Origin of the sequence: Clostridium folliculivorans (assembly GCF_024341905.1) — a bacterium.
In the GTDB taxonomy this organism is placed as follows: Bacteria; Bacillota; Clostridia; order Clostridiales; family Clostridiaceae; genus Clostridium_AR; species Clostridium_AR folliculivorans.
Genome location: NZ_BQXY01000005.1, coordinates 288358 through 346028 on the forward strand (window position 1 = coordinate 288358; position 57671 = coordinate 346028).

Consider the following 57671-nt stretch of genomic DNA (forward strand, 5'->3'; position numbering starts at 1 on the left):
ACAGATGCTGCTGGACAACAAACAGTTGCAGTATTAGACGGAGATAACTACATCCTTAACGGATCTAAGATATTCATAACAAATGGTGGAGTTGCTGAAACTTTCATAATATTTGCTATGACAGACAAGAGCAAGGGAACAAAAGGAATATCAGCTTTCATAGTTGAAAAGTCATTCCCAGGATTCTCAATAGGTAAAGTTGAAAACAAGATGGGTATCAGAGCTTCATCAACAACTGAACTTGTAATGCAAAACTGTATAGTTCCAAAGGAAAACTTACTAGGTCAAGAAGGTAAGGGATTTGGTATAGCTATGAAGACTCTTGATGGAGGAAGAATAGGTATAGCTGCTCAAGCACTAGGACTTGCTGGTGGAGCATTAGAAGAAGCTAAGAACTACATGATGGAAAGAAAGCAATTCGGAAGACCACTTGCTGCATTCCAAGGTTTACAATGGTATATAGCTGAAATGGATGTTAAAGTTGAAGCTGCTAGATACTTAGTATATAGAGCTGCATGGCTTAAGCAAAATAAACTTCCTTATACAGTAGATGCTGCTAGAGCTAAACTATTTGCTGCAGAAGTTGCTATGGAAGTAACAACTAAGGCTGTTCAAATATTCGGTGGATACGGATATACTAAGGAATACCCAGTTGAAAGATTAATGAGAGATGCTAAGATAACTGAACTTTACGAAGGAACTTCAGAAGTTCAAAAGATGGTTATATCAGCAAACATTTTAAAATAGTTTTAGGGAGGACAGAAAAAGATGAAAATAGTAGTTTGTTTAAAGCAAGTACCAGATACTACAGCTGTTAAAATAGATCCAAAGACTGGAACTCTTATAAGAGAAGGTGTTCCTTCAATAATAAACCCAGAAGATAAGCATGCTTTAGAAGCAGCTTTAAGAATAAAAGAAGAAAAAGGTGCTCATATAACTATAGTTAGTATGGGACCTCCTCAAGCACAAACAGCTTTAAGAGAAGCATTATGTATGGGTGCTGATGAAGCTATACTAATAACTGACAGAGCATTTGCTGGAGCTGATACTCTTGCAACTTCAAACGCTTTAGCTGGAGCTATAAGAAAGTTAGAATATGATGTAATATTTGCTGGAAGACAGGCTATTGATGGAGATACTGCACAAGTTGGACCAGAAATAGCAGAGCATTTAAATATACCTCAAGTAACTTATGTTCAAGGTGTAACTGTTGAAGAAGACGGTCTTTTAGTTAACAGAGCATTAGAAGATGGTTATGAATTAATAAAGGTTCAAACACCAGTACTTTTAACAGCAATTAAGGAATTAAACGAACCAAGATATATGAACGTAGGTTTAATCTTCGAAACTGCTGGTAAGGAAATTCAAATATGGTCAGCAGACGATATAGATGTAGATAAGAGCGTATTAGGACTAAAAGGTTCTCCAACAAAGGTTAAAAAATCAATGACAAAGGAAACTAAGGGAGCTGGAGAATTAGTTCAATTACCAGCAAACGAAGCAGCAGAGTACGTATTAAGAAAATTGATCGAAAAACACTACATCTAAGATTTGGGAGGTAAAATATTATGAATATAGCAGATTATAAAGGCGTATGGGTATTCGCTGAACAAAGAAACGGCGAACTTCAAAAAGTTTCATTAGAACTTTTAGGAGAAGGAAGAACAATTGCTGATAAGCTAGGAGTTAAGCTAACAGCTTTATTAATAGGAAATAACGTTAAAGGATTAGCTGAAAAGCTAGGAGTTCACGGAGCTGATGAAGTTTTAGTTGTAGAAAATGAATTGTTAGAAAACTACACAACTGATGGATATACAAAAGTTATCTGTGACCTTGCTACAGAAAGAAAGCCAGAAATACTATTCATAGGAGCAACATTCATAGGAAGAGATTTAGGTCCTAGAGTTGCAGCTAGACTTACAACTGGTTTAACAGCTGACTGTACATCACTTGATATAGATGCAGAAGGAAAATTCCTTCTTGCTACAAGACCAGCATTCGGTGGTAACTTAATGGCTACTATCGCTTGTACTGATCACAGACCACAAATGGCTACTGTAAGACCAGGTGTATTTTCAAAGATAGACACTGAAAACAAAGCGGTAGTTGAAGAAGTTAAGATTAGCTTAACTGATGCTGATGTTAGAACTAAGGTTGTTAAAGTAGTTAAAGAAGCTAAAGATATAGTTGATATAAGTGAAGCAAACATCATCGTTTCAGGTGGTAGAGGAGTTGGAAACAAAGAAAACTTCGCGCTTCTAAAAGAATTAGCAGATGCTTTAGGTGGAACAGTTGCTGGTTCAAGAGCAGCTACTGAAGCTGGATGGCTTGAAGCTGCTTACCAAGTAGGTCAAACTGGTAAGACTGTTAAGCCAACAATATATATAGCTTGTGGTATTTCAGGAGCTATCCAACATACTGCTGGTATGCAAGATTCTGATATGATCATAGCAATCAATAAGGATGCTACTGCACCTATCATGAAAATGGCTGACTATGCTATAGTTGGAGACTTAAACAAAGTTATTCCAGAACTTATTGCTAAAGCTAAGGCTAGAAAAGAAGAAGCATAAAATTATCGAATTAGTTAAATCATAATTCTTGAATATAATTATAAGTCCTACCTAAAAAGGTAGGACTAAATATATAAATCTTAGGAGGTATACCCATGGAAAAGATATTTGTTCTTGGTGCTGGTACAATGGGAGCTGGTATAGTTCAAGCTTTCGCTCAAAAAGGATATGAAGTTATAGTTAGAGATATAAAGGAAGAGTTTGTTGATAAAGGAATAACTGGAATCAGCAACGGTCTAAGCAAATTAGTTGCTAAAGGAAAGATGACTGAAGAAGTTAGAGAAGAAATCCTTTCAAGAATATCAGGAACTACTGATATGAACTTAGCTGCTGACTGTGATTTAGTAATAGAAGCTGCAGTAGAAAACATGGCTATAAAGAAGCAAATATTTGCTGAATTAGATAAGATCTGTAAGCCAGAAACTATATTAGCTTCAAACACTTCATCTTTATCAATAACTGAAGTTGCTGCTGCAACTGGAAGACCTGATAAAGTTATAGGAATGCATTTCTTCAACCCAGCTCCAGTAATGAAGCTAGTTGAAATAATCAGAGGAATGGCTACATCACAAGAAGCTTTTGATGCAGTTAAAGAAGTTTCAATAGCTATAGGTAAGGAACCAGTAGAAGTTGCTGAAGCACCTGGTTTCGTAGTTAACAGAATACTTATACCAATGATCAACGAAGCTGTAGGAATACTTGCAGAAGATATAGCTTCAGCAGTTGATATAGATAAGTCAATGATGTTAGGTGCAAACCACCCAATGGGACCTCTAGCTTTAGGAGATCTTATAGGATTAGACGTATGTCTAGCTATCATGGACGTTCTTTACAATGAAACTGGAGATACTAAGTACAGAGCTCATAGCTTACTAAGAAAGTATGTTAGAGCTGGTTGGTTAGGAAGAAAGTCAGGTAGAGGATTCCACAACTACGCAAAATAATAATTCATAAAGTGAATTTTAAACACAGTTCTTAATTGGACTGTGTTTTTTGCTATGTTTCAAATATAGCCTTGAACATAAACTTTTAAATGAGAGCACATTGAGGCTATAAATGATTTTAGTGATAATTTTTTAATATTAGCTAAATGATTTTATGAATTATTATAAATAAAAGTTGCTGTAATTACTAATAATATCCTAAGGACATTATAAAAATTATAAGGATGTATCACTTGAGGAAAATATATCTCAAGATTTATTTTCTTAATACATAAGGGGCATAAGATTTGAATTGTAATTTAATTGGTGCATCATTAATAGTCTTAGACAATGATAATAGATAGAATTAGGAGGCATTTTTATGGGCAGATTTACTTTACCTAGAGATATATATTATGGAAAAGGAACTATGGAACAGTTAAAGGGATTAAAAGGAAAAAGAGCAGTGATAGTTACAGGGGGAGGGTCTATGAGGAAGTTTGGCTTTCTGGATAAGGCTATAGGCTATCTAAAAGAGGCTAACTTTGAGGTTGACTTAATAGAAGGTGTTGAACCAGATCCATCGGTTGAGACGGTTATTGATGGATCTAAGAAGATGCTTGAATATAAACCGGATTGGATAGTAGCTATTGGAGGAGGCTCAGCTATTGATGCAGCAAAGGCAATGTGGATTTTTTATGAATATCCAGATGAAAACTTTGAAAATATAAAGAAGCCTTTTTCTATACCTAAGCTTAGAAACAAAGCTAAATTTGTAGCGATTCCTTCTACCTCTGGAACGGCAACTGAAGTAACAGCGTTTACAGTCATAACAGATTATAAAACTAAAATAAAATATCCTCTCGCTGATTATGATATAACACCAGATATGGCTATAGTAGACTCAGAGCTTGCTGAAACAATGCCGGCTAAACTCACAGCGCATACGGGAATGGATGCATTAACTCATGGTATAGAAGCTTATGTTGCATCAGGGCATACTTGTTTTACTGATCCGCTAGCATTGCAGTCCATTGAAATGGTTAGAGATAATTTATTAAGCTCATATCAAGGTGATAAAGAAGCTAGAGAGAAGATGCATTATGCTCAGTGCTTAGCTGGAATGGCCTTTAGCAATGCGTTGCTTGGCATAACTCATAGTATGGCACATAAAACTGGGGCGATATTTAATATTCCACATGGTTGCGCTAATGCGATATATTTACCTTATGTTATTGATTTTAACAAAAAGACTTGCTTAGAAAGATATGCAGATATAAGTAGAAGATTAAAGCTTCAAGGGGAAACTGATGACGAATTAGTAGAAGCGCTCAGAGAGCTTATAAGATCTCTTAATGAAAAACTCGGAATACCTAATAGTTTAAAAGAATATGGAGTTAAAGAAGAAATATTTAATAGTAACCTACAATTTATAGCAGAGAATGCAGTAGAAGATGCATGCACTGGCTCTAATCCAAGAGAAATTACAAAAGAGGAGATGAAAAAACTTTTTGTTTGCAGTTTCCATGGAACGAAAGTTTTTATATAGAAAAATAGAATAGATTAATTCTTTTGCAGATTTAGAGAATCTCTCAGGTAATTTTAATTATTAAGTGAAAATTTATATTTGGTGGTAAAGATTTTACTTAAGTAATTGTAAAAAAGTAAATATAAAAGTATAATTATATTTAAGTAAAATATGTAAGTTGTGAAAATGCTTGTTCAAAGAAAATAGCAACTTATAGATGAGTAGGAAAAGGTGATAAAAATGGATTATAGAGATGTGGAATACTATGATGATAAAGTAATTCTTAAAGAAGTAGAAAACTTCAATATAAAACAGGTTTTCGAATGTGGACAGTGCTTTAGATGGATAAGACAAGAAGGTGGCACCTACATAGGAGTAGCTCATGAGAGAGTGATAGAGGTTGAAGAAAACGGAAAAGATATAATAATACATAATACTAATAGAGATGACTTTAATAACATATGGATGGACTATTTTGATTTAGAAAGAGATTATACAGCTATAAAGGAGAAGTTCTCAGGAGATCCTTTACTAGAAAAAGCAGTGGATTTTGGATATGGTATAAGGATCCTAAAGCAAGATCCTTTTGAAATACTTATAAGTTTTATAATTTCTGCAAGAAATTCTATACCTGTGATTAGCAAAACAATAAATAAAATAAGTGAGAAGTGGGGATCTGCTATTGAATACAAAGGAAAGACTTATTATGCTTTCCCTACAGTAGAGCAGTTTTCTAAGGCATCCTTAGAAGAAATAAACACTACAGGAGCATCATTTAGAAGCAAATACATTTATGATACTGTAGAGAAAGTAAAAAGCTGCAATGAGCTCTTAAACAGTAATAAGGCTATAGAAGCAATGACAGATGAAGAAAAAGAATTACTTAAATATGATTTAAAAATGATTTCTGAGCTAAATGATGATCAGTGCCATGAAGCTCTTCAAAATTTTAAAGGTGTGGGTGCGAAAGTAGCTGATTGTGTAATGTTGTTTTCAATGAAAAAATACTCAGCTTTTCCAGTGGATGTATGGGTTAAAAGAGCTATGTCTCATTTCTATTTAGCACCAGATGTATCACTTAATAAGATAAGGATTTTTGGAAGAGAAAAGTTTGGTGAGCTTTCAGGTTTTGCTCAGCAGTATTTCTTCTACTATGCTAGAGAAAACAATATAAAAGTTTGATGCGGATAGGATAAAGGTAATAGAGGCATACTAGGTTTGTATAAACTAAAGTCAATATAAACCATCATAATTAGGCAGTAGGATAATATTTGAGTTTTAAACAACTTTTATTATCTTACCGCCTATTTTTTTCTCACATTTTTAGATTTTTTTACTGAAATATGAGAATCGCCAGGATGTTTTGTTATGAATTTAAGATACTTTGTTATCTTATCATCATTCTTAAGTTTTGATATGGTATAAAGTCTTACTGACAACTCCTTGTTAGAATAAAGGGCATGAATTTGTTTATGACAAGGAATGCATAACATTGCAGTAGCTAAATCCTTGCCTCCTTCTTCTCTTGGAATTAAATGATGAACTGTTACTTTTGAAACTTCTCTTCCGCATAAATCACAAATATATTTTTCGTTGTACATAATATCACCTGCAAATTGAACATTTTTATCATATTTAGCAAATTAATCTAAGTTATGAATATACCACTTCGTGATAAAACTTATATTTTTGAATTCTCTTACCAGAACCCGTGAGAGTTTTAAAAATAGATTTAGGATATAAGTGGTACACCTTTAATCACAATATAATTATATTATCTGAATTCTTAATATAGATAATTCTTAGAGATTAATAAATCTATATTATTAATCAAAGCTAATAATTTAAATGCGAAAGAATTAAAATTATGACAATTATTGTATGAAGATAGTGAGATAGATGTTATAATGATGTGGAATGTAGAAAAATCACATATATTGTAAGATTAAATAAATGACTTGTCTACAGAAATTTAACTTGTATCTGTTGAAAAATCATAATTTATGGTTTTAAATGTGGATAAGTTAATAGATGGACTATGAACCCTATGTAAAGTATTAATAAAAAATTAAGGGAATACTAAGAAAATAGCTAGTGTATTGATATATTTCGTATATTATACTATAGATACAGGTTCTAAATGATAAAGTATTAGAGTTTAATGGGTCTGATAGGTGGAAAGATGTAGGATTTTAGAAAGTAACACTAGTATATTAGGTACAAATTTGAACCTGAAAATATAAAATGAGTTATAAAGTGTTACACCGATGTATAATATACCTAATTTTATGAGGATATGTGAATATGAAAGAAAAATTAAGAAAGTACAAATATTATATTATAACAGTTTTTTCTGTGCTATTATTCATAGTAGTTTTTTATAGATATCTTGGTGATTATGTTTATATCTTTACTGATATAAAAAAGATGAAAGAAAGAATACTAGGATATGGACCTTATTCATGGTTAGCATTTTTAGTGATGCAGATACTTCAAATAGTAATATTTGTAATACCAGGTGAAATAGTTCAAGTAGCAGCAGGGTATATCTTTGGTCCTTGGATAGGATTTGTTTTATCTATCTTAGGAGCAATAATAGGAAGTGCTATAACCTTTATATTATCTAGGAGACTGGGAAAACCTTTTGTACAAAAGTTAGTAAGTGAAAAAGATTTATGGTTATTAAAGAAAATTGAGCATTTTAAAGAAGAGCATAAAGGAAAGAGAGAGTCTGCTAAAAGTATAGAAGACAAGCATAAATCTCTTAGAAGGATAGTTTTGCTTTTATATCTAATACCAGGGATACCTAAGGACGTTTTAGGATATATATGTGGAATATCAAGTCTTTCTTTAAAGGAATTCCTTGTTATATCAAATTTAGCGAGGGTACCAATGCTTTTTGTATCAATATTTTTTGGACATAATCTTTCGTTAGATAAGATATCAATATTAGCAATTATTTTGATAGTTATAGCTTTGATTCTTCTTATAGGAATATTAAAGGGGAAAAAGCTTATCAATAGGGAAGAAAACTAGACTTAAGATTTTAGGGGGATTAAATGAGGGGGAAAATACAATTTAAAGAAGAAAGCTTTGCGAATTTAATTGCGGTGTTACTTATTGGAGTAACTCCGCTTATAATTGTTCCAGGAGCGGCGGATGTTTACTATACACCGAAATTATACTTTATTTATTTTATATCAACGATATCATTAATTTATTTGTATGTAAAAAAAGATACCTTAACTTTTAACTGGATTGATAAATTATTACTATTATTTATAGGGATTCTTTTTATTTCAAGCCTAATGGGAGTAGATGTACAAAACTCATTTATAGGTAAGGTGACAGATAGAGAACCATTTTTATTATATCTATGCTATTTTATTAATTTTTTATTGTTATCAAAAAGGTTTAAGCTATCGAAAAGTTTTATAAATATTTTATTGATTTTTGCGTCAGCTGTTTCTCTATATAGCTTTATTCAATTCTTCGGTATCAATCCTATACCTCTTGATAAGGTAAGGAGAACTATGGAGTACCAACCTTTTAGCACTTTAGGTTATAGAAATGCAATAGGTGCTTACATAAGTATATTTTTGCCAATGACCATAGCTTTATTTATGTATAAAGGTGAGAAAAAATATATTTTTGCTACTGCAATTTTGTTTTTGGGACTAATAAGTAGTACTACTAGAAGTAGTTGGGTAACTCTAATTATTTGTATAGTAATACTATTTGCTCTGTCTTTTAAGAATAAAAGGAGGTTACTAAATTTAGGTATAGTTTTGATTACTATGGTTGTGATATTCTTTGGGATAAATTATTTAAAAAGTGGAGCTATTAATGCTAGATTACTATCAATAAGTGATGATGCCATATCACTGAAACAGTCAGGAAATGAGATGGCTGGTTCTGGAAGAATATATATATGGAAGAATGGTATAAAATTGTTGTTGGATAAGCCTATACTAGGATATGGGGTAGATAATTTTGGTACTGCTTTCTTAGGTGCGCATAAATCTGAAACAGAATTCATGGTGAAAAGCTTAGGTGGGATTGTTACAAAAGCCCATAATGAGTATCTACAGATCCTTATATGTAATGGAATATTTGCATTACTCTTATACTTAGGTATTTTGGCTGCAATAGTACTTAAAGCAGGAGCTAAGGCATTAAAGGAAGGAAATATACATCTAATTGCTATCACACTTGGTATAATATCTTATTGTACACAAGCATTCTTTAATATAAGCATAGTGAGTGTAGCACCGGTTTTTTGGGCAATGCTTGGTATAGGTTGCGGCATGGCTATGCAAGAAGAATATGATTTTCAGTTAGATAAAGTATCTATAATAAAAAGGTTTAAGAGAGTTGAACCTATTAAAATATTTACTTTTTTAATCATGGGGCTTATTCCTTTCATAATAATTCCATCTTCATATGATAGGTTTTATGAACCTAAAATACTACTTGTTTACGTTGTGGTTATGGTAACAATGATGTTTGTATACGATAGGAAGAGATGGTCACAGAACACAATAATAGATTATTTTATAGCAGGTTTTATATTATGGCTTTTACTATCAACTGTCTTTTCTGTATATGTACCTATATCTATAGCTGGTAGGGAAACAAGAAGAGAAGGCTTTGTAGCTATAGTATTCTATTGTTTGATATTTTTAATAATGTATAAACATTTTAAGTATTCTAATAAGATATTTAAATTAATTAATATCTTTATCTGCATGATAGCTGCCTATGGAGTAGTGCAATATTTAGGATTAGACTTTATACCACATGATGCCATTAGAAAGAACTGGGGGAATCATGCTTATTCTACAATTGGTAACAAAAACTTTTTTGCTACTTTAATGACTTTATATTTACCGATAAACATAAGTTATTATTTAAAAACAAGAGAAAAAAAGTATTTATTGAGTTCTTCGATAATATTTTCAGGACTAGTAGCCTCAATTACTAGAAGCAACTTTATATCATTTGGATTTTATTCCATCATTATTTTATGGTTTTGTTTTAAAAATAAAGATTATATGAAACGATATCTTATATCTTTAGGAATTTTTGCAGTAATATTTATTATGCTAAATTCCTTGACTAATAGCACTGTTTTATCTAGACTTAGCTCTATTGGTATCGATGTAACAAGGCTAAGTTCAGCAGATAATGATACTGTTGGAAGTTCAAGAATGTATATATGGAAAAGAGGTATTACATTTATTCCAGAACATCCTATACTAGGCAGTGGTCCAGATACCTTCGGGGTTATATTTTTACAAAAATATTTTGATGAGCTTGAGTATATGCAGAAGTTAACTGGAGGTATAGTGGATAAGGCTCATAATGAGTACTTACAATTAACAGTAACTAGCGGAATACCTGCGCTTATAATTTATCTCTCTTTAATTATTTTGGTAGTTTTAAGACTTACTAAGAGGTTTAGGGAAAGTACTGACAATTATCAATTATTATATTTAGGTCTTCTTATGTCTATAGTAGGATATTTAGTACAAGCATTCTTTAATATAAGTGTAGTAAGTGTTGCACCTGTATTTTGGGCTATGCTTGGAATATCTGCTAATGTAGGTGAAAATAATCAAATCAAAATAAATGAAGCAAAATAATAGGTGAAAACTTGTAACTAAAAAAGAGCTGATTATCAGCTCTTTTTTAGTTACTTTTTAGATTTAAAACAAGACACTGTTAAAGCACTGTGTTGAAATTAAGTGGTTATACATCCGATGATTTAATGAGCCTTCGCAAAGAATTAATACGATTTTGTCATATTCCACCGATGCACCACTTCATGACTGATTTTATATTTTCAAATCCTCTGCTCAGAACCCAGCAGAGTTTTGAAAATAGTTTAATGATTGAAGTGTTGCATCTTTGGCTAAAACTGTAAACTCACTACGTTCGAACAGTACAGTTTTTACTCTTTAATAATCCATGCATTTTATAAATCTTTGATATCTTAAATTTAAAGAATAAAAATGTTATCTGATTAAAGAGTAAAAATAAGAATATATCGCCTGCCAGAATTTCTTCACATACGTTCAGAAAAGGCAGATGCGTAAAAAAATCACTAATAAAGAACGATTAATGATTTTTTAGAGCCATTCCATCTGAAAAAATCATTTAATTCTAATAGCTTGTTCATATAGCATCTCCTTTATAACTACTTAATTACAACTATACTCTTAAATATATACTAAAACAAAAACACTATATAAAGTTACAATAGAAATCACTAGCGGAAAATGCTAGATTTTGATGTCTTTAATATTTTCTTATGTCTGTGATATATAATCTTAAGTAGTATCACTTGAATAAGCGTTAAAGCTATTATTGTTATTCCACATATCATAAAAAAGTTTTCTGGTAAGGCATTTATAACTGGATCAGTATTTGGGTCAAATAACCATAAGTCATTCCTGAAAAATAGCTTGTGAAAGTTTTCGAAGGTTTTATCAAAATTATTTAATACTAAAATAAGTATAGATATTGAAAAAACAGATAGAATATAAAAAGTATGATTAAATATATTAAAAATTTCCTTTGAAAGATATTTTTTCTTGAATATAAATAATAATACAAAAATTATCACAGTGGACCAAGTTATGATATGAAGATATATAAATATATTTTTCACATCAACGAAATGTGTTTCACCACCAGCACTCATTATAAAATCCGGAAATTTTAATTTGTGTATAAAAGGTGATTGAAGATACTTAATAAGTACCTTGTAGTTTGTCATAAGTTGTCCTTCTGAAAGGGATGTAGCGCTTGTAATGTCAAAAGTTTTTATGCTTATCTTGTATAGTGGTGTAAAATTTAAAGTTGCTATTGACCACAAGCCAATTGAAGCAACAGTTAAAATAAGAGAGAGAATAAAGTTTGAGATCTTAGTTAAATAACTATAATTTTTAGAAATCATCATAACGTCCTTTCGCGTAGCATAGAATATAAAGTTTCATATTTAATTATTATCATTTTTTATAAAAAATAAATAGCTTTATAAAAAAATAATATAATAAATTTATGAATTATTTATGTTTTTATATGAAAATTAACTGATATATTTAAAAAACTTGTTAAATATATCAGTTAATTTTCATAAAGAGTATAAAAGCTAAGAAAATAAAAGAAAAAATTAGAAAAAGAGAGATAATTTCATAAAATTAAATAATTCGGTCTGAAAAAATGGATAAAAATATCAATTAGTTGTTGAATTATTAAATAGTATTGTCTATTATAATAATTGTATTAGCACTCAATATTAATGAGTGCTAACAAATAAGTTAAATATTAAATTATATATACTCTAAAAATCATAAGGAGGGTTTAGAAAATGAGAATTAAACCACTTGGTGACAGAGTTGTTATCAAAAGATTAGAAGCAGAAGAAAAAACAAAAAGCGGTATAGTTTTAACAGGAGCAGCAAAGGAAAAACCACAAGAGGCTGAAGTTGTAGCTGTTGGACCTGGATCTATCGTTGATGGTACTAGAATTGAATTAGAAGTTAAAGTTGGGGATAAAGTACTATTCTCAAAATATGCTGGTACAGAAGTTAAAATTGATGGTGAAGAATACACCATACTAAAACAAGAAGATATACTAGCAATAGTAGAATAATAGACAGGAGGTAGAATTTAATGGCTAAGCAAATAAAGTTTGGTGAAGAAGCAAGAAGATCTATGCAAGCTGGTGTAGATAAGCTTGCTGATACTGTAAAAGTAACATTAGGACCTAAAGGAAGAAATGTTGTTTTAGACAAGAAGTTTGGAGCACCACTTATAACAAATGATGGTGTGTCAATTGCAAGAGAAATAGAATTAGAAGATCCATTTGAAAACATGGGTGCTCAATTAGTAAAAGAAGTTGCAACAAAGACAAATGATGTGGCTGGAGATGGTACAACAACTGCTACATTACTTGCTCAAGCAATAATTAGAGAAGGTTTAAAGAATGTAACAGCTGGTGCTAACCCTATACTTCTTAGAACTGGTATAAGAACTGCAGTTGAAACAGCTGTAGATGAAATCAAGAAGATATCAAAACCAGTTGAAGGTAAAGAAGACATAGCTAGAGTTGCTGCTATATCAGCAGGAGATGAAGAAATAGGTAAGCTTATAGCTGATGCTATGGAAAGAGTAGGCAACGAAGGCGTTATAACTGTTGAAGAATCAAGATCAATGGGTACAGAACTTGATGTTGTTGAAGGTATGCAATTTGACAGAGGATATGTATCACATTACATGGTTACAGATACAGAAAAGATGGAAGCTGTTTTAGACAATGCTTTAATACTTATAACAGATAAGAAGATAAGCAATATCCAAGAAATACTTCCTGTACTTGAACAAATAGTTCAAACAGGTAAGAAACTTCTTATAATTGCTGAAGATATTGAAACAGAAGCAATGGCTACTCTTATAGTTAATAAGGTAAGAGGAACCTTTAACTGTGTTGCTGTTAAGGCACCAGGTTTTGGTGATAGAAGAAAAGAAATGCTTGAAGACATAGCAATACTTACTGGTGGTATAGTTATATCTGAGGAGCTTGGAAGAGACCTAAAGGAAGCTACTCTTGATATGTTAGGTCAAGCTGAAGTTATAAAGGTAACTAAGGAAAACACTACTATAGTTGGTGGTAGAGGAGATAAAGAAGCTATCACTAGTAGAGTAGCACAACTAAGAACTCAACTAGAAGAAACTACTTCTGAATTTGATAGAGAAAAACTTCAAGAAAGATTAGCTAAGCTTGCTGGTGGAGTTGCTGTTATAAAAGTTGGAGCAGCTACAGAAACAGAATTAAAAGAAAAGAAATTAAGACTTGAAGATGCTTTAGCAGCTACAAAAGCAGCTGTAGAAGAAGGAATAGTACCTGGTGGTGGAACAGCTTACGTAAATGTTATAAGACAAGTAGCTGAATTAACATCAGAAGTTGCTGATACTCAAGTTGGTATAGATATAATAGTTAGAGCTTTAGAAGAACCAATGAGACAAATAGCTACTAACGCTGGAGTTGAAGCTTCAGTTATAATAGAAAAAGTTAAACACAGTGAGGTAGGAGTAGGTTACGATGCATTACTTGGTGACTACAAGAACATGATAAAAGCAGGAATTGTTGATCCAACTAAGGTTACAAGATCAGCTCTTCAAAATGCTGCATCAGTTGCATCAACATTCTTAACAACTGAATCAGCTGTAGCTGACATTCCAGAAAAGACTCCAGCTATGCCAAATCCAGGCATGGGAATGGAAGGAATGTACTAAAATTAAAAACTTATAGCTAGAATGCTTCTGCATTCTAGCTTTTTTGTGCTCAGAAATATATAATCTTTAAGTTATTAGTTAATCTGTTTTATAAATTTCTTATATCAACAATAGCTTTAATCATAGTTAGAAAATAAAGATTACTCAACTTTTAGATTTTTCTCAGGTACATTTGAAAAGGTAGATGTATAAAAACTTAAAATGAGGTTACAAAAACTATTTATTTTTGTTAACTTAGTGAATGTAACCGGTAAAAAAGGATATAATTAAAATAAGTTAAAAGATAATAAGTAAATAATGCAACTTAAGGTTGTTCTTTTAGGATTAATATGATTTGAAGTTAACATTTAAATGCGAAAGTTATTACATAAGTTACGATTTGAAAAAGTATATAAAAATGTAGAATTGTATGGATGTATATATAAATAGGGGATATAAGAGAATGTTATGACTAAATTAGTAAATTTAATGCAAAATTTACTTGCAATATATGGATTGAAAAGATGATAATTGATATGAATTCAATATATCAATTTAACAACTGATTTTGAATTTAATTCTAGAAAGTTTAGGAGTAATACATGGAGATTGGAATTTTAATTTTTATTTTAGGATTAGTCATTGGAAGTTTTTTAAATGTATGTATTTATAGAATACCAAGAGGAGAGTCTATATCTTTTCCTCCTTCACATTGCACTGATTGTAAGACTCAAATCAAACCTTATGATTTAATACCAGTGATAAGTTATTTATTTTTAGGAGGAAAGTGCAGGAACTGTGGTAGCAAGATATCTATTAAGTATCCCTTGCTTGAGTTATTCACTGCAATAATATTTTTACTAATATATAGCCAATATGGCCTATCAATTGAACTTATAAAGTTTTTAATATTAGCGGTATTTTTAATAGTTATAGCATTTATTGATTTTAATACACAGGATGTATATGCAGTTACAACATATCCATGTCTTTTTATTGGAGTGGCATTTATATTGATAGACAAATTCTATCTACATAGTGATATAATGACGTACTTAATTGGATTAGTGGTAGGAGTTGGAGTGATTGGACTTATAGTTATACTTACAGGGGCTATGGGCACAGGAGATATAGAGATAGCAGCTATATGCGGTATATATTTAGGATGGAGCAATACGCTGATTACAATATTTTTTGCATTCATTATTGGAGCGATTATTGGTGTGTTACTTATAGCCTTGAAGAAGAAAGGAAGAAAAGATCCTATTGCATTTGGTCCGTTTTTGGCTATTGGAACAATGATAGCAATGCTATATGGTGATAAAATAATAAAAATTTATCTTAATATATAGATATATGGATAGATAATTAATATATTTTATATTTAATTGTAGAATTTAAATTTAATATATTTATATTTTTGTCGAAAAATATTGGGTGTTATGTAAAATTCGCTAAATATAAACCTTATTAGTCGGTTTTTAAGACAGATTTAGAAGATTTCAGATTGTGTTTAATAGTAAGTTTAATTCATATAAAAAGTAACCATGAAATTATGTCTTTAGTTACCAAATCATGGCAGAATTTTTGGGTTGCTTTATTAAACTTCACTTTGTATACTTATTATTATATGAAGTAAGATTATAATTTATTCAACCTATTTGGTTGGAAGGAGATACTAATGGAGGGAGTAATTAAGAGAAGACTGGGTGACATGCTCGTGGAGTCTGGTAAGATATCTATGCCTCAACTTCAGGAAGCTCTTAAGAAACAAAGGATAACTGGTAAGAAGTTGGGTGAAATGCTTATAGAGCTGAAAATGGTAACTTCAGAAGATATCATGGAAGTTTTAGAAAAGCAAACAGGAATAAAAAGAATAAACCTTAATATTACAACCTTTGATAAAAGAGCTCTAAAAGTAGTACCAGAAAGCGTTTGTGATAAGCATGAACTAATACCTTTTGGTTTTAATGAAAATAGAATAATGGTAGCAATGTGGGATCCACTTAATATATTTGCTATCGATGACGTTTCGATTTCATCTGGATTTGAAGTTGAAACATATATATGTACAAGAGAAGAAATTAAAAAACATATAGAAATGCAATATTCAAGTCAGAAGGTGACTAAAGCTGCTGAGGAACTTTCTAAGGGTAAGTTAGAAGCAAAAACAATTCAAGTTCAGGAAGAAGAACAGTTTGATGATATAAAGAATGCACCAGTGGTAAAGATGGTTGAATATTTATTTAAGAATGCTATAGAGATGAGAGCATCTGATATACACATTGAACCTTTTGAAGATGAGATAAGAATAAGATATAGAATAGATGGACAACTGCAGACTACAAACTCTTTAGAACCTGAAAGCCAAGCTGCACTTGTTACTAGAATAAAGATACTGGCAGGACTTAATATAGCAGAAAAAAGAATACCTCAGGACGGAAGAATTATAACTAAAGTGGGACATAAGGATGTGGATCTGAGAGTTTCAATATTACCTGTGGTAGCCGGTGAAAAGGTTGTAATAAGAATACTAGATAGAGAAAGCTATCAAATAGGAAAAGAAAGACTTGGGATGAAGAATGATGACTTAGAGGTTTTAGAAAGAATAATAAAATCTCCACATGGAATTGTTCTAGTTACAGGACCTACAGGTAGCGGAAAATCAACTACTCTTTATACAGTGCTTAATGAGCTAAATACTGGTGATGTTAACATAGTAACTGTCGAAGATCCAGTGGAATATACCTTGAAAGGTGTAAATCAAGTTAATGTAAACACCAAAGCAGGACTCACCTTTGCAAACGGTCTTAGATCTATATTAAGACAAGACCCTGACATTGTAATGATAGGTGAGATAAGAGATAGTGAAACTGCAGAAATAGCTATAAGAGCTGCCATTACGGGTCATTTAGTATTAAGTACACTACATACTAATGATGCTCCTTCTTCTGTATTAAGATTAGTAGATATGGGGATTCAACCTTATTTGGTTTCTACATCTTTAGCAGGTATAGTTGCCCAAAGACTAGTAAAAAAGATATGTCCTAATTGTAGACAAGCTCATGAAGCTTCAGCTTATGAAAAGGCAATCTTAGGAGAAAAGCATAATGAACCAATTACTATTTATAGGGGTTCAGGCTGTGGGTATTGTAATAACACGGGTTACTCAGGTAGAGTGGGTGTTTATGAAATAATGGAAGTAACTAGAGAACATAGAGATATGATTTTAAATACTAGAGACTCAAATCAATTAATGGATTTATCAATAAAAAATGGGATGAAAACTCTTGGTATGGCATGTAAGGAGCTTGTTTTAGAAGGTGTAACCACTGTGGAAGAGATGGCTTCTATTGCTTTCTTAAAAGAGTAGTAATTTCTTTAAGAAAAGAGGTGTTTAAAGCACATGCCTAATTTTAAATATAAAGCAATGAATGAAAATGGTGATAGACTGCAAGGTACCTATGCTGCAGATACTAGAGATGAAGTAATGGATATGATAAGTGCGAATAATTATTATCCGCTTCTAGTGGAAGAAATACAGCAAGGTACAACTATAGATTTTTCAATGTTCAATAGAGTTACTACAAAAGATATTTCTATCTTTTGTAGACAGTTTTATACCATGCTAGATGCTGGTGTATCTATAAATAGTTCACTCAACATACTTGCAAGGCAGCTTCCAAATAAAAAGCTTAGAGAAGTACTTTCAAAGGTTGAGGATAATGTTAAAAAGGGTGAAACTCTATCTGAGTCGATGAAACTACAAGGTAAGGTTTTTCCAGACTTACTTATAAGTATGGTGGAGACTGGCGAGATGAGTGGTAATTTAGATAGTGTAATGCTTAGAATGTCTACTCATTTTGAGAAGGAAAATAAGATTAACAATAAGATAAAAGGTGCAATGGTTTATCCTACTGTGCTAAGTTTACTGGCAGTAAGTGTTGTAACAATACTTTTAACCTTTGTAATGCCAACTTTTATAGATATGTTTACACAAAGTGGGGTAGTACTTCCACTACCTACAAGAATTTTACTTTTTATTAGTGGAGCTTTAAGTAAGCATGGCTTAATAATACTTTTAATAATAGTATTGGTAGTCTTGGGCTTGAGATATTATTTTAAAAGTGATAGTGGGCAGCTATTTATAAGTAAGTTTAAACTTACATTTCCCGTACTAAAAGGACTAAATCAAAAAATAATTGTGTCTAGATTTACTAGAACTTTATCTACTATGTTATCTAGTGGTGTAAGTTTGGTGCAAGCCTTAGAGACTGTATCAGACGTAGTTGGAAATAAAATAGCTCAAGATAAATTACTAGAAATAAGAGAAGAACTCATAAAAGGTGAAGGTTTATCCAAGCCTATTGAAGAAAGTAAGATCTTTCCACCGATGCTTGCTTCTATGATAAAGATTGGGGAAGAGTCTGGGTCTTTAGACGAAATATTGAACAAAACTGCTGACTTCTATGATGAAGAAGTAGAAACTACCATACAAACTACTACAGCGCTAATTGAACCTTTACTTTTAATAGTGATGGGCGGAGTAGTTGGATTCATTGTAATATCAATAATGATGCCAATGTTTACTATGTATAACAATATGTAGTAGCTTAGTATATAATTTAAAAATTCAAGGAGGATTAATTGATGACAAATGCATTAACATCAACACTTAAGAAGAAAAAGAAAGGATTTACTTTAATCGAGCTTATAATAGTTATAGCTATTATAGCAATTATAGCAGCAATAGCTGTGCCAAATTACACAAAAGTAAGAAATGATTCAAGAGTAAAAGCTGATAAAGAAAGCGCTGAAACTGTAAAGAAAATAACTCAAACACTTTTAATTGATGGAACTCTAAGCAATTCTGATGGATCAGTTACATTAACTTTTACTAATAAAGCTCTTACTAGTGCAGTATCAGGTTCAAAAACTCTTACTGATTACTATAAGGATGTCAAGGCACCTCAAGAAGATGGAGCGACTACTTATGCTATAACAATAAGTAGTACTGATGGAACAGTAAGTGTTAACAATGGAAAATCTGTAAACACTGCAACTCCATAATATACTGAATTAATGAAATGTGATATAAAGTGTAAAGTTATCCATATAACTTTACACTTTAAACTATATTCTCCCATAACTTAGCTTACATATGCCTAAAACTCATTATCCATACAGTTTTAAGTATATATAAACTAAAGTTAAATTGAACTCAATGAGAAACATATTTAATTAAAATATATATGCGATTAGTAAAACTAAAACAGAAAATCGGAGGTTCAAGTAAATGGATTTCAGTAAAGTAAAAGACTTAATGAATGTAGATATAAGTGACCTTAAAAATAAAATAAGAAATAAACCTATTGAAAAGAAGCCAGTTAAAAAGAAAGAGTTAAATAGAAAAGTGGTTTCTTTTGATTTTGGAAGTGACACTACTAAGGTGGTAGTTGGGAAGTACTATAAGGATCAATTAGAGATAGAAAGATTGATTACTGCCAAAACTCCTGTAGATGCAGTAGGAGATGGAAACATATTAAATCAAGATGTGATGACTGTTTTTTTAGAGCAGCTTCTTAATAACAATAAAATCAATATAAAAGATGCCATATGTACAAATAACTCTACTAGTGTAATTAATAGAGAAGTTGTTATACCTGCAGTACAAGAGGATGAACTTAGTACAGTGGTTAAATATGAAATACAGCAATATCTTCCTATAAACATGGATGATTATGTGATACAGCAAAGTATACTTGATAGATTTCAAGTGGAATCAAAACTTAAGTTTAAGACCTTAGTAATTACATATCCAGAAAAGTTAGCTATGAAGTATTATAAACTTTTAACTAACTCAAATTTAAAGCCTTTAGCATTAGATATATCTTATAATTCCTTAAACAAACTTGTAAACTACAGTAATAAAGTAAATGATGAAGCTTATAGCACAGAAGAAACTTTAGCTTTTATAGATATGGGAGCAAGTACTCTTAGTGTAAGTATATATAAGGATGGTAAGTTTGAATTTACAAGGCTTATAAAGTCTGGTGGAGCAAATATAGATGGAGCTTTAAGTAGAGCGATGGGAATATCTTTAGAAGTTGCTGAAGATATAAAGAAAAACAAAGGTGATTTATCTGTTTCAAGTGATAATGAGGATTCTTCTAATAGGATAATAAGAGATGTAGTAGATGAATGGATTATGGAGCTTGAAAGAATAATACAATTTTACAGAAATAAAAAGGTTGGAAATAGTATCGATAAGATATTCTTATACGGAGGAAGTTCTAACTTAAAAGGAATAGAAAGATATATATTTAATAAATTTTCAATACCTACTTCAAAGGTTAGAACTATGGGCAATGTAAATCTAAACTTAAAAATAGCCACTGAGACTATAGAACAGTACTTAAATGTAATAGGTTCTATAATAAGACTGTAAGGGGGATATGAGGATGAATGATTTTAATTTTTTCGCCCCTTATCAAGGGAAGCAAAAACAGGTAGTAAATAAAAAGATATATATTTATACAGTATCAGCTGTAGTTGCAGTTTTTATTGTTGGGACTTTTGCATGGAACAGTATAAATGTTTATATGCTTAATAGAGATATAGACAAGTTTCAAAACTCGATAAATTCTCCTAAGGTACAAGCAAAAGTTAAAGAGGCACAGGTATTAAATAATAAGTTAGATGTTTTGAATAAATATGAAGGTGGACTTTCAAAGATAAATGAGGGAATGAATTCAAGATCAGTTATTTCTTCAGAATTGCTTAGAAAGATAAACTCTACTCTTCCAGAGAATGTTTACTTTAGAAGTATATCCGTTGATGGAAGCAGTCTTAGTTTTCAAGGTGTATCAAAAACTAGGTCTGCTATTGGAGAACTTCAACATAATATAAAAGGTCTTGACATAATAGCAGAAGGACAAATAGGAAATATTAGTGAAGATGATTCAAGTAACGGAAGTTATAGCTTTGACTTAAAATGTACATTAAAGGATGTTGATGGAAAATGAAGATAAGTGAGAGAGAAAAGTATTTGTTAGGTATACTCTTAGCTGTTTTGGTAGTTGTGGGTTACTATGAATTTGTGTATACAAAGCAAATAAAAAAGATAGATGGACTAAAAACTCAGAAAATCGGCGTAGAGTCAAAATACAATGAGATAATGAGTACAATAAATACAATGGATAGTAAGAAAGAAAATTTGAAAATATTAAATGCTAAAATTGAAGATAAATCAAAAAATATTTATCCAGAATTGATTCAAGAGAAATTGATATTAGAAATAGATGAGCTTTTAAAAAGTTCTAATTTAAAAGGTAACATAAATTTTTCAAAGCTACAAGTTCAAGGAATAGAGTCAAATAAGAGCAGCTATCAACCTTTGCCTAATTCTTCTCTTCAATCCTTGGCTGATCAGTATAATAACGAGAACTCGAAAAACAATTCAGCTAGCAGTTCGAATCAAGCATCAAGTTCGGGACAGATATCTCAACAAACTGGAAATGATGGACAAACTAAGGATGTAAGTGCTGGAAATACGGCGCAGCAGATAAAGGTAACTTTGAGTTTTAAAGGAACCTATAGTAATTTGTCATCATTTATAAAAAATGTTGAAGTAAGGGATAAGAGAATAGTTCTTTCGAACTTATCCATGGCACAATCTAATCAAAAAGAAATCTCAGGAAGCTTAACTATGGAATTTTACGCTGTTCCTAAAATAGGGGATGAAGATAGTAATTATTCTAATTGGTTGCTAAATAATAAGTATGGTAAGGGGTCGCCTTTTGGAGATGGTCAGATGTCTACTTTAGCTACTACTATTGAGAACTCAGCTAAAGAAAAAGAAGAGAAAAGTGATTTTTCAATGATTGTTAAACCTATAAATTCAGATTTACCTACTTTGACTATAGGTAAAGATAAGGATCAGAGTAGAACTAGCTATCTATATGCTGATAATCCTGGGATAGAAAAGTTAGAAGTTACATTTACAAAAGATAAGGATGGAAATTATTATTACAAATATAAAACTAGTAAAAATAGTTACCCGCTTCAATATACTACTAAAGGAATAGGCTTCACACCTAGTTCTAATGATATAATGTTTAACATATTCTCAACTTTAAGACAAGGAAATGACGATAAGGCTAGTGTAGAGTTAAAGGTGATAAACAATACTGATAAGGTAGTGTCTTTAATAGTAAATGGTGATGATGCAACTAACCCAAGAGTTAGTATAACAGGAGAAGGGACAGCTGTGAATATTACCAAAAGGTAGGAGTAGCGAATGATGTTAAAGAAAAAGAAAAAGGGCATATCTATTATTGAAATAATAACAAGTCTAGCCATTATAGCTATAATTATTATTCCTATGAGCAACGTTATTATTCACGCAGTAAAGATAAATAAAGGTGGAGAAGATAAGCAGCAAGCAGCATATATTGGGCAACAGATTCTTGAAGGGCTTAATGTTAATAATATAGAAGATGCTACAAGTAGTTTTTTATCACAAACCATATCTGTAAATGGTGTATCAAAGGTTTTTAATATCTCAGCTACAGGTAATGGTACTGCTAATATTGATGATTATAATGTAACATTAAATGTATCTAAAGATAATAGTATTAATTTATCAGATAGTACTAATACTTATGATTCTACTATAACAGTTGATTGGCAGGATAGTGCTAAGACAGTTACCGTGAATAAAAGTCCAGACGGAGATTTTACTCCAGATGTAACGAATCTTTATATAGTTTTAAATAGTGATTCTTTAGAGGTTAAAACTAAAAATGCAGATGGCTCTATTACTAATAGATACAATACTTTGATTACATCAACTTTTAATACTATAGGAGTAAAATTTAAAAATTACACTTCTGCTACTCCTTATAACATATATGTAACCAATAATCGAAGTAACCAGGTAAATGTATACTTAGAGAAAACAAAGGATAAACCTAATTGGGCAGTGATAAATCCAAATGGTGGAGTAATAGGAACTTATGATGTTATTACTACTAATAACACAGTGAAAAACTATAATGTAGAGATAAAAGTTTCTAAAAGTGGACAAGAACTGTATGATCTGAAATCAAATATAAGAAAATAGGGGGTGAAAATATTGAAAAAGAAAAAAGGAAGTAGTTTGATAACTGTAATATGTATTTTTGCAATATTAATTACAGTGGGAACTTCAGTTTTATCCATGACAGCCTCTGATTATAAGTCTAGAGTAATTGAAAGTAAAAGAATAGAAAATCTTTATGGTGCTGACTCGGGAGTAGACACTGCTTACAATATAACTGGAAGTGTGCTAAAGACCATAATTGATAAAAGCAATAGTTTTGCTGAAACTACAAATATGGATAATATAAACACTGGATTAGCAAATGAACCAAGCAAGTACCTTAATGCTGATGGTACAGTTAATAGAGAGGCGGTAAGAGCTCAATTTTTAGACGCTTCATTTAAACAAAAATATAGAGAGTTAATAAAGCAAGATCTTTTGTATTGTATACAAAATAGAAAAACTATAGCAAATGTTGATGCTATTGGAGATTCAAGATATTCTCAACCTGTTAATGTATATACCAAAAATGATCCGCAATTTAATGATAGCACCCTAGTAGGACTGGATATTCATAATGTGACAACTACAACAAATGAGGTCAGATTCAAATTAACTATAAATTCAAAATACCAAGATCCAAGTAGTACTAGTGGAATAAGATCTGTAAGCTCTGTTTACTATATTGATGTCCCTAATTATTCAGGAAATTATGGTGTAAAGACGACATCAGTTAATATACCTATAGCAGGTGTAACACAAAAAGCTATTGTGGCAGACGGAGATCTTATAATAGATTCTGTAGGTGAAGCGAATATAAGTGGACCGATACTCATTAAGGGAAATGAAAATACTGGCAGTGGCTCAATTACCTATTCAAAATATAGTGGTGGAATATCAATTAATAATGTTAATGGAAATGTAGGATTTAATGGAGATGTAGTGACTTCCAGAACTTTTAGATTGGTAAACAATGCTCCTAATGTTAATATTACTGGAGGAACATTATACGCTAATAATATATATGTTGGTAAAAATGAAAATGGCACTTCAAGTAATGCGAAATTGCAAGCTTCTGTAGCCATAATTGACAATGATTTAACTATGAATTCTAGCGATAGTAACGTAACTATAAACAATGGATTTTATGCAGTTAGTGATATAAATAGAGAATCTTATGCTAAAAAAGATGCAAAAGAAAAATCATCGAGTAGTATAATAATGAATTCTGTAGACAACAGCTCAAAAATATTAGTTAATGGACAAGCTTATATAATGGGAACTGCATATATAAACACTAGTGAACCATATCAGACTGGTGAGTCTGTTGCGCTAAAAGGAAATTATAAGGCATATGCAACTATTATTCCACAAGATGGCAGCGGATATTTTTATAAGTATTATAATCCTCTTACCTTGATGGATAAACAAGATATAACAGTTGTTGATAAAGCAGCACATTTTTATAATTTTGCTACTAATAATCAATACAAAGATTCTCTAAATATAACTAACCAAATACAGTTGCCAACAAATAATAATTCAACCATAAGCACAGGAGCTTATATAAGTAATGGTGTTGTATACCCATCTAACTATTCTGCGGCAGATGCAAATTTCCAGAAGGATTTAAACAATAAGAGAAGATTATTTGCTCAACAGGTATATGAAATGGGAGATGTTGCTTTAAGCGACACAGCTACACTGGATACTGATTATAATAATGGAATTGTAAATAAGACAGTTGCAAGTGAAACAAAATTAACTCAGAATAAGGATAATGATTATACAGATATAAGCAATGATGGTTCGAATAATTGTATAATCATCAATACAAATCCAAATAAGAGAATATTCATAAAAGGGCATCAGCCAAGTTTTAGTGAGACCATAAATGCTACCGGAGATAATGCTGACATAGTGATTGATAAGGATAGTAGTCAAACTTTAAATGCTGTAATAATTTCAGCAGGAGATGTTTTAATTAGTGGAAATATTACTTATAATGGAACTCTAATAACAAAAGGAAATGTAAAAATAGAAGGAATTAATAATTCGGGGAATGTTAAAATTAATCAAAGTAGTACAGTTCAATCTAATCTGTTTTCCAAATATCTTGATAAGGTAAAAAAAGTTATTGATATTGATTCGGTTAATGTACAAGTTACAGGTGTGAATATAGTACCTTCAACATCGGTTAAGAGTAATATAAATCTTGATGATATAATACACAAAGGACAATGGCAAATTACAGATAATAAGTAGAGGTGTTAAATTTGATTAAGAAAAAGGGATTCACGTTAATAGAAGCTGTTATAGTTTTAGCTTTGATATCAGTGGTAATTATGGTTATATATCCATTTTTCTTTTCAAGCAGTAGAAGTTTAAACGAAACAAACGTAAGAGCTGATCTACAAACTGATGGACAACTAATACAAAATTCGCTTTTAAACTATGGAAATCAGGGGAGCTCAATAGATAGAATAAATGGAATAGTACCTCCAAGTAACTCAAATGAAATAACAACAATAAGTAATTTTAGAATTATATTGTATGCAGATGTAAGTAAGACTATTGAGTATGTTTATGATAACACCAATAAGAAATTAAATGAAATTACTAATTTAAATGCAACTGGTACTGTTACTAAGACATTATCAGGAAATGTAGATAGCATAAAGATTTCTCCTGTTGGGGGAACTTATCTTACTTGCGAAGGGCTTATTATAAATATTACTCTGAAAAAGAATAATATAACTTATGATATTTCTTCAAAAATAGTATTTAGAAATAAAGGAATTGCAACATCTTAATTTATATATTTAGGGTGCATTTCAGGTATTCTATCACTCGGTTTTATCCTTATCTTGATGATATAGATTATTTTTGTAATGGAGGTGAAAAATTGAAAGTAGTAAAAAGAAACAAAAAATTAATGATATATATAGTAATTGGTATGTTTTTACTGACAATTATACCTGTTATAAATTATACGCAGGCATTAGGTGATATAGTCCAACAAAAGAAACCAGTTCTAACTATCACTGGTCCTGATATAACTAAAACTGTTGGTGCAGTAAATGAAGATATTACTGTTACATATCATGTACAACCACAGCCATTGGCGCTTACGGACATTAATACTATTACTAATAAAGAAATTGTATTGGTGCTAGATACGTCTGGTAGTATGAGTACTGCTTTGGGAAGCACAACCAGAATGGAAGCATTAAAAAATGCTGCTAAAAATTTCGTTAGCAAATTTTCGACTACTAGTAATGTTAAAATTGCGATTGCTACTTACTCTACAAATGCCAATTATGACAATAATAGTACAGGTTTGTTATCTCCATCAGTAACAGCTGACAAGAACAGCCTGAATACTAGTATTACTAACCTTAAGGCTTCTGGTGGAACTAATATAGGTGATGGTATAAGGTCAGCTTTAAAAATTTTAAGTAACACTTCTGCTACTGGAACTAAGAAATATGTTATCATCATGTCCGATGGAGAGCCAACCTTTTATAACTTTAATAGTAAAAATACTGCTAATGTTCAGACTTGGAAGGCTTACAATTACTTAAATAGAACTTCTCAAACTGCCTATGGATATTATACCTCTTTAACTGATTCATCCTATAAAGTTATAGGTGGAGATGGTTCGGATGACAATGGATACTATACTTCCGAGAAAGGAAGAGCTTTAGAATATGCCAATGCTATGGCTCAACAAGTAAAGGATTCAAGTTACACAAGCTATGCAATTGCATATAGTGATGGAAGTTCAGCAGACAAAATGCTTCAAATAGCGAATTCGGGTGGTGGGAAGTTTTATAGTGCTACAAGCTCAACTGCTATTGATAATGTTTATGCTGATATAGCTGATAATATCCGCGCAGACTATAGTGTAGAAAATGTCAATTTCAATTTTACTCTTCCTACTAATATTGTCTATACAGGATCTATGATAGGTGTTTCAATAAATGGAAGTACTTATACAAAGCAATTAAGCAATATATCTTACACTTTGAATACTAGCACTAATAGATATGAAGCTCCATCGTTTGATGTAATATTCAACTTTAGGGCCGGTAAGAGTGGGGGGTATACTTTAGGTCAAAATTGGAGCATAACTTATAAGGCTACAGATGGTACTATAGTAACTCAAGCATTGCCAACTGTACAATATACTGCTAGCAATATGAGTATAGGATTTAACTTGCAGAGGACATTACCAGGTTATTCGGACCATCTTAATGTGAGTCAACTGCAAGAAATTGATTATAAAATAGACCCGCAGGCGATTACGATGACATACATTAGGAAACCTAAGGAAATAGTTTTAGTTGTAGATGCTGCATATAGTAATAAGGATTATGTAAGTTCGTTTATAGATCAGTTTGTAAACAATACAGATGTAAAGATAGCATTAGTTACTTATGGACAAGGGGCTTCTATAACAAACTTTGGAACATCTGCTACACCGATTTATTTCCAAAATGCTACTAGCCCGACTGCTTTAAAAAATGCGGTTCAAGGAATAGTGAGTCAAAGTGGAGCAAACCTTGGAGATGGCTTAAGAAAGGCTACGTATATACTTAATGATACAAATGACGTTAGTAGAAGTATAATTGTCTTTGGAGAAAATAATCCTATCAATTATACCTATACTAGTGGTACTGATGGAGTACAAAAATTCTACGATGCTTTAGATAATAACAATCCAAATTCAAGTGACTCAGGAACTGATCCATTATTCTATGGTGCTGACGCTGGTAATGCGTCGCAATATGCAACAGAAATGGCTACAATCATTAAGAATAATAAAAATTTAAATATAACAACATTATGTGTAGGAGATGATTCCAATGATGATGTTGTCAAGTCAATCTCAACAATAAGTGGAACAGACTTTAATAAATTTACACAAAATCAAGATATAACTTACCTGTATAATGTTGTGAACTCTGATTTGATTTTAAATGGTAGCATTAATGAAACACTTCCTACAGGAGTAAAATTTGAAGATGGAAGTAATATAATTAATAAACCAATTAAATTATTTTATTCGTATGATAGCGTAGCGAAAAAATATATTGGAATTTCTAAGACTTTTACTATAAATATACAGCCTACTCAAGTGGGAAATTTTAATTTAAATAATTCTAATCTCACTTATAGTGATTTGGAAGGAATATCAATGAGTTCATCATTTCCAACTATAGGAATAAATGTTGTTACTAATTATACAATAGAACAGGGATTATTTATATTAAATAATTCTCAACTATCCCAGGGGCAGTCTATTGGAGAAAGCTATCTTAGTAATGGTGTAACTAACAACATAGTAAATGATTCTTTTATAAATGTAGGTGCATTAATAAAGATAAAAGATCCATCTCAGAGTACTATGAATATAACTTTAAATAGCTCAGGGCAAAGTAATTTGGAAAACTCCAATATAAATGTGAAAGTATATAAGGTTAGTAATACTGATAATACTCTACAAGAGGTAAGTACTTCTGGTATAGTAATTTTAAATGGTCAAATTACAGTTCCTATAAGTACTACCTCTAATGATGAAGTCTATATAGTGAATTATTCATATAAAACTTCATATGGCAGTGATATTACTGATGGAATCTCTATAAATAACAGTAGTAGTGTTGGAAGTACAAGTTCAACTTTTAATTATTATATAGTAGGATTGCCTGATTTATTTTAATATTAGGTGTTTTAATAGTTTAAAAATGAGCTTTTTAAGATAAGTTACGATTAAATTTTATATTCAATCGTAACTTATTTTGTTATGTGATAAGTAAATATTCAGCTGTAAGATTTGAAACTAAATTCAGTTAAACATTTACATAAAAATGCAATAAAATACTTCATATATATGTATAGATGCAATAAAAAAATCAGTTAGTTTTTCCAAAAACAATTCTATCGATAATAATTGACAAGCTTCGTTGCATATTCTATAATTAAATAAATTTAATAAAACGAACTAAATTACTCGTATATCCCTTGGATAAGGCAAGGAGTCTCTACCGGAAACCGTAAATTCCCGACTATGAGTGAAATTGGTATTCTATAGTTTTTTATAGCGTATTAACTTCACTTTGAGTTAATATGCTTTTTTTGTTTTTATTTATAAAAGAACCCCAAATTAATACATAATATGCAAGTTAACTTGCAACAAAAATACATAAATGAAATTTATTATTTAAATTAGGAGGATCAGTAATGGCTATAATATGGAAAACTGGATATACCTTTGATGACGTACTTCTTGTACCACACAAATCAGAAATACTACCAAATCAAGTTGAAACAAAATCACAACTTACAAGAAAGATAAAACTTAATATACCGCTAATAAGTGCAGGTATGGATACTGTAACTGAAGCAAAGATGGCTATTGCAATGGCAAGAGAAGGTGGCATAGGTATTATTCATAAGAATATGTCCATAGAGGAACAAGCAAAAGAGGTTGATAGAGTTAAGAGACAGGAAAATGGAGTAATAACAAATCCAATATTCCTTTCAAAGAATCATACCATAAGAGAAGCTAATGAACTTATGGCTCAATATAGAATCTCTGGAGTGCCTATAACTGAAGACGGAAGACTAATTGGGATAATAACTAATAGAGATATATTATTCGAGACGAACTTTGAAAGACCAATAGATGAAGTTATGACTAAGGAAAACCTTATAACTTCATCAGAATTTACTACAATAGATGAGGCTAAGGAAATACTTAAGAAACATAAGATAGAAAAGCTTCCTTTAGTTGATAATGAAGGTTTCTTAAAGGGTCTTATTACTATAAAAGATATTGAAAAAGCAAGAGTATTCCCAAATGCAGCTAAAGATGAAAAAGGTAGACTTCTATGTGGCGCTGCTGTAGGGGTTACAGGAGACATGGTAGAAAGAGTTGATGCTTTAGTAAAGGCTCAAGTTGATGTTATAACAATAGATACAGCGCATGGACATTCAAAAGGTGTTATAGATGCAGTAAGTAAGATAAAAAGTCTTTACCCTGAATTACAAATCATAGCTGGTAATGTAGCTACTGCAGAAGCTACAAGAGATCTTATAGAAGCTGGTGCTGATTGCGTTAAGATAGGTATAGGACCTGGATCAATCTGTACTACAAGAGTTGTTGCAGGTGTTGGTGTACCACAACTTACAGCTGTTATGGATTGTGCAGAAGAGGGAAGGAAGCACGGAGTTCCAGTTATAGCTGATGGAGGAATAAAGTACTCAGGAGATGTAGTTAAGGCTTTAGCTGCTGGAGCAGGCAGTGTTATGATGGGTTCACTTCTTGCTGGTTGTGAAGAAGCTCCAGGAGAAATGGAAATATATCAAGGAAGAAACTATAAGGTTTATAGAGGAATGGGTTCACTTTCAGCTATGGCTGCAGGAAGCAAGGATAGATACTTCCAAGAAGGAAGCAAGAAGCTTGTACCTGAAGGAGTAGAAGGAAGAGTTGCTTATAAGGGATATTTATCAGAAACTGTATTCCAAATAGTTGGTGGAATAAGATCTGGTATGGGATATCTTGGTGCTAAGACTTTAGAAGATTTATTTGAAAATGCAAGATTTGTAGTTCAAACTTCAGCTGGTCTTAGAGAAAGTCATCCTCATGATATAAACATAACTAAAGAAGCTCCAAACTATAGTGTAAATCAATAAGATTTTAATAAATAGGGCATAAATGCAGAGTGTGCTAAAATATAACGGTTGTAAGTTATATAGACATTATGTAATATTAATATCATGATTGATGCATAGAAAAAGGCGAAAGTAGTTTTATAGATATCAGATTTTAGATGTAAGATTTCTAATAATGCAGAGCAGTGTTATTAAGTTTAAGTTATCTAAAGTTTGGTATCTATAGCTGTTTTAAATAAATGGTACGTAAAGTTAAATTTTAAAAACTATCTTTTATAAAAGTATTTTAAATTTCATACCTAAAATGGAGGATACAAATGAATAAAGAAATTGTTTTGGTAGTGGATTTTGGTGGACAATATAATCAGCTTATTGCAAGAAGAGTAAGAGAATGCGGAGTATATTGTGAAATCATACCTTTCACTTACGGAGTGGAAAAAATAAAAGCAAAAAATCCAAGTGCAGTAATATTCACTGGTGGTCCTAATAGTGTTTATGGAGAAGATTCTCCATCAATAGATAGCGAAATATTCAATCTAGGTGTACCTGTTCTAGGAATATGCTACGGAGATCAATTAATGGCTCATATTCTTGGCGGTAAAGTTGATACAGCTCCAGTTAGAGAATACGGAAAGACTAATGTGAATTTAGATAGTACTTCAAAACTATTTAAAGGAATAGAAAGTGCTGAAACATGCTGGATGAGTCATACTGACTACATAGCTGAAGCACCAAATGGTTTCAAAATAACTGGTCACACTGACGTTTGTCCAATAGCTGCTATGGAAAATGAAGAAAAGAAACTTTATGGAGTTCAATTCCACCCAGAAGTAGAACATACTCCATTTGGTAAAAAGATGCTTGAAAACTTCCTTTATGACATATGCGGACTTTCAAAGACATGGTCAATGGCTTCCTTTGCAGAAGAAAAAATAAAAGAAATAAAAGAAATAGTTGGAGATAAGAAGCTTATCTGTGCACTTTCTGGTGGAGTTGATTCATCAGTTGCAGCGGTGATGGTACATAAAGCAGTAGGTAAGCAATTAACTTGTATCTTCGTTGACCACGGTCTACTTAGAAAAGATGAAGGAGATCAAGTAGAAAAGATCTTCAGTGAACAATTTGATATGAACCTTATAAGAGTTAACGCTCAAGAAAGATTCTTATCAAAGCTTGCAGGTCAAGCAGATCCTGAAACTAAGAGAAAGATAATCGGAGAAGAATTCATAAGAGTATTCGAAGAAGAAGCAAACAAAATCGGAGATGCTAAGTTCTTAGTTCAAGGAACAATATATCCAGACGTAGTTGAAAGTGGTACTGGAACTTCAGCTGTTATAAAGAGTCACCATAATGTTGGAGGACTTCCAGAAGATATTGATTTTCAGCTTATCGAACCACTGAGAGAATTATTTAAAGATGAAGTTAGAGCTGTTGGTGAAGAACTTGGAATACCTCACAACTTAGTATGGAGACAGCCGTTCCCAGGACCAGGACTTGCAATAAGAGTCTTAGGTGAAGTAACAGAAGAAAAGCTTCATATAGTAAGAGAAGCTGATGCTATTTACAGAGAAGAAATCGCTCTTAGCGGTCTTGAAGGCAAGATATGGCAATACTTTGCAGTTCTACCTGATATAAGAAGTGTAGGGGTTATGGGAGACGAGAGAACTTACTGCCATACTATAGCACTTAGAGCAGTAACATCTTCAGATGGAATGACTTCAAACTGGGCTCATATACCATACGAAGTTTTAGATAAGGTATCAAGAAGAATTGTTAACGAAGTTCAAGGAGTAAACAGAATCGTTTATGACGTGACTTCAAAACCACCAGCAACTATTGAGTGGGAATAAGAATTAAATAGGAGTTTATCCTATAAATATTAATAAAAATAATTTGAAAAGTGTTTATGATTTAAGCTGAGTTTAGGCTTAAATATAAGCACTTTTTTTACTGTATAGGAAAAAATAAAATTTCTATGTCGATTAAACCTAGATATTTCAATAGTATTAATAATAATGTAGTTATTTGGGAATTATTGAATAATTTATTTATAACATATATAATAAACACTATATATTGGTTACATAAGAGTATTGTGCATGATAATAAGCAGATATTTAATCTGAAGGGAGAGACTTATGAAGAGATATAATGAAAAGGTATTCATTGGTATTATAAGTTTTGTAATCTTAACAATAACAATTACTTTTTTTATATTATATGGTCCTTTTAATAAAAAGACAGAAAAGGTGGCCAAAAACAACTATGGTGGAGAGAGCTGGAAAGCAGATACAAGCCCTATAACATTTGATTGGTACATTGATTTTTCATGGTTTACAACTAAATGGGGAACTAATCCTGTATCAAAATATGTTACACAGAAGACTGGGGTTAACTTGAATTTTATAATCCCTAGTGGAGATGAAACGCAAAAATTGAATGCTATGATAGAAACAGACAAATTGCCAGATTTCATTACATTAAGTGCTGGGGATGATGGTTACAAGAGAATTATACAGAGTGGATTGGCCTTGCCCCTTGATGAATTAGCACAAAAATATGATGTGTATTTTACTAAGGTTGCAGATAAGCAAAAACTGGAGTGGTATAAACAAGATGATGGACATGTATATTGTTATCCGAATTTTTCTAATACTGTAACTGATGCAAATTATAAAGAGGACAAACCTTCAAATCAGGCCTTTTTAGTTAGAAAAGATATTTATGAGGCTATAGGAAAACCGGATATGAGGACACCTGAAGGTTTTTTAAGTGCGCTTGAAAAAGCTAAAAAGCTATTTCCTATGGTAAATGGACAAGAATTAATACCTATAGGGTTTCATGAATTTACTGACTCTGGAAATCTTTCGCTAGGAACCATTTTGCTTAATTTTTTAGCAATACCTTGGGAAAAGGACGGAAAAATATATGACAGGGAGACTGATAAAGAATATATTAGGTGGCTAAAAACTTTAAGAACAGCTAATGAAAGAGGTTTGCTATCAAATGATATCTTTATAGATAAAAGAGCACAGATGGAAGAAAATATTACAGAAGGAAGATATTTTGCACTACTTTATCAAAGTTCTGACATGGCGGCTCAGCAATTAAAACTATATTCTAAAGATAAAAATCAAATTTATATGGCAGTTGATGGACCAGCTAATTCTAAGCTTGAACAGCCTAAATTATCGGGAGATAGTATTTCAGGATGGACGGTTACATTAATTTCAAATAGATGTAAGGATCCAGAGAGAGCTATACGGTTTTTAAGCTATTTAATTAGTGAAGAAGGAAATCGAGATTTATATTTGGGGATCAAAGGATTTACATGGGATGAAATTGGAGGAAAAGAGCAGTTTAAACCCGAGGTTTTAGATTTGTTAAATAAGGATAGAATTGCATTTGATAATAAATATGGCGCAGCAAATACTTATTGGATGCTAGCAGATGATAGTTTACAACAAAAATGGACTCCTCAGAGTGGTGAGCCAATTAAGGCGATAAGTGAGTGGGCCACAGGTAAAACCTATAATTATTCCTTATTTGATGGCATTAGCCCCTATGGAGATAGTGAGGAAGGTAGTGCTTTATCTAGAATAAATTCTAAATGGCAAAGTACCTTAAAGAATCTGCTTATTGCTAAAAGTGATAGTGAGTTTGATAGTATTTTAAATGAATATATCAATTACAGAAATGAACAAGGATGGGACAAGATACAAGAATATAAGCAGCAAAGATATGAAGAAAACAAGAGAAAGTTAAAATGAGTAGGGGTAAAATAAATGATAAAATTTTTGATTAAAAAGATTATAAGCATATTTATAAATAAAAGTTTAATGCAAAAGTTAATTATAACGTACATACTTATAATCGGAATCCCTATATTAATTTTCTCTTTCTATACATTTGATGAACTTTCTGAAAATGCTAAACAGGATACAATAAATAGGGCTAACTATGATCTAAGCAATGAATACGACAGTGTTGAAAAAAATGTGTATATAATGAGGAATATAATAAATTCTATGGAAGCAAATAATGATGTGCTTGCATATTTGCAGTGGGATATGAAAGACTCGAAGAAATTAATTGATTTCAAAGATACCACTTATAAGCAGTTAATAAGTTTACAAAATAGTAATCCAACAATAAAACAAATAAATATTTTCATCAAAAATGCAAATGTTAAAGAGTTATGGCCTACGTTTTATAAAGTAGATAGAGTTACTCAGAATGATTGGTACAAAAAAACTATTGAAAAAAGTGGGGCTGAATACTGGAATATAAATCATTATGATAATGATATAAAAATTAATTCAGCTTATAATGACGAATCTAAGGATTTAGTAGTTTCTCTCAACAAAAATATTGAATATCCATATAATAAGCTTTTAGGAATTAGCAGAGTAACTATGCGTTCTAAAGACTTTTTCCCAAAGATGTTTCAAGAAAATATTATGAAAAGCGGACAGATATTTTTTGTAAATAAAGAGGGGATGAATATAAAAACAGATGAGAATAGTTTTTTGCTAAAGAACTCTAAATTTGATATAAAAAAGTTTGGAGAAGATATAAAAGATATATTAGTAAATGAAAAAGGTGAAATAACCTATAATCAAGGCAAAGAGCATTATATTATATTGTACAAAGAATCTCCCATACCTAATAATTACTTATTAAGTGTAATATCTTTAAATAATGTTTCACAAGGAATAAAAAAATCTAGGCTTTTACTAATATGGAACTCTTCACTTTTACTGATAGTATTATCTATTGTTGTTTATTATGCAACTAAAACAATTCTTAAGAGATTATATAAAATAATAAATGCAGTTAAACAAGTAAGAAGTGGAGACTTGATGCCTAGTATAGAGGTATATGGTAATGATGAAGTAGGTGTACTTGCACATAACTTTAGGCAAATGATGAAGACTATCGATGTACTAATTAAGGAAAGTGTCCATAAAGAAATAATGACTAAGGAAGCGGAATTAAAATCATTGAAAACTCAAATAGATTCCCATTTTCTATATAATACTCTTGAAAATATAAGGATGATGGCATTAGTTGAAGACAATTTTCTTGTATCTGATTGTTTAGCTTCTTTAGGAGATATGATGAGATATAACATGAAATGGAATAATGAGTTTGTGCATTTAAGTGAAGAAATAAAACATATTAATAATTATATAGCTTTAATGACTTTAAGATATGACTTTGAAATAATTTTAAAGATTGATATTGATGAAGAATTTCTTAATAGACCAATACTAAAATTCACTATTCAACCATTAGTGGAGAATGCAGTTAAGCACGGTCTTTCGGAAAAGCTAAGAGATGAAAATGGAAACATAACTATATCTGTTCAAACAGATGAGACATATCTATATTTAAATGTCATAGATGAAGGAAAAGGAATGAATTCAAAACAAGTACAAGCTCTGCAGAGTCATATAGACGGAAATACAGACAAAAGTTTTGGAGTTGGACTCAAAAATGTAAATGACAGAATAAGACTTTTTTATGGAAAGCAATATGGTATTGTTATAGAAGCAGAGGAGCATAGCTATACTAAGATGATACTTAGACTTCCTAATAAACAAAAACAATCTAGTTCTTAATGTGAGTCATTGAAAGATGAAGATGAAATTTAAACGTCTAATTTTAGGGGGGATAAAGGTGTATTCAGTTATGATTGTAGATGATGAACCAATTATTCGAATGGGATTAAAAAAGATAGTCAATTGGGAAGAGTTTGGATTTAAGATTATTTGTGAAGCACGAGATGGAGAAGAGGCACTAAAATTACTAGCAGAGCATAGTATAGATTTTATTATTTCAGATATTAAGATGCATAAGGTAAATGGAATCGAACTATTAAGAGAAATAAGGGATATGGAATTAGATACCTTAGTAGTACTATTAAGTGGATATGATGAATTTTTGTATGCACAAGAAGGTATAAGACTTGGTGCTTTTGATTATATACTAAAACCAATAGATTCACAAAAACTTAAGAACATACTGATTAATGCATACAAAAAGCTTAAGGCGAAAGAAGAAAAGGAGTATGAATACAGCATAAATAAAATTATATCTGGTGAAAAGATACTGTACGATTTATTACGAGGAAAAAACTTAATTATGATTGATGAGTATATTTCAAAATATAATTTACCTTTAGTTAAGGGAAAAGTCCAGGTAGCAATAGTTGAAATCAATGATATTGTTATTAGTAAAGAGGATATAAGTGAAAGCATTGAATGGAGTTACTTGGAAAAGAACTTTCAAGATATAATTGATCAAGAATTGAAAAAAAGTGGTATAGAGTATTTTAATATTTTAGATGAAGAATTAGGGAAAAAGATTATTATAGTACAGACAGAAAAAGAAATTGAATTACAAGCTTTCAATGAAAATTTTATATTGGCTCTAAAAGGAATACTTAAAAGATGCAATGAGGAATTAGAGATTAAGCTAAATATAGGAATTGGCAATTCCTACAATCAGATATATAGCATTCACAAAAGTTACTTAAATGCAAAAGAAACATTAAAATATAAATATGTATTAGGTACAAATAGGATAATACACCTAAGAGAATTGGTAGATACAAGACAAGAGAATTTTGTTTACCCAATTGAGAAAGAGAAGGCACTCATAAACTCAATAATCTTGGGAAAAGAGGATTCCTTAAGTATGCTTAGGCAGTTAATTAAAGAAATAGCTCAAATATTGAATTTTGACATTTTTAAGATTAATATTGCCTTTACACAGATTGTATATAATATCTATAATAATGTTCTAAAAAAATATAGCTTTTTAGAAGATGTATATGATTTAAGTCAGTTAGTGAAAATAGGATTCTTAGGTGTTGAGACTTTGGAGGATATTGAAAAGCAGTTGACAGATAATATTGAAAAACTTATAGGTGTTATAAGTGAATATAATTTGAATAAGAATGATAATGTAGTTCAAAAGGCCTGCGAATATGTGTTAAATAATTTAGATAAGGATATTACTTTAACATCTATTTCTAATTACTTAAATATCAGCAAGAATTATCTATGTTCTATATTCAAACAGCAAACAGGAGAAAATTTCTTAGAATACGTAACGAAAGCTAAGATGGAAAGAGCAAAAGTATTATTAAAGAAGCATGACTATAAGGTCTATGAAGTTAGTGAAGTTCTAGGCTACAAGGAAACAGCGTACTTTAGTAAATTATTTAAAAAGCATACCGGATATAACCCCGCTGAATATAAAAAGTGCAGCTTGTAAGTAAAGAGAGATTCTATATTAATGTGTAGAATCTCTTTTTTACTGTTAAGGAAAACATAAAAATTTTTGTTAGCTAAGCCTAGCAATATCAAGGGGTTAGAACAGCTATTTAGGGTAAACAGTAAAAAATAAAATTATGTCGCCTGCCAGAATTTCTTCACATACGTTCAGAAAAGGCAGATGCGCAAAACTCGCTGAAAAAAATCGCTTCAGTGAGTTTTTTATGTAAATGTTTAAATTGAGTAATTTTTTAATACTCTATCGTAATTTTCTACCATTTTAGTAAAATACGGATTAATATATCATAAATACTGTAGAAAGAAATCAGGGGGGATTGGAATGAAGAAGAAATTAATTTCAGCAGTATTAGTAAGTATGATGGCTGTAAGCTTATTTGGATGTGGCTCGAAAGCTGGCGATACTTCGAAAACTGCAGATTCATCAACAAAAGGAAATGTAAACTTAAATGTTTGGATAATGCCTAACAGCGGAACTCCAGATAAAGATTTTATGGAAGTTATCAAACCATTTCTAGACAAGAATCCTAATATAAAGGTTACACCTACTGTATTAGATTGGGGATCAGCTTGGACTAAGATTACTGCAGCAGCAACTAGTGGTCAAGCACCGGATATTACTCAGTTAGGTAATACATGGGTTTCAGCTGTAAGTGCAATGGGAGCATTAGAAGATCTAACTCCAAGTTACAAAGACTTTGGAGGAGATGAAGCATTTGTAAAGGCTACATTAAGTACAACTGGTATAGAAGGTAAGAGTGAAAGATATGCAGTACCATGGTTTGTAGATACCAGAGCTATTTACTACAGGAAGGACGCTTGTGAGAAAGCAGGAGTAGATCCAACTAAGGATTTTAATACATGGGATAGCTTTAAGGCTGCATTAAAGAAGTTAAATGGAGTAGAAGTTAATGGTAAAAAGATGGCTGCTCTTGGAATGCCTGGTAAGAATGACTGGAACGTTGTTCATAACTTCTCATGGTGGATATGGGGAGCAGGCGGAGAATATATTAAGGATGGTAAGGCAGCAATAAATTCTCCTGAGTCAGTACAAGGTATTAACTACTATGCAAGCTTAGCTGCAGAAGGTTTAATGCCAAAGGCTGCTCTAGAAAAAAATTCATCTGAAGTTGAAGCTTTATTCAATAGTGGTGAATATGCAACTATTTTCTCTGGTGCTTACCTTGCACAAACAATAAAAACTGAGTTTGCAAAGGACAGTGCTAAGTCTTTAGACCCTAAAAAGGTTGGAGTTGCTATAATTCCAGAAGGACCAAAAGGCAGATATGCATTCTTTGGTGGAAGTGACTTAGCAATATTTAAATCTTCAAAGAACAAACCTGAAGCTACTAAGTTACTAGCTTACCTTTCATCAGCTGATGCACAGGTAGCATATGCTAAGAAACATGGTAATCTACCAACTAATGCTAAATCATTTGATGACAAGTTTGTAACTGATGATCCATTGTTATCAGTATTCAAGCAACAATTACAATATGGTAAATCATACCCTTCAATCCCAGGATGGGCACCATCAGAATCATTATTACAAAAAGGCTTGTCAAATGTATGGGATAATGTAATGGGTGTTAATGGAGCATATGACCCTGCTAAAAATCAAAAAGAGTTAGACGCAGCAGCTAATGATGTTAATGCAGTTCTAAGCCAACAACAATAATAGAAATAAGAATAGTTAATTAAATTATACAGGGGTGCCCCCTGTATAATTTATATTAGATATATAGGTCGTTATAGGAGGTGCCACATGGAAATAGAGAAGAATCCAGTCATACGGACAAGGCGCGAGAATAGCATTATAAAAAATATACGAAAAAATAAATTTGCATATGCACTTATAGCACCAGCAGTAATTGCTATGGTAATAGTACAACTTATACCTATGATACAAGGATTATATTTTTCAATACTTAAACTTAATCAGTTTACGTTGAAACAATTTTTAAACGCACCATTTGCGGGATTTGATAATTTTAACAAGGTTTTATTTGATACCTCAAGTAATATGCGTTCTGGATTTTTAGAGGCACTTAGAAATACAGGAATATACGGATTTATTTGTAGTGTTTTAGTTATAGTTTTAGGGCTGGCATCAGCTATGGTAGTTAATAGAGAATTTAAGTTTAGAGGAATTGCAAGAACTTTGTTATTAACTCCTTGGGTTGTGCCTTCTTATGTAGTTGGTATGTTGTGGGGATTTATGTGGCAGCAGGACACAGGTATTATTAATAGAATATTGGTAGATTGGCTACATATTCTTCCAAGCAAGCCTTTTTGGCTTACTGGACCTAATGTGCTTCCTGCGATAATAATACCTACTATATGGAGAAATGTACCACTTGTAATGATAATGCTATTAGCAGGACTTCAAAGTATATCTGATGATTTTTATGAAGCAGCAGAGATAGATGGAGCAAATGCAGTTCAAAAGTTTAGAAATATAACATTACCATTGCTTAAACCGGTAATTGGTATTCAAATGCTCTTTGGAATGATTAATTATATATATTCTTATAATATTGTTTCAATGATGTTTGGACATGGTGCTGGATATCCAGGTAAATGGGGAGATTTATTAATGACAAATATTCAGAGGAATTCTTTCCAAACTTGGAACTTTGGTACTGGAGCAGCAGCTACTATTGTAGTAATGATATGTGTTCTTACCCTTGTGTGGATATGGTATAGAGTATTTAGAGATAGTTTGGTGGTGGATGAATAATGGCTACGAGTTACGTACAAAGTGTTAGAAGAAAAAAGAAGGCAAAGCATATAGCGGCAAATATTATTTTAGTTATACTAATAATAAGTAGCATATTTCCAATAATTTGGATGGTCTTAAGTTCATTAATGACTCAAGGAGAATTAGCAACAGGTACTCTAGGAAAGCCAGTTAATTGGCATAATTATATTGAAATGTGGCAAAACATAAATTTCTTTGCGTATCTTAAGAACAGTTTAATTATTTGTGGGGTAACTACATTAGTTACATTAGGCCTCGCAATTTTTGCTGGTTATGCAGTTGCAAAATACAAGTTTCCTGGTTCAGGTATTTTTGGAGGCACAGTGCTTGCTACGCAAATGATACCAGGTATGATGTTTTTATTGCCTCTATATATAATGTTTATTAAGATTCAAGAAAACTTTGGAATAAGAATAGTGAATACATATCCTGGAGTAATAATTACTTATTCAGCATTCTTTATTCCATTTAGCATATGGATATTAAGAGGATTTTTTGCGACTATACCAAAGGAATTAGAAGAAGCAGCTCGCATAGATGGTTGTTCAAAATTCGGAGCCTTAGTAAGAATAATATTACCTATCTCAACTACAGGAATTATTGCCACTGGTATATATATTTTTCTAATGGCTTGGGATGAACTATTATTTGCGTGGGTATTGACTACAGACATTTCTACTCAGACAATTCCCGTTGGAATAAGACTTTATGTTGGTAATTACCAAAATAGATATGATTTAATGATGGCAGCAAGTGTTGTAACAACAATTCCAGTTCTAATAATGTTTTTTACGCTTCAAAAGAAGTTTATTAGTGGTATGACAGCAGGAGCGGTTAAAGGCTAAATATTATTTGAAGGAAAGATAGGGATTTTAAATTAAATCCCTATTTTTTACGATTACAGATAAGGTAAGTTTTAGATATTATAAATTGGTAAATTTGGAGGTACATGATGAGAGAGGTAGTAGCAAGAAAAGTAAAACAGTCAGCTGATCATAAATTAAGAGAAATATTTTCAGAGAAAATTGAAAAAGGAGCTGTTATAGATGGGATATTCTATGATAGTACTTATAAAAAGGCTGTAGGTATAACTAACTTACAAATCAAAATTCCTGTTACTCTAGAAATATTTAAGTATAGGGAAATAGCAGAGCTTTTGGATAAAGTTTTAGAAGAAAATGAATTTGTAATGATTAAGCTTACTAAAGAGATAGAGGGCACAGCTTTATTAACAAGTAAGAATGGTAAAATTACTGAAATATTGTTAGATTTTGAGCTTAGTAAAAAGATAAATGGAATAGTACAAAATATAACTTACGGTGTGGGAAGTATTAATAAAAATGGTGAACATGAAATAGATCTAAGAGCCCCTGCTCCTGGACCCCATTTCAATACAAATCTATTGTTGGGTAATAGACTCGGATTTTCCCATGCCCTTCAGACTACTCCAAAGAGTGTAGTAGACAAGGTTGGAAGAGGAAGTTTTAGAGCGCATGCAGCTACTCAAGTACTGGCTACAAGATGGGATATGCTTCAAGATGAAAATGGATTTCCTGCAAATCGTCAGTTCTACTTAGTGGAAGATGGAAAACAGATCTTTTATTCGGCAAATGTGAAAGATGAAAACATAGAAAGCGGTAAATGTGTACATGCTCAAAATTACACTAAAATTTATTATAAGACTAAATGTGGCTTAGAAATAGAAAGGCTAATCTTCTTATTACCTCAGGAAGATAATATGCCTATAGCTGTAGAAGCACAACAAATTAAAATAATAAATAATACCAGTAGAGCAAGGCAAATCAAAATAGTTTATACAGGTATGTTTGGAAGTGCTGCGCCTGGCGCATTGATGGAAGATGTTTTATATAGCAATATAATTATGCAGGCAAAGGTATACACTGATGAAGAGGGACATGTAGAGGCAATTTCTTCAGACTATTACCCTATGTATACAAAAGGAGATTATAGATTTCATACTATGATCACTCATAATGAAAATAGATCGCTACTACCTAAGGAATTTTGTACAAGTTATAGTGAGTTTGTGGGAAACGCTTCCTTGGAAAGACCTGAGGGATTATATAAACTCAGTAATAATTTGAATAGAAAAGGTCCGGGATTCTTTGCACTTAGTAGCAATTTTACTATACAAGCGTTAGATAAGGTTACTGTTGATAATTTTACAGGACTAGTTTCAAATAAAGCAAATGATGAGTTTGATGAAGATACCTTTAAAAACGAAGTGGAGAATTTAATAAATAAATATAGAGATGAAAAAGAGCTGCAAAAAGCTTTTGAGAGCAGTCAAAGTTTTATTAATAAATATAGTGGTTATCTACAAGTTATATCAGAAGACAATAATTTTGATACTTATGTTAATAAAAACCTTCCATTTCAGGTACTATATCAAACATTTGTATCTCGTTCCTTTGATCAAACTCAAAAGGGTTATAGAGAGATTGGGTTTAGAGAAATACAGGATATTTATGCATCTATGTATTATTTTATAGGTATGGGAGAAAAAGCTCTTGTAAAAAGCTTAATTAAGGAATGGGCCGAAAAAGTATTTGAATTTGGTTATGCATATCATAATTTTTTCTGGGTTGGCAAAGAGCCAGGGAAATGGTCAGATGATGGATTGTGGCTTATTCAAGCTGTATTTAGATATATAAATATAACAGGTGATATAGCATTTCTTGATGAACAATGTGAAATTGGGGGAAGTGATCCAATAAAGACAAGAAGTTTATATGATACTATGAAAGCAATTTTAAGATATTCAGGAGAAATATCAGTTGGTAAGCATGGGATACCACTACTTGACTTTGCAGATTGGAACGATTGCTTGAAACTTGATCCTGACTATATAAATGGTATAGAAAAAGAAAGAAGATATAAAGAGCAGATAACAAGAACACAAAAAGATGGAGAATCATTTGAAAGTGATTATTCTGAAAGTATTATGAATGGATTCTTATTAAAGCTAGCCTTTGAAGAAATGATTGAAATTGGAGGACACAAAGGAGATAACGAATATTGCAATAAGCTTGAAGTTGTATCTGAGAAACTTTATAACAATCTACAGCAGCATGCATGGAAGAACGATTTCTTTGCTAGAGTACTGTTTAATAGATACAAGGATGACGAGTTCACATACCTTGGAGCAAAGGGAGATAAACTTTCTGCAGACCCTAATAAAGATGGAACGTATTTTTTAAACTCCTTTAGTTGGTCTATTTTAGCTAATTGTGCCACTGAAGAGCAGATAGATATAATGCTGGATTCTATAGATGAGCATTTGAAGACTCCTTATGGAATAAAGCTTATCAGCCCTACAGACTTGGAAAAGATCGCAACAGGAACAGCAACCGGTGAATATTTCCCAGGAGATAGAGAGAATGGAGGAATATTCAAACATGCCACTATGATGGCAACCAGTGCTATGCTTAAAGCCGCTAAAAAAGTTGAAAGTAATGAATTGGCAAAGCGACTTACAGCTACAGCTTATTGGATGATCAATTTAGTTTTACCTTATAAGACCATGGAACATCCATATGTAACTTGTGGAAATCCAAGATTTTGTACCCAATATAATAATAGCGATACAGGTGAAAACATTGGACCTACGTTGAGTGGAACATCTACTTGGCTTACATTATCTTTATTTGATGCTTTCGGTATCCAATACACAGCGAGAGGTATTGAAATAGATCCAATACTTATGGAAGAGCAAAAGTTTATAAGCATTATTCTTAATACTGGTAAAGCCACATATAATATTAAAATCACAAAACCAGAGGGATTTTTCAGAATAAAGGACTCATCATGCTCTATTAAGGTTGATGATGTAGAAATTGAAGGCAATATTATTAAGATTTTTGAAGATCATAAAGAGCACAAGGTAAATATATGTTTACAATACAAGGAGTGTTAGTGTGTGAAAAATAGAAAGATATATTTAGGAATAGGTATACTATTAAGCATTACAGTAGTGATATTTATTGGAATAAATGTTATTATAAGTGAGAGAAGGGAGAAAAAGATGAACATAGATGGGAAAAATAAGGAGAATATGAAGCTAGTATTTGAAGACGATTTCAATGAGAACGGAGCACCGAATAAAGAAAAGTGGCGATATGATATTGGTGGATCAGGTTGGGGAAACGATGAAAAGCAGTGCTATACTGATGAACTTTCAAATGCTAAGGTTCAAGATGGAAAATTAATAATTACTGCAAATAAAGAGAAATATGCCTTTAATGAATATACTTCTGCGAGGCTTTTAACTAAAGATTCTTGGTGCTATGGAAGATTTGAGATTAGGGCGAAGTTACCTAAAGGGGTAGGGACTTGGCCTGCAATATGGATGATGCCTGAAAATAGTGATTATGGAGCATGGCCACAAAGTGGAGAGCTAGATATAATGGAGCATGTAGGCTTTGATCAAGGTACAATACATGCTACAGCACATTCACTAAAATATTATTGGAAGGCAAATACACAAAAAACTGCACAAATAAAGGTTGATAATGTTGACACTGAATTCCATGTATATGCTATGGAGTGGAGACCTAATAAGATAGATTTTTTTGTGGATAACCAAAAATATTTTACTACAGAATATGATCCTATTACTGACAAAGAAGAAAAGTGGAAGTCTTGGCCATATGATAAACCATTTCATTTAATATTGAACATTGCAGTTGGTGGAAGTTGGGGTGGCCAAAAGGGCATTGATGACAGTATTTTTCCACAAGCTATGGAAGTAGATTACGTGAGAGTTTATGATCTAGGGATAAAAAAATAATTACAAATTTTATTGGAGGATATTATGGTAGAAAAAATAAAAAATTCATCATGGGACTTTATTGGTAAAAATGGTGAGTTTACATTAGAAAATCCGCATAAAACTAGTGGATTGTATTTTCCTTTGGCAAATGAAAATGGAATGATGAGTTCAATAACCCCATTACTTGCAGGTGATATTAAGATTAATCAAAATGCTTTTTTAATGGAACCAGTATCAGTAAGAAACTTAAATTTTTCAGCAAATTCAAGAAACTTTTGGTTATATATAGATAAAGACGTTTCATGGTCAGCGGCAGGAAATTCCTCTGATCAAATGAGTCTTAGCTTTAAAGAACAAAGCGAAGAAAGTGTACAGCTACATGCAGGTTTTCTTTGGCAAAAAGTCATAAGAGAAAATACAAAGCTTGGAGTAAGATCAGAGATAACAAACTTTGTACCAGTTGGTAAGCATAATGTTGAGTTAATGAAAATAACAATAAAAAATATTAAGTCAGAGAACTTAAGATTTACACCTACTGCTGCTATACCAGTTTATGGGCGTTCAGCAGATAATATAAGAGATCATAGGCATGTAACATCCTTGCTTCACAGGATATATACCGATGAGTATGGAGTTCGTGTTATGCCAACTCTTACTTTTGATGAAAGAGGGCATAGGATTAATACAATTTCATATACAGTCCAAGCTGTTGAAGGAGATGGAATATTACCAGAAGGATTTTTTCCAGTAGAAGAAGATTTTATTGGAGAAGGAGGAAGTCTTCAGTATCCTGAGGCTGTTATAAAGAATCTAACAAACTATTGCAAAGAAGGAGAAGAGATAGACGGTTATGATGCAATAGGAGCAATAAGATTTAAGGAATGTGAACTAAAGCCTGGAGAAAGCAATTCATATATAGTGATTATGGGGATTAGTGAAAATAGTTCTGATTCAGAAGAATTTATAAAGGCATATGGTAGTGTGCCTAAGTTTGAAAGTGAATTAGATAATAACAAAGAATATTGGGAAAGAAAGTTATCTAATTTAAACTTTTCATCTTCTAATGAGGCTTTTGACTCATGGATGAAATGGGTAGAGCTACAACCTATTTTGAGAAGAATATATGGATGCTCATTTTTACCTCACCATGATTATGGAAGAGGGGGAAGGGGCTGGAGAGACTTATGGCAGGATTGCTTAGCACTATTGCTTCTTGAACCTGCACCTGTAAGAGAACTATTATATAATAACTTTATTGGAGTCAGATTTGATGGAAGCAATGCAACCATTATCGGAACAAAACCAGGAGAGTTTATTGCAGATAGAAACAACATCTCTAGAACTTGGATGGATCATGGTGCATGGCCATTTATAACTACAAAATTGTATTTAGACTTGAGTGGTGAATTGGAATTTTTACTTGAAGAACAAGAGTACTTTAAAGACAAGCAGTGCTTCCGTTCTAAGGCTGTAGATCATGAATGGAACGATAGTTATGGAAATAAGCAGAAAGACCATTCAGGAAAACTATATAAAGGTAGTATTCTTGAACACATTTTAATTCAGCATTTAACAGCTTTTTATAATGTAGGAATGCATAATAATATGAGACTTGAAGGTGCTGACTGGAATGATGCCTTTGATATGGCAGACGAAAAAGGAGAAAGTGTTGCATTCACTGCTTTATATGGAAGTAATCTTTTGGAGTTAAGTGAGTTGCTTCTAAATTTAAAAGATAAGTTGGAAATAGAATCTGTAGAAATTGCTAAGGAAATGTCAATTTTAATAGATACTATTTATGATTCAATAGATTATAATTCCGTTGATGAAAAAAATAAGTTATTAAGGAAGTATTTTGAGCTTTGTACTCATGATGTTTCTGGGGAAAAGATAAAAATTGATATAGACAAACTTTCCTCTGATATTAAGAAAAAAGCTGAATGGATAATGGAACATATTAAAGCTAAGGAATTAATAAAGAATTCTGAAGGCTTTGAATGGTTTAATGGCTACTATGATAATCATGGAAAAGCATTAGAAGGAGACTTTGAAACAGGTACTAGAATGACCTTGACAGGACAAGTTTTTCCGATAATGGGCGGTGTAGCTGACAAAGAGCTGATTGACAAGGTTATTAAGTCTGTAAATAGATATTTAAAGGATCCAAAGGTTGGCGGTATAAGATTAAACACTGATTTTAAGGAAGTTAAATTGAATATGGGCAGAGGTTTTGGTTTTGCCTATGGACATAAAGAAAATGGTGCTATGTTTAGTCATATGACAATTATGTATATAAACGCTCTTTACAAGAGAGGCTTTGCAAAGGAAGGGTTTGAGATTCTAGATATGATATACAACCATTGCAATGACTTTGAAAAGAGTAGGATTTTACCAGGTATACCTGAATACATTAGTCAGCGTGGCAGAGGAATGTACAACTATCTTACAGGCTCGGCAAGTTGGCTGCTACTTACAATGCTTAATGAGGTATATGGAGTAAAAGGATTTTTAGGGGATCTTATGCTTGAGCCTAAATTAGTTAAAGCACAATTTGATGGTAATAATACTGCATCAGCCTTTACTATATTTGAAGGCAAAAAGATACATGTAGAATATAAAAATGAAAGTCAATTAGAGTATGGTGAATATAGAATTGGCGCAGTTACCTTAAATGGAGAAAATTTAGAGTTAAAGCTAAAGGATGATTCATTTATTTTGGATAAAAATATCATAGATAAGCTTTTAATAAATGAAGAACACAAATTAGTTGTATGCCTGGTAGGTATTAATTCTTAAAGTATAATATCTATCTATTTGAACAGACATACTACTTCAGTCATTAGGATATTGGAAAGTCACATGAGTAAAAACACTCACTAAAGAAGGTTACTTTAGTGAGTGTTTTGTTTTTTTAGAAATCACTGAAGAAAGTCGCTCTAGAAATTTTCTTCAGCGATTAACTATTAATGGCGTATAGATGAAGCGTAGAATTTAACTACAGTTCCTGGAGTAGTTGATGGAGTTCAAAGTGTTACAGTTTGACCGTAGTTTTCTGCCTTAAAGTAGAAATTTTCCTCATAGAAGAAATATAAATTTATATCAAACATGAATCCTGTACTGATATTGTCTCTTTAACAAATTTTCGGTACTGCTAGGCGTAAACCAGTTTCCTGTAGCAACTATCATAGCCATGAGTTTAAGGGTATTTTCATAGAAGGTACATTTTTCGATAGGTTTTTCCATTAGAGTATTCCATATGTCTAATGTCCACTTATTGTTGCCTTCTTGGGTAAGTGAGCTAACTAGAAATGGAGCTATAAAGGCTAGATTATTAGTCTCTCCGAAGCTTGCACCAGGAGTTCCATTTGCGATATAGTATCCTGATTTTATATTCTTTGGGTTTTGAGTTGTTGTCTGTTTTATCCACTTATTTAATGTACTAATTTGATTGGTAACTTGGCTATTATTAAATAGTATTGGCATAGAATAGCGCCAAGGAGTCCTACAGCTGTTAGTAAAGTAATCGCCGTCATGAGGACTTTCTAGTATTTTAGTTTTTGGCGCAATGAAAGTACCACCAGATTTTACAAAGAAATCTGGCATAAGACCTGTGTTTTTGCTTTCTCTTGTCATTTGATCATCGATAATAGAAACAATTCTACCGATTACTCTTTTCCACCTGTCTGCATTTTGTGTATTGACTTTACTGAATTCTATTAGGTGATGCAGCATAAAATCTGAGCTTCTTGTAACTCCTTTAAATGTAGGACTTGGTATGCCTTGAACCCAATCTCCTAGAGTGAGAGTGTAATCAGTCTTATCAACGCAACTATCCATTAAAGTATTGATCCTATTGATAGCTTCTTGTCTATAATTGATTTTATCAACAGAACCCCAAAGTTTTTGAGCAAGAAGAAGTCCATAACTAATATCCATATCTCCATCTGTAGCAGAATCTGTTAGCTTCTCTGCATTTACAATTTTTCCATCTGCAGTTTTAATCTGTTGCCAGGCCATTAAGTTTTTATTATACACACTAGGATAGTTTTTTATGAAATTATAGATATTTGTGAAAGTATCTTTAGCTTGGGTATCAAATCTACTCATTAGTGGGAATATGACCATTGCATAGCCCATAGCTTCTGAAACAGTAACAGCATTGTTTGTGGTAGGTTGGTCCAAGGCGTAAAATAGATAATCCATTTTAGTAGGTGAGTTTTCTACAGTTCTTAAGTAGCGTTTCTTCCATAAGCTATAAAAATAAATTAAGGTATCATTTAGCTTTTCTTGAGTGTATAGATTGACTAAAGCTTTGTTGTAAATCATTGATAACCCCTCTATAAAAAATAAATACAATGTTATTATATGAAGATATGTAAAAGAAGCACTTAAATTAGAATATCTATAGAAGTATTGAAGAATTAGTTTTTTGAAATATAAGCACCATATTATAAAATAAATTACTTTTTGTGACAGAAGATTTGTATAGCATACGTATATAAGGTGTAGGGGGGAGATAGTAATGGAAAATACTAAAAAAACTTATGATAGTGTAAATATAATGAGGATGGTGTGTGCCATTTTAGTAATCGTTATACACACATCAGCATTTTATTCCTTAGGCAAGATACCAGGTGCAATTTTAAGCAATGTAATCGCAAGAATTGCAGTACCATTCTTTTTCATAACAACTGGATATTTCTTTTATGATAAATATAATAGAGAAGGGTATGTAAAGAAATATGTTAAAAGAATACTAATTTATTATTTGGGCTTTTCTGTGGCCTATACGGTTTTTGTATTTAACTATATAAAACAAAGAAATAGCACTATAGAAATAACGATTAAAAATATATTATTCAATGGGGTTTCAGGAGCTTTATGGTACTTGCCTGCTCTAATAATATCTATTTTAGTTGTGGCACTTTTATTAAAGAGGAACTGGATTAAGGCTCTAGTGATTTTGAGTATATTAGCATATACATTAGGTCTACTAGGAGATAGTTATAATGGGTTAATAACTGGAACGCCATTAGAGAGTATTGTTGAGGCGTATAACAGTATTTTTGTATATACAAGAAACGGAATATGCTTTGGAGTTCCTTTTATAACTTTGGGAGTATTAATCAATAAATATAGTTTAAATAATAAAGTAAAGAAAACTAGAATTTGGATAGGTTTATTCTCAATGTTTTTTGTCTTTGAAGCCTATTATTTAATAGCAAATAATATTCCTAGAGATAACAATATGTATATTTCACTAGTTTTGTTAGTTCCGTTTATATTTATGGGGCTTTTGAATTCAAAGAAGGTTATAAGCCAGAGGAAATCTAAGTTGTATAGAGATATGAGCCTTTGGATATATTGCATACATGAACTTTTTATGATGTTTATAATAATCAATATACCTAAAGTTGCCACAAATACTGTTATTATGTTTATCATAGTCACTGGATTAAGTATAGTGACAGCTTATATAGCGGTAAGAAAGAAAGCTCCAGAATATGAAACTTATAAGAAAAAAGAGATAACGAAAATATCAGCAGTACTAATATGTTCCATAATATTTATAGTCACTGCAAATGGAAAGCTGGTGGCAACTGAGGCTAGTGGACAAATAAATGCAGCTTTTGATCTTAAGATAGATGAGAAGGCTCCATCATCAAATATTGTTGGACCAATGTGGAAGGTATCTAAAGGAGATAGTAATTTATATATTTATGGATCCCTTGGAATAGGTACTAAAGATATGTATCCACTTAGCTCCAAGGTAGAAGATGCAGTTAAACAGTCTGAAGAGATAGTGTTAGAATTTGAATACGATAAGATAGATGGCTCTGAGAGGAACGGAATACTTATGCTAAAGTCTGGAGATTCCTTTGAGAAACATCTTTCAAAAGAAGCTTTAGTAATATATCAAGGAAAGATTAAAGAATTCAAGGCTGATTATAGTAAGATTAACAAACAAGTAAAAGCTGGATATTTGCCTCAGGATTTAATCGTAGCATATAATGCAACCTACGGAAAAGATGGACTTAGATATACTCCAGACCTATATTTTTTTGACGAGGCTAGGAAGAGTAAAAAGAATATAATCGTAATTGGTGATATGTATAAAAATCTTGAAGATCAAATTGATCTTCCTGATGAAGTTGTGGATGCACAAATGAAACTACTTAAATACTTTAATAAGGAAAGTGTAGCTAAAACTGAAATCGCATTAGAAGAATGGAAAAATGGAAATATTGATGAGGCAGATAATAAGTTAAATGACAGATACGTTGTGCCGGCTGGAGAAAGAGAAAATTTTGACAAACTAAATACAATAGTAAATAAATATAATGAGAGTATAGAAACAAAGTATATTAAGCAATATACTGAAAAAATTGATGGGTATCTTAATGACAAGAAGAAGTATTTTGTTGTTATACCAACGAACTACTTAGATGGTGGTGATGGTATAATAAAATCCTTGAAGGAAAAGGGATGTACTATTGAGCAGATAAGATAATATTATACAGTACACTTAAACTAGAATCATAGAGATTTAAGGACTGTTGTAAAACTGGTGTTTATAAAGTCTTATGAGTAAAAGCCATTTATAAAGATGTACTACTTCAATCTGAAATCTATTATTAAAACTCTCACTGAGTTAGGTGAGAGAATTTAAAAATAATAAATTTTATTACGAAGTAATGCATTCATATATAAACGGCTTTTATTTTTACAATAAGTTTTTTATGAATTTGCAACAGTCTTTCTTGGCTTCTATAAATAATATTGCCTAAGTATAAAATGAAATGAAATTTAAATTAATATAAAAATATGCCAAAGGTGCAAAGCTTAGTTATCTAGTTTATAGATAAGCGAAAGGAATTGGTATATGGCAGGTTAATTTTTTGTAAACATGTAAGACATGATACTGCATAAATGTAATAAAAATACAAAAATATTTAGGTTTATTTAACGTTAAAATAATAAATTCAATAAAAATAGAAATGCAGTATATGTAATTTGACATTTCAAAAAATCGGTAGATATTTTAAAATGTCAAATTTGAAAGAAGTTTCTCAAATACAAATTGATTCAGTGTTATCCATATGATTTTATAAGAAAAATTTAGTAAGTTATCAATAAAATATATATATTTACAAAATATTTATTAAGTAATATAATATTTAATAACAATCTGTGATAAGAAAAAAGTGTTAAATTATTTTTAATGAGAAAAAAATTTTTTTCTGTATTTCCTTATCAATGAAAGTTCAAAAAACTTTTCTGTCACTTATATAGCTAGCAATTAAGAAATTCACCAATTCCGTTTTATTAACTTAGCCTAGATATAGAAAGATAAAAGGCTATATTCATGTTAAGGGGGGCACTATAATTGAAGCTTTTCATAAAAACAAATTCTTCAAGTTCTCATATGTATTCGAACCCTTACATACTTAGAAATCTTAAAAATAAACTTCTTTAAAAAACCCAGTTAAATTTAATATTATCTCTTTTGTATAGATTAAGATAAATCTATGAAAGCGCTGACATGTAAGCTATTTGATATTAGCTCAAGGGTGAACTAATGTTTTAAATAGCTAATATTATGCAATTTATACAAAAGTAGGGTGGTATTTTGAATGTTCTTACAATTTAATTGGAATTTTAACAAAATATCCTTGGGACATGCTATATTTAACTAATAATTCTTAATTGTTGGTAAGATAAGGTGCTTAAAAGTGCTAATCTTAAAAATTTAATCTGATTATTCTATATATTTAAAAGTAGCCTCATAATTGAGTTAATTTGAGCATAGCTTTTCATTATATAGATGTAGGAAAAATTAATTTTTAGAGCGGCAAAACATAAAAATATAGCCTATTTATTTAGGAAAATAAAAAGTTTAGGGGGGGTACGATGAGACAGTACATTATAAGAAGACTACTTCAAATGATACCAACAATAGTTGGTATATCATTAATCATTTTCTTAATTTTTGCGTTAGCACCAGGTGATCCAATTACTGCTAATATGGACCCACATATGAGTGTTGAAAGAAAACAAGAATTAAGAGCAATGTATCACTTGGATCAATCAAAACCTACTCAATATTATTATTGGGTAAAAGAACTTGTAACTAAGGGAAGCCTTGGTGAAAGTATGTATTATCAAAAGCCAGTATCACAAGTAATGAAGGATTTTATACCTAATTCCTTTTACTTATCGCTTGCTTCACTTGTGTTAGGGGTTTTAATAGCGGTTCCGATAGGAGTTGTTTCGGCCACAAAACAATATTCACTGTTTGATAAGGTATTTACTATTTTTGCACTTATAGGAATATCTATTCCTTCGTTCTTCTTTGGATTATTGCTTATAAAATGGTTTGGTGTAGATTTGAAGATATTACCATTTTCAGGTATGACAACAGCAGGAAGTCATTACACTGGCTTCGGATATTTTTTAGATGTTGTAAAACATATGCTTTTACCACTTATAGTTTTAACACTTGGTTCAGTAGCAGGTTGGATGAGGTATACTCGTTCAAGTATGCTTGAAGTTATAAGACAAGACTTCATTAGAACTGCAAGAGCAAAGGGACTTAAAGAAAAGGTTGTTATATACAAACATGCTTTAAGAAATGCACTTATCCCTGTTATTACATTATTAGGTTTTTCAATCCCAGGTTTATTTTCTGGAGCAACACTTACAGAAAGTATATTCAACTGGCCTGGAATAGGACCTGTTCAACTTGCTGCAGTTAACTCAAGAGATTACTACCTTCTAATGGGTACAAACTTAATGCTTGCAATTTTAACACTCTTAGGAAACTTGCTTGCAGACGTGGCATATGCTCTAGTTGACCCAAGAATAAGATTGAAATAGGAGGTGGAATAAATGATAAAAAAAGAACCTAAGGCTAAAGAAGTTGTTAATAAAAAAGAAAAGATTGAAAGCCCTTGGAGTTTGGCTTGGAGGAATTTAAGAAAAAACAAACTTGCAATGGCTGGTTTATATATATTGTTAGCATTAATTATCTTCTCTTATATAGGCCCATGGATAGATGAGCTTATAAGAGGGGGAGGCACTACAATGCTTTGGGAAAAGTCAGATCTTCTAAATGCATTGGCAGATCCTACAGCACAGCATCCACTTGGGACAGATAATCTTGGTAGAGATGTACTTGCAAGACTTATGTATGGTGGAAGAATATCTCTTGCCGTTGGTGTTGTTGCTGTAAGTATAGAAGTTATTATTGGAACAGCACTAGGCATAATGGCTGGTTATTATGGTGGGATTATTGACTCCTTAATAATGAGATTTGTAGATATATTATTATGTTTCCCATTCTTACCACTTTTAATAATGATCGGTGCAGTTATGATGGATATGGGAATTAACCCTAAATATAAGATATATGTTGTTATGATTGTTATAGGTGTCTTGAGCTGGCCAAGTCTTGCACGTTTAGTAAGAGGACAAATTTTATCTCTTAGAGAACAAGAATTTATGCAAGCTGCAGAAGCTCTAGGTTTAAAAGATAGAAGAAAGATGTTTGTGCACTTGCTTCCAAATACTTTAGCATCTATTATAGTTACTGCAACTTTAGGAATTGGTAGTGCTATTCTTACAGAATCAGCGCTAAGCTTCTTAGGTCTTGGAGTAACACCACCAACACCTACTTGGGGTAATATGATACAAGCAGCACAGGATTCGTATGCACTTCAATTTCAACCTTGGCTTTGGATGCCGCCTGGAATATGCATATTCTTAACGGTTATGGCAATAAACCTATTTGGTGATGGATTAAGAGACGCATTAGATCCTAAGCTTAAAGTGTAGGAGGATAAAAGGATGGCTAAAAATTTAGTAGAATTTAAAAACTTAAAGACTTATTTCTACACTGGTGGTGGTATAGTTAAAGCTGTTAATGATGTTAGCTTTAATATAAGAGAAGGGGAAACTGTATGTGTTGTTGGTGAGTCAGGCTGCGGTAAATCAGTTACTGCCATGTCACTAATGAAACTAATTCCTAATCCTCCAGGAAAGATAGTTGGTGGAGAGATATTATTCAATGGAAGAGATATATTAAAGTTTACTGAAGAAGAATTAAGAAATATGAGAGGTAATGAGGTTTCAGTAATATTCCAAGAGCCTATGACATCCCTTAACCCGGTTTTTAAAATTGGAGAACAATTAACCGAGGCAATAATACTTCATCAAAAACTTTCAAAAAATGAAGCGGAAGAAAAGGCAATAGAGGTTCTAAAAATAACTGGAATCCCTAGAGCTGAGCAAATAATGAAATCATATCCTCATGAACTTTCAGGTGGAATGAGACAAAGAGTTATGATAGCTATGGCTGTTAGTTGTAATCCTAAGCTTCTTATAGCAGATGAACCTACTACAGCGCTAGATGTTACAATACAAGCTCAAATTCTTGATCTAATGAGAGATATAAAGAAAAAGCTTAATACTTCAATTATGCTTATAACACATGATCTTGGTGTAGTTGCTGAAATGGCTGATTACGTAGTTGTAATGTATGCAGGTAAGGTTATAGAAGAAGCACCAGTTGAAGAATTATTTAAGAATCCACTTCATCCATATACTCAAGGTTTGCTTAAATCAAAACCACTTCTAACTGAAGAAACAGGTGATAAGCTTTATTCAATACCAGGTCAAGTTCCTAATCCAATAGGAATGCCTGATAACTGCTATTTTAATTCAAGATGCGATAGATGTATGAATAAGTGTAAGGATAAGCAGCCAACTTTAATAAATGTAAGTCCTACACACAAGGTTTCATGCTGGCTTTACGAGGAGGGAAAATAATATGGAAGATAATGCACTATTAAAAGTTGAAAATCTAAAAAAGTATTTCCCTATTAAAGCTGGAATAATGCAAAAAACAGTTGGTAATGTTAAGGCTGTTGATGATATATCCTTTGAATTAAAAAAGGGAGAAACTTTAGGTTTAGTTGGTGAGTCAGGCTGTGGTAAATCAACTACTGGAAGAACTATATTAAGACTGCTTGAAAGATCAGAAGGAAAAGTAATATTTGAAGGTAAAGATATATTTGAATTAAGTAAGAGTGAGTTAAGATCCATAAGGCCAAAGATGCAGATGATATTCCAAGATCCTTATAGTTCTTTAAATCCAAGATTATCTGTTGGAGAGCTTGTAGGTGAGTCTTTACTTGATCACGGCATAGCTACCAAGGATGAGATTCCGGATTTAGTTGCAGAAACTCTTGAGAGAAGCGGCCTTGCAGCATATCATATGAAGAGATATCCGCATGAATTCTCAGGTGGACAAAGACAGAGAATAGGTATTGCAAGAGCACTTATATTAAATCCAAGTTTTATAGTTGCAGACGAGCCTGTTTCAGCACTTGATGTTTCAATACAGTCTCAGATTATAAATCTTATGACTGACTTGCAGCAAGAAAGAGGATTCTCTTATCTCTTTATATCTCATGATTTGAGTGTTGTTAAGCACATATCTCATAGAGTTGGCGTTATGTATCTTGGAAGCATGGTTGAGCTCGCTCCTAAAAAGGAATTATATGATAATCCGCTTCATCCATATACAAAGGCGCTTTTATCAGCAGTTCCTGTACCAGACCCAACTTTAAAGAGAGAAAGAATACTGCTTAAAGGTGATATTCCTTCACCAGCAAATCCACCATCAGGATGCAAGTTCCATACAAGATGTCCTTATGCTATGGAAAAATGCTCTAAGCAGATTCCGGTA

Annotated in this window: 41 protein-coding genes and 1 riboswitch (2 of these 42 only partly in view); of the genes, 38 read left to right on the top strand and 3 right to left on the bottom strand. The window is 31.7% G+C overall.

Annotated features, from left to right (window positions below; all coding sequences use genetic code 11):
- The 6 genes from OCU55_RS16075 to OCU55_RS16100 all read left to right on the top strand — a co-directional run.
- Positions 1 to 747 carry the 3' portion of an acyl-CoA dehydrogenase gene (locus tag OCU55_RS16075; RefSeq protein ID WP_261853309.1) on the top strand. Its footprint begins 393 nt before the window's first position, so the window shows 747 of its 1140 coding nt (coding positions 394–1140); its start codon lies off the left edge, out of view; it ends in the stop codon at positions 745 to 747.
- 21 nt (positions 748 to 768) lie between these two features.
- The gene (locus OCU55_RS16080) at positions 769 to 1548 is read left to right on the top strand and encodes an electron transfer flavoprotein subunit beta/FixA family protein (RefSeq protein ID WP_261853310.1); all 780 of its coding nucleotides are present in this window, start codon (positions 769 to 771) and stop codon (positions 1546 to 1548) included.
- Between the two features lie 20 nt (positions 1549 to 1568).
- Positions 1569 to 2573: an electron transfer flavoprotein subunit alpha/FixB family protein gene (locus OCU55_RS16085; protein ID WP_261853311.1), complete on the top strand. Its 1005-nt coding sequence runs from the start codon at positions 1569 to 1571 to the stop codon at positions 2571 to 2573.
- Positions 2574 to 2668: 95 nt separating this feature from the next.
- Positions 2669 to 3517, top strand: a complete 849-nt coding sequence (locus tag OCU55_RS16090) for a 3-hydroxybutyryl-CoA dehydrogenase (protein ID WP_183278948.1) — start codon at positions 2669 to 2671, stop codon at positions 3515 to 3517.
- A 361-nt stretch (positions 3518 to 3878) separates the two neighbouring features.
- Positions 3879 to 5045 (top strand): iron-containing alcohol dehydrogenase, encoded by a 1167-nt coding sequence (locus OCU55_RS16095; RefSeq protein WP_261853312.1) that lies wholly within the window; start codon positions 3879 to 3881, stop codon positions 5043 to 5045.
- Between the two features lie 219 nt (positions 5046 to 5264).
- Positions 5265 to 6206 carry a DNA-3-methyladenine glycosylase family protein gene (locus tag OCU55_RS16100; RefSeq protein WP_261853313.1) on the top strand — a complete coding sequence of 314 codons (942 nt, stop codon included), beginning with the start codon at positions 5265 to 5267 and terminating at the stop codon, positions 6204 to 6206.
- A gap of 122 nt (positions 6207 to 6328) precedes the next feature.
- Here the strand turns inward: OCU55_RS16100 and OCU55_RS16105 are convergent, their stop codons facing one another.
- Entirely contained in the window at positions 6329 to 6625 is a 297-nt protein-coding gene (locus OCU55_RS16105; RefSeq protein WP_261853314.1) for an HNH endonuclease, read from the bottom strand.
- A 703-nt stretch (positions 6626 to 7328) separates the two neighbouring features.
- Between OCU55_RS16105 and OCU55_RS16110 the strand changes: the two genes are divergently transcribed.
- Both OCU55_RS16110 and OCU55_RS16115 read left to right on the top strand, forming a co-directional pair.
- Entirely contained in the window at positions 7329 to 8060 is a 732-nt protein-coding gene (locus OCU55_RS16110; RefSeq protein WP_261853315.1) for a TVP38/TMEM64 family protein, read from the top strand.
- 23 nt (positions 8061 to 8083) lie between these two features.
- The gene (locus OCU55_RS16115; RefSeq protein WP_261853316.1) at positions 8084 to 10669 is read left to right on the top strand and encodes an O-antigen ligase family protein; all 2586 of its coding nucleotides are present in this window, start codon (positions 8084 to 8086) and stop codon (positions 10667 to 10669) included.
- A gap of 626 nt (positions 10670 to 11295) precedes the next feature.
- On the opposite strand, the gene OCU55_RS16120 is transcribed toward OCU55_RS16115, so the two are convergent.
- Positions 11296 to 11895: a TIGR01906 family membrane protein gene (locus OCU55_RS16120; RefSeq protein ID WP_261853368.1), complete on the bottom strand. Its 600-nt coding sequence runs from the start codon at positions 11893 to 11895 to the stop codon at positions 11296 to 11298.
- Here OCU55_RS16120 and OCU55_RS16125 point away from each other — a divergent pair.
- The 25 genes from OCU55_RS16125 (at position 11840) to OCU55_RS16245 (ending at position 48718) form a co-directional block, all read left to right on the top strand.
- Positions 11840 to 11965 carry a hypothetical protein gene (locus OCU55_RS16125; protein ID WP_261853369.1) on the top strand — a complete coding sequence of 42 codons (126 nt, stop codon included), beginning with the start codon at positions 11840 to 11842 and terminating at the stop codon, positions 11963 to 11965. The two genes, OCU55_RS16120 and OCU55_RS16125, sit on opposite strands and share 56 nt — an antisense overlap.
- A gap of 434 nt (positions 11966 to 12399) precedes the next feature.
- Complete coding sequence (gene groES, locus OCU55_RS16130) at positions 12400 to 12684, top strand: co-chaperone GroES (protein WP_261853317.1); 285 nt, start codon at positions 12400 to 12402, stop codon at positions 12682 to 12684.
- A 20-nt stretch (positions 12685 to 12704) separates the two neighbouring features.
- Positions 12705 to 14327, top strand: coding sequence for a chaperonin GroEL (gene groL, locus OCU55_RS16135; protein WP_261853318.1), 1623 nt, complete (start codon positions 12705 to 12707; stop codon positions 14325 to 14327).
- Between the two features lie 587 nt (positions 14328 to 14914).
- Positions 14915 to 15658 (top strand): prepilin peptidase, encoded by a 744-nt coding sequence (locus OCU55_RS16140; protein WP_427847066.1) that lies wholly within the window; start codon positions 14915 to 14917, stop codon positions 15656 to 15658.
- Between the two features lie 329 nt (positions 15659 to 15987).
- Positions 15988 to 17679 carry a GspE/PulE family protein gene (locus OCU55_RS16145; RefSeq protein ID WP_261853320.1) on the top strand — a complete coding sequence of 564 codons (1692 nt, stop codon included), beginning with the start codon at positions 15988 to 15990 and terminating at the stop codon, positions 17677 to 17679.
- Between the two features lie 33 nt (positions 17680 to 17712).
- Positions 17713 to 18915, top strand: a complete 1203-nt coding sequence (locus tag OCU55_RS16150) for a type II secretion system F family protein (protein WP_261853321.1) — start codon at positions 17713 to 17715, stop codon at positions 18913 to 18915.
- A gap of 41 nt (positions 18916 to 18956) precedes the next feature.
- The gene (locus tag OCU55_RS23940; protein WP_280923807.1) at positions 18957 to 19376 is read left to right on the top strand and encodes a prepilin-type N-terminal cleavage/methylation domain-containing protein; all 420 of its coding nucleotides are present in this window, start codon (positions 18957 to 18959) and stop codon (positions 19374 to 19376) included.
- A 226-nt stretch (positions 19377 to 19602) separates the two neighbouring features.
- On the top strand, positions 19603 to 20754 hold the full coding sequence (gene pilM, locus OCU55_RS16160; protein WP_261853322.1) for a type IV pilus assembly protein PilM: 1152 nt from the start codon (positions 19603 to 19605) through the stop codon (positions 20752 to 20754).
- Positions 20755 to 20767: 13 nt separating this feature from the next.
- Positions 20768 to 21331: a PilN domain-containing protein gene (locus OCU55_RS16165; RefSeq protein WP_261853323.1), complete on the top strand. Its 564-nt coding sequence runs from the start codon at positions 20768 to 20770 to the stop codon at positions 21329 to 21331.
- Positions 21328 to 22596: a hypothetical protein gene (locus tag OCU55_RS16170; RefSeq protein ID WP_261853324.1), complete on the top strand. Its 1269-nt coding sequence runs from the start codon at positions 21328 to 21330 to the stop codon at positions 22594 to 22596. The genes OCU55_RS16165 and OCU55_RS16170 overlap by 4 nt, the downstream gene beginning before the upstream one ends.
- 9 nt (positions 22597 to 22605) lie before the next feature.
- Entirely contained in the window at positions 22606 to 23430 is an 825-nt protein-coding gene (locus tag OCU55_RS16175) for a hypothetical protein (protein ID WP_261853325.1), read from the top strand.
- Between the two features lie 12 nt (positions 23431 to 23442).
- Positions 23443 to 25653: a hypothetical protein gene (locus OCU55_RS16180; protein ID WP_261853326.1), complete on the top strand. Its 2211-nt coding sequence runs from the start codon at positions 23443 to 23445 to the stop codon at positions 25651 to 25653.
- A gap of 11 nt (positions 25654 to 25664) precedes the next feature.
- Positions 25665 to 26201 carry a type II secretion system protein gene (locus tag OCU55_RS16185; RefSeq protein WP_261853327.1) on the top strand — a complete coding sequence of 179 codons (537 nt, stop codon included), beginning with the start codon at positions 25665 to 25667 and terminating at the stop codon, positions 26199 to 26201.
- Positions 26202 to 26293: 92 nt separating this feature from the next.
- The gene (locus tag OCU55_RS16190) at positions 26294 to 29113 is read left to right on the top strand and encodes a vWA domain-containing protein (RefSeq protein WP_261853328.1); all 2820 of its coding nucleotides are present in this window, start codon (positions 26294 to 26296) and stop codon (positions 29111 to 29113) included.
- 271 nt (positions 29114 to 29384) lie between these two features.
- Positions 29385 to 29482: riboswitch (purine riboswitch) on the top strand.
- Between the two features lie 152 nt (positions 29483 to 29634).
- Positions 29635 to 31089: an IMP dehydrogenase gene (guaB, locus tag OCU55_RS16195; protein WP_261853329.1), complete on the top strand. Its 1455-nt coding sequence runs from the start codon at positions 29635 to 29637 to the stop codon at positions 31087 to 31089.
- Positions 31090 to 31385: 296 nt separating this feature from the next.
- The gene (guaA, locus tag OCU55_RS16200; protein ID WP_261853330.1) at positions 31386 to 32918 is read left to right on the top strand and encodes a glutamine-hydrolyzing GMP synthase; all 1533 of its coding nucleotides are present in this window, start codon (positions 31386 to 31388) and stop codon (positions 32916 to 32918) included.
- Positions 32919 to 33206: 288 nt separating this feature from the next.
- Positions 33207 to 34838, top strand: a complete 1632-nt coding sequence (locus OCU55_RS16205) for an extracellular solute-binding protein (RefSeq protein ID WP_261853331.1) — start codon at positions 33207 to 33209, stop codon at positions 34836 to 34838.
- 15 nt (positions 34839 to 34853) lie between these two features.
- Positions 34854 to 36692: a sensor histidine kinase gene (locus OCU55_RS16210; RefSeq protein WP_261853332.1), complete on the top strand. Its 1839-nt coding sequence runs from the start codon at positions 34854 to 34856 to the stop codon at positions 36690 to 36692.
- 58 nt (positions 36693 to 36750) lie between these two features.
- Positions 36751 to 38352 carry a response regulator gene (locus OCU55_RS16215; RefSeq protein ID WP_261853333.1) on the top strand — a complete coding sequence of 534 codons (1602 nt, stop codon included), beginning with the start codon at positions 36751 to 36753 and terminating at the stop codon, positions 38350 to 38352.
- Positions 38353 to 38691: 339 nt separating this feature from the next.
- Positions 38692 to 40047, top strand: coding sequence for a sugar ABC transporter substrate-binding protein (locus OCU55_RS16220; protein WP_261853334.1), 1356 nt, complete (start codon positions 38692 to 38694; stop codon positions 40045 to 40047).
- A gap of 87 nt (positions 40048 to 40134) precedes the next feature.
- Entirely contained in the window at positions 40135 to 41109 is a 975-nt protein-coding gene (locus tag OCU55_RS16225) for a carbohydrate ABC transporter permease (protein WP_261853335.1), read from the top strand.
- On the top strand, positions 41109 to 41975 hold the full coding sequence (locus tag OCU55_RS16230; RefSeq protein WP_261853336.1) for a carbohydrate ABC transporter permease: 867 nt from the start codon (positions 41109 to 41111) through the stop codon (positions 41973 to 41975). Before OCU55_RS16225 ends, OCU55_RS16230 begins: the two co-directional genes overlap by 1 nt.
- Positions 41976 to 42082: 107 nt before the next feature.
- Positions 42083 to 45067: a GH36-type glycosyl hydrolase domain-containing protein gene (locus OCU55_RS16235; protein ID WP_261853337.1), complete on the top strand. Its 2985-nt coding sequence runs from the start codon at positions 42083 to 42085 to the stop codon at positions 45065 to 45067.
- Positions 45068 to 45070: 3 nt separating this feature from the next.
- Complete coding sequence (locus tag OCU55_RS16240) at positions 45071 to 45940, top strand: glycoside hydrolase family 16 protein (RefSeq protein WP_261853338.1); 870 nt, start codon at positions 45071 to 45073, stop codon at positions 45938 to 45940.
- A gap of 24 nt (positions 45941 to 45964) precedes the next feature.
- A complete protein-coding gene (locus OCU55_RS16245) occupies positions 45965 to 48718 on the top strand; it encodes a GH36-type glycosyl hydrolase domain-containing protein (RefSeq protein ID WP_261853339.1) in 2754 nt (917 codons plus the stop codon).
- Between the two features lie 303 nt (positions 48719 to 49021).
- Here OCU55_RS16245 and OCU55_RS16250 read toward each other — a convergent pair whose 3' ends face one another.
- A complete protein-coding gene (locus OCU55_RS16250; RefSeq protein WP_261853340.1) occupies positions 49022 to 50248 on the bottom strand; it encodes a glycosyl hydrolase family 8 in 1227 nt (408 codons plus the stop codon).
- 196 nt (positions 50249 to 50444) lie between these two features.
- Here OCU55_RS16250 and OCU55_RS16255 point away from each other — a divergent pair, with 196 nt between their 5' ends.
- From OCU55_RS16255 to OCU55_RS16275, 5 genes are all read left to right on the top strand, one after another.
- A complete protein-coding gene (locus tag OCU55_RS16255; RefSeq protein WP_261853341.1) occupies positions 50445 to 52433 on the top strand; it encodes an acyltransferase family protein in 1989 nt (662 codons plus the stop codon).
- Positions 52434 to 53833: 1400 nt separating this feature from the next.
- Complete coding sequence (locus OCU55_RS16260) at positions 53834 to 54799, top strand: ABC transporter permease (RefSeq protein WP_261853342.1); 966 nt, start codon at positions 53834 to 53836, stop codon at positions 54797 to 54799.
- 12 nt (positions 54800 to 54811) lie between these two features.
- Positions 54812 to 55756 (top strand): oligopeptide ABC transporter permease, encoded by a 945-nt coding sequence (gene opp4C / locus OCU55_RS16265; protein ID WP_261853343.1) that lies wholly within the window; start codon positions 54812 to 54814, stop codon positions 55754 to 55756.
- A 12-nt stretch (positions 55757 to 55768) separates the two neighbouring features.
- On the top strand, positions 55769 to 56749 hold the full coding sequence (locus OCU55_RS16270; protein WP_261853344.1) for an ABC transporter ATP-binding protein: 981 nt from the start codon (positions 55769 to 55771) through the stop codon (positions 56747 to 56749).
- A 1-nt stretch (position 56750) separates the two neighbouring features.
- A protein-coding gene (locus OCU55_RS16275) for an ABC transporter ATP-binding protein (RefSeq protein ID WP_261853345.1) crosses the window boundary here: on the top strand, positions 56751 to 57671 show its 5' portion. 51 nt of this gene lie beyond the right edge of the window; 921 of the gene's 972 nt are visible here — the first part of the coding sequence; the start codon lies at positions 56751 to 56753; its stop codon lies beyond the right edge, outside the window.

Coding starts and splice junctions, on each gene's coding strand:
- OCU55_RS16080 (WP_261853310.1), top strand. CDS start 769: ATGAAAATAGTAGTTTGTTTAAAGCAAGTACCAGATACTACAGCTGTT.
- OCU55_RS16085 (WP_261853311.1), top strand. CDS start 1,569: ATGAATATAGCAGATTATAAAGGCGTATGGGTATTCGCTGAACAAAGA.
- OCU55_RS16090 (WP_183278948.1), top strand. CDS start 2,669: ATGGAAAAGATATTTGTTCTTGGTGCTGGTACAATGGGAGCTGGTATA.
- OCU55_RS16095 (WP_261853312.1), top strand. CDS start 3,879: ATGGGCAGATTTACTTTACCTAGAGATATATATTATGGAAAAGGAACT.
- OCU55_RS16100 (WP_261853313.1), top strand. CDS start 5,265: ATGGATTATAGAGATGTGGAATACTATGATGATAAAGTAATTCTTAAA.
- OCU55_RS16105 (WP_261853314.1), bottom strand. CDS start 6,625: ATGTACAACGAAAAATATATTTGTGATTTATGCGGAAGAGAAGTTTCA.
- OCU55_RS16110 (WP_261853315.1), top strand. CDS start 7,329: ATGAAAGAAAAATTAAGAAAGTACAAATATTATATTATAACAGTTTTT.
- OCU55_RS16115 (WP_261853316.1), top strand. CDS start 8,084: ATGAGGGGGAAAATACAATTTAAAGAAGAAAGCTTTGCGAATTTAATT.
- OCU55_RS16125 (WP_261853369.1), top strand. CDS start 11,840: ATGTCAAAAGTTTTTATGCTTATCTTGTATAGTGGTGTAAAATTTAAA.
- groES (WP_261853317.1), top strand. CDS start 12,400: ATGAGAATTAAACCACTTGGTGACAGAGTTGTTATCAAAAGATTAGAA.
- groL (WP_261853318.1), top strand. CDS start 12,705: ATGGCTAAGCAAATAAAGTTTGGTGAAGAAGCAAGAAGATCTATGCAA.
- OCU55_RS16145 (WP_261853320.1), top strand. CDS start 15,988: ATGGAGGGAGTAATTAAGAGAAGACTGGGTGACATGCTCGTGGAGTCT.
- OCU55_RS16150 (WP_261853321.1), top strand. CDS start 17,713: ATGCCTAATTTTAAATATAAAGCAATGAATGAAAATGGTGATAGACTG.
- OCU55_RS23940 (WP_280923807.1), top strand. CDS start 18,957: ATGACAAATGCATTAACATCAACACTTAAGAAGAAAAAGAAAGGATTT.
- pilM (WP_261853322.1), top strand. CDS start 19,603: ATGGATTTCAGTAAAGTAAAAGACTTAATGAATGTAGATATAAGTGAC.
- OCU55_RS16165 (WP_261853323.1), top strand. CDS start 20,768: ATGAATGATTTTAATTTTTTCGCCCCTTATCAAGGGAAGCAAAAACAG.
- OCU55_RS16170 (WP_261853324.1), top strand. CDS start 21,328: ATGAAGATAAGTGAGAGAGAAAAGTATTTGTTAGGTATACTCTTAGCT.
- OCU55_RS16175 (WP_261853325.1), top strand. CDS start 22,606: ATGATGTTAAAGAAAAAGAAAAAGGGCATATCTATTATTGAAATAATA.
- guaB (WP_261853329.1), top strand. CDS start 29,635: ATGGCTATAATATGGAAAACTGGATATACCTTTGATGACGTACTTCTT.
- guaA (WP_261853330.1), top strand. CDS start 31,386: ATGAATAAAGAAATTGTTTTGGTAGTGGATTTTGGTGGACAATATAAT.
- OCU55_RS16205 (WP_261853331.1), top strand. CDS start 33,207: ATGAAGAGATATAATGAAAAGGTATTCATTGGTATTATAAGTTTTGTA.
- OCU55_RS16210 (WP_261853332.1), top strand. CDS start 34,854: ATGATAAAATTTTTGATTAAAAAGATTATAAGCATATTTATAAATAAA.
- OCU55_RS16220 (WP_261853334.1), top strand. CDS start 38,692: ATGAAGAAGAAATTAATTTCAGCAGTATTAGTAAGTATGATGGCTGTA.
- OCU55_RS16225 (WP_261853335.1), top strand. CDS start 40,135: ATGGAAATAGAGAAGAATCCAGTCATACGGACAAGGCGCGAGAATAGC.
- OCU55_RS16230 (WP_261853336.1), top strand. CDS start 41,109: ATGGCTACGAGTTACGTACAAAGTGTTAGAAGAAAAAAGAAGGCAAAG.
- OCU55_RS16235 (WP_261853337.1), top strand. CDS start 42,083: ATGAGAGAGGTAGTAGCAAGAAAAGTAAAACAGTCAGCTGATCATAAA.
- OCU55_RS16245 (WP_261853339.1), top strand. CDS start 45,965: ATGGTAGAAAAAATAAAAAATTCATCATGGGACTTTATTGGTAAAAAT.
- OCU55_RS16250 (WP_261853340.1), bottom strand. CDS start 50,248: ATGATTTACAACAAAGCTTTAGTCAATCTATACACTCAAGAAAAGCTA.
- OCU55_RS16255 (WP_261853341.1), top strand. CDS start 50,445: ATGGAAAATACTAAAAAAACTTATGATAGTGTAAATATAATGAGGATG.
- OCU55_RS16260 (WP_261853342.1), top strand. CDS start 53,834: ATGAGACAGTACATTATAAGAAGACTACTTCAAATGATACCAACAATA.
- opp4C (WP_261853343.1), top strand. CDS start 54,812: ATGATAAAAAAAGAACCTAAGGCTAAAGAAGTTGTTAATAAAAAAGAA.
- OCU55_RS16270 (WP_261853344.1), top strand. CDS start 55,769: ATGGCTAAAAATTTAGTAGAATTTAAAAACTTAAAGACTTATTTCTAC.